General features: G+C 39.3%; 52 protein-coding genes (2 of these 52 only partly in view). 3 read left to right on the forward strand and 49 right to left on the reverse strand.

The features are described from left to right. From fliI to nrdR, 12 genes are all read right to left on the reverse strand, one after another. Positions 1 to 356, reverse strand: the start of a protein-coding gene (fliI, locus tag BR73_RS0118210; protein WP_033166709.1) for a flagellar protein export ATPase FliI. The gene continues 955 nt to the left of window position 1, outside the view; the window shows 356 of its 1,311 coding nt (coding positions 1-356); its start codon is at positions 354 to 356; the stop codon falls past the left edge of the window. A 79-nt stretch (positions 357 to 435) separates the two neighbouring features. Further along, positions 436 to 1,254, reverse strand: a complete 819-nt coding sequence (locus BR73_RS0118215; RefSeq protein WP_033166710.1) for a FliH/SctL family protein — start codon at positions 1,252 to 1,254, stop codon at positions 436 to 438. Further along, positions 1,247 to 2,257 (reverse strand): flagellar motor switch protein FliG, encoded by a 1,011-nt coding sequence (fliG, locus tag BR73_RS0118220; protein ID WP_033166711.1) that lies wholly within the window; start codon positions 2,255 to 2,257, stop codon positions 1,247 to 1,249. The genes BR73_RS0118215 and fliG overlap by 8 nt, the downstream gene beginning before the upstream one ends. 11 nt (positions 2,258 to 2,268) lie before the next feature. After that, positions 2,269 to 3,864 carry a hypothetical protein gene (locus BR73_RS0118225; protein WP_033166712.1) on the reverse strand — a complete coding sequence of 532 codons (1,596 nt, stop codon included), beginning with the start codon at positions 3,862 to 3,864 and terminating at the stop codon, positions 2,269 to 2,271. A 24-nt stretch (positions 3,865 to 3,888) separates the two neighbouring features. After that, positions 3,889 to 4,200: a flagellar hook-basal body complex protein FliE gene (fliE, locus tag BR73_RS0118230; RefSeq protein ID WP_033166713.1), complete on the reverse strand. Its 312-nt coding sequence runs from the start codon at positions 4,198 to 4,200 to the stop codon at positions 3,889 to 3,891. Positions 4,201 to 4,216: 16 nt separating this feature from the next. After that, on the reverse strand, positions 4,217 to 4,657 hold the full coding sequence (flgC, locus tag BR73_RS0118235) for a flagellar basal body rod protein FlgC (protein ID WP_033166714.1): 441 nt from the start codon (positions 4,655 to 4,657) through the stop codon (positions 4,217 to 4,219). A gap of 11 nt (positions 4,658 to 4,668) precedes the next feature. Next, positions 4,669 to 5,058, reverse strand: a complete 390-nt coding sequence (flgB, locus tag BR73_RS0118240; protein WP_033166715.1) for a flagellar basal body rod protein FlgB — start codon at positions 5,056 to 5,058, stop codon at positions 4,669 to 4,671. A gap of 462 nt (positions 5,059 to 5,520) precedes the next feature. After that, positions 5,521 to 6,291, reverse strand: a complete 771-nt coding sequence (codY, locus tag BR73_RS0118245) for a GTP-sensing pleiotropic transcriptional regulator CodY (RefSeq protein WP_033166716.1) — start codon at positions 6,289 to 6,291, stop codon at positions 5,521 to 5,523. Positions 6,292 to 6,552: 261 nt separating this feature from the next. Continuing rightward, positions 6,553 to 8,613 (reverse strand): type I DNA topoisomerase, encoded by a 2,061-nt coding sequence (gene topA / locus BR73_RS0118250; protein WP_156034758.1) that lies wholly within the window; start codon positions 8,611 to 8,613, stop codon positions 6,553 to 6,555. 63 nt (positions 8,614 to 8,676) lie between these two features. Next, positions 8,677 to 9,762, reverse strand: a complete 1,086-nt coding sequence (gene dprA / locus BR73_RS0118255) for a DNA-processing protein DprA (protein ID WP_033166718.1) — start codon at positions 9,760 to 9,762, stop codon at positions 8,677 to 8,679. A 30-nt stretch (positions 9,763 to 9,792) separates the two neighbouring features. Next, positions 9,793 to 11,322, reverse strand: a complete 1,530-nt coding sequence (locus tag BR73_RS0118260) for a YifB family Mg chelatase-like AAA ATPase (RefSeq protein ID WP_033166719.1) — start codon at positions 11,320 to 11,322, stop codon at positions 9,793 to 9,795. 189 nt (positions 11,323 to 11,511) lie between these two features. Beyond that, positions 11,512 to 11,973, reverse strand: coding sequence for a transcriptional regulator NrdR (nrdR, locus tag BR73_RS0118265; RefSeq protein WP_033167600.1), 462 nt, complete (start codon positions 11,971 to 11,973; stop codon positions 11,512 to 11,514). Between the two features lie 183 nt (positions 11,974 to 12,156). Here nrdR and BR73_RS0118270 point away from each other — a divergent pair, with 183 nt between their 5' ends. Next, a complete protein-coding gene (locus BR73_RS0118270; protein WP_033166720.1) occupies positions 12,157 to 12,420 on the forward strand; it encodes a YlmC/YmxH family sporulation protein in 264 nt (87 codons plus the stop codon). Between the two features lie 7 nt (positions 12,421 to 12,427). On the opposite strand, the gene BR73_RS0118275 is transcribed toward BR73_RS0118270, so the two are convergent. The 33 genes from BR73_RS0118275 to BR73_RS0118435 form a co-directional block, all read right to left on the reverse strand. Beyond that, on the reverse strand, positions 12,428 to 13,528 hold the full coding sequence (locus tag BR73_RS0118275) for a ComEC/Rec2 family competence protein (protein WP_033166721.1): 1,101 nt from the start codon (positions 13,526 to 13,528) through the stop codon (positions 12,428 to 12,430). 129 nt (positions 13,529 to 13,657) lie between these two features. Next, entirely contained in the window at positions 13,658 to 14,437 is a 780-nt protein-coding gene (gene sigG, locus BR73_RS0118280) for an RNA polymerase sporulation sigma factor SigG (protein ID WP_033166722.1), read from the reverse strand. Positions 14,438 to 14,697: 260 nt separating this feature from the next. Further along, positions 14,698 to 15,438 (reverse strand): RNA polymerase sporulation sigma factor SigE, encoded by a 741-nt coding sequence (sigE, locus tag BR73_RS0118285; protein ID WP_033166723.1) that lies wholly within the window; start codon positions 15,436 to 15,438, stop codon positions 14,698 to 14,700. A gap of 22 nt (positions 15,439 to 15,460) precedes the next feature. After that, entirely contained in the window at positions 15,461 to 16,381 is a 921-nt protein-coding gene (locus BR73_RS0118290; RefSeq protein ID WP_033166724.1) for a sigma-E processing peptidase SpoIIGA, read from the reverse strand. A 295-nt stretch (positions 16,382 to 16,676) separates the two neighbouring features. Next, positions 16,677 to 17,870: a cell division protein FtsZ gene (ftsZ, locus tag BR73_RS0118295; RefSeq protein WP_033166725.1), complete on the reverse strand. Its 1,194-nt coding sequence runs from the start codon at positions 17,868 to 17,870 to the stop codon at positions 16,677 to 16,679. A gap of 153 nt (positions 17,871 to 18,023) precedes the next feature. Then, positions 18,024 to 18,770, reverse strand: coding sequence for a cell division protein FtsQ/DivIB (locus tag BR73_RS0118300; protein ID WP_033166726.1), 747 nt, complete (start codon positions 18,768 to 18,770; stop codon positions 18,024 to 18,026). 57 nt (positions 18,771 to 18,827) lie between these two features. Then, positions 18,828 to 20,084: a UDP-N-acetylglucosamine 1-carboxyvinyltransferase gene (murA, locus tag BR73_RS0118305; RefSeq protein ID WP_033166727.1), complete on the reverse strand. Its 1,257-nt coding sequence runs from the start codon at positions 20,082 to 20,084 to the stop codon at positions 18,828 to 18,830. 84 nt (positions 20,085 to 20,168) lie between these two features. After that, on the reverse strand, positions 20,169 to 21,314 hold the full coding sequence (locus BR73_RS0118310; RefSeq protein WP_033166728.1) for a putative peptidoglycan glycosyltransferase FtsW: 1,146 nt from the start codon (positions 21,312 to 21,314) through the stop codon (positions 20,169 to 20,171). Positions 21,315 to 21,338: 24 nt separating this feature from the next. Beyond that, a complete protein-coding gene (gene murD / locus BR73_RS0118315) occupies positions 21,339 to 22,694 on the reverse strand; it encodes a UDP-N-acetylmuramoyl-L-alanine--D-glutamate ligase (protein WP_033166729.1) in 1,356 nt (451 codons plus the stop codon). Positions 22,695 to 22,759: 65 nt separating this feature from the next. Continuing rightward, a complete protein-coding gene (mraY, locus tag BR73_RS0118320; RefSeq protein ID WP_033166730.1) occupies positions 22,760 to 23,728 on the reverse strand; it encodes a phospho-N-acetylmuramoyl-pentapeptide-transferase in 969 nt (322 codons plus the stop codon). A 129-nt stretch (positions 23,729 to 23,857) separates the two neighbouring features. Then, positions 23,858 to 25,807: a penicillin-binding transpeptidase domain-containing protein gene (locus BR73_RS0118325; RefSeq protein ID WP_033166731.1), complete on the reverse strand. Its 1,950-nt coding sequence runs from the start codon at positions 25,805 to 25,807 to the stop codon at positions 23,858 to 23,860. 155 nt (positions 25,808 to 25,962) lie between these two features. Continuing rightward, on the reverse strand, positions 25,963 to 28,083 hold the full coding sequence (locus tag BR73_RS0118330; protein WP_051685301.1) for a penicillin-binding transpeptidase domain-containing protein: 2,121 nt from the start codon (positions 28,081 to 28,083) through the stop codon (positions 25,963 to 25,965). 84 nt (positions 28,084 to 28,167) lie between these two features. Beyond that, positions 28,168 to 28,689 (reverse strand): septum formation initiator family protein, encoded by a 522-nt coding sequence (locus BR73_RS0118335; RefSeq protein WP_051685302.1) that lies wholly within the window; start codon positions 28,687 to 28,689, stop codon positions 28,168 to 28,170. Between the two features lie 37 nt (positions 28,690 to 28,726). Next, the gene (gene rsmH / locus BR73_RS0118340) at positions 28,727 to 29,683 is read right to left on the reverse strand and encodes a 16S rRNA (cytosine(1402)-N(4))-methyltransferase RsmH (RefSeq protein WP_081848706.1); all 957 of its coding nucleotides are present in this window, start codon (positions 29,681 to 29,683) and stop codon (positions 28,727 to 28,729) included. A gap of 16 nt (positions 29,684 to 29,699) precedes the next feature. Then, on the reverse strand, positions 29,700 to 30,128 hold the full coding sequence (mraZ, locus tag BR73_RS0118345; RefSeq protein WP_033166732.1) for a division/cell wall cluster transcriptional repressor MraZ: 429 nt from the start codon (positions 30,126 to 30,128) through the stop codon (positions 29,700 to 29,702). Positions 30,129 to 30,410: 282 nt separating this feature from the next. Beyond that, on the reverse strand, positions 30,411 to 31,346 hold the full coding sequence (gene lgt / locus BR73_RS0118350) for a prolipoprotein diacylglyceryl transferase (protein WP_242860699.1): 936 nt from the start codon (positions 31,344 to 31,346) through the stop codon (positions 30,411 to 30,413). A gap of 14 nt (positions 31,347 to 31,360) precedes the next feature. Next, positions 31,361 to 32,458, reverse strand: a complete 1,098-nt coding sequence (ychF, locus tag BR73_RS0118355; protein ID WP_033166733.1) for a redox-regulated ATPase YchF — start codon at positions 32,456 to 32,458, stop codon at positions 31,361 to 31,363. 13 nt (positions 32,459 to 32,471) lie between these two features. After that, positions 32,472 to 33,125: a thiamine diphosphokinase gene (locus tag BR73_RS0118360; RefSeq protein ID WP_033166734.1), complete on the reverse strand. Its 654-nt coding sequence runs from the start codon at positions 33,123 to 33,125 to the stop codon at positions 32,472 to 32,474. A gap of 80 nt (positions 33,126 to 33,205) precedes the next feature. Then, positions 33,206 to 33,871 (reverse strand): ribulose-phosphate 3-epimerase, encoded by a 666-nt coding sequence (gene rpe / locus BR73_RS0118365; RefSeq protein WP_081848707.1) that lies wholly within the window; start codon positions 33,869 to 33,871, stop codon positions 33,206 to 33,208. Positions 33,872 to 33,970: 99 nt separating this feature from the next. Beyond that, positions 33,971 to 34,852, reverse strand: a complete 882-nt coding sequence (gene rsgA / locus BR73_RS0118370; protein ID WP_033166736.1) for a ribosome small subunit-dependent GTPase A — start codon at positions 34,850 to 34,852, stop codon at positions 33,971 to 33,973. A gap of 1 nt (position 34,853) precedes the next feature. Beyond that, on the reverse strand, positions 34,854 to 37,022 hold the full coding sequence (gene pknB, locus BR73_RS0118375; protein ID WP_051685303.1) for a Stk1 family PASTA domain-containing Ser/Thr kinase: 2,169 nt from the start codon (positions 37,020 to 37,022) through the stop codon (positions 34,854 to 34,856). A 14-nt stretch (positions 37,023 to 37,036) separates the two neighbouring features. Continuing rightward, positions 37,037 to 37,762, reverse strand: a complete 726-nt coding sequence (locus BR73_RS0118380; protein WP_033166737.1) for a Stp1/IreP family PP2C-type Ser/Thr phosphatase — start codon at positions 37,760 to 37,762, stop codon at positions 37,037 to 37,039. Between the two features lie 29 nt (positions 37,763 to 37,791). Then, positions 37,792 to 38,835, reverse strand: coding sequence for a 23S rRNA (adenine(2503)-C(2))-methyltransferase RlmN (gene rlmN, locus BR73_RS0118385; RefSeq protein WP_033166738.1), 1,044 nt, complete (start codon positions 38,833 to 38,835; stop codon positions 37,792 to 37,794). 557 nt (positions 38,836 to 39,392) lie between these two features. Then, on the reverse strand, positions 39,393 to 40,775 hold the full coding sequence (gene rsmB, locus BR73_RS0118390) for a 16S rRNA (cytosine(967)-C(5))-methyltransferase RsmB (RefSeq protein WP_081848708.1): 1,383 nt from the start codon (positions 40,773 to 40,775) through the stop codon (positions 39,393 to 39,395). Continuing rightward, positions 40,768 to 41,469: a zinc metallopeptidase gene (locus tag BR73_RS0118395; RefSeq protein ID WP_033166739.1), complete on the reverse strand. Its 702-nt coding sequence runs from the start codon at positions 41,467 to 41,469 to the stop codon at positions 40,768 to 40,770. Before BR73_RS0118395 ends, rsmB begins: the two co-directional genes overlap by 8 nt. A gap of 85 nt (positions 41,470 to 41,554) precedes the next feature. Continuing rightward, complete coding sequence (gene fmt / locus BR73_RS0118400) at positions 41,555 to 42,484, reverse strand: methionyl-tRNA formyltransferase (RefSeq protein ID WP_033166740.1); 930 nt, start codon at positions 42,482 to 42,484, stop codon at positions 41,555 to 41,557. 13 nt (positions 42,485 to 42,497) lie between these two features. Then, a complete protein-coding gene (def, locus tag BR73_RS0118405; RefSeq protein WP_033166741.1) occupies positions 42,498 to 42,971 on the reverse strand; it encodes a peptide deformylase in 474 nt (157 codons plus the stop codon). A gap of 491 nt (positions 42,972 to 43,462) precedes the next feature. Further along, a complete protein-coding gene (gene priA / locus BR73_RS0118410) occupies positions 43,463 to 45,703 on the reverse strand; it encodes a primosomal protein N' (protein ID WP_033166742.1) in 2,241 nt (746 codons plus the stop codon). A 63-nt stretch (positions 45,704 to 45,766) separates the two neighbouring features. Then, on the reverse strand, positions 45,767 to 47,260 hold the full coding sequence (murF, locus tag BR73_RS0118415; protein WP_033166743.1) for a UDP-N-acetylmuramoyl-tripeptide--D-alanyl-D-alanine ligase: 1,494 nt from the start codon (positions 47,258 to 47,260) through the stop codon (positions 45,767 to 45,769). Positions 47,261 to 47,280: 20 nt separating this feature from the next. Further along, positions 47,281 to 48,762, reverse strand: coding sequence for a UDP-N-acetylmuramoyl-L-alanyl-D-glutamate--2,6-diaminopimelate ligase (locus tag BR73_RS0118420; protein ID WP_033166744.1), 1,482 nt, complete (start codon positions 48,760 to 48,762; stop codon positions 47,281 to 47,283). Positions 48,763 to 49,370: 608 nt separating this feature from the next. Then, complete coding sequence (locus BR73_RS0118425) at positions 49,371 to 49,691, reverse strand: pyrimidine/purine nucleoside phosphorylase (RefSeq protein ID WP_033166745.1); 321 nt, start codon at positions 49,689 to 49,691, stop codon at positions 49,371 to 49,373. A 3-nt stretch (positions 49,692 to 49,694) separates the two neighbouring features. Beyond that, the gene (gene proC, locus BR73_RS0118430; RefSeq protein WP_033166746.1) at positions 49,695 to 50,489 is read right to left on the reverse strand and encodes a pyrroline-5-carboxylate reductase; all 795 of its coding nucleotides are present in this window, start codon (positions 50,487 to 50,489) and stop codon (positions 49,695 to 49,697) included. Positions 50,490 to 51,123: 634 nt separating this feature from the next. Continuing rightward, positions 51,124 to 51,708 carry a TetR/AcrR family transcriptional regulator gene (locus BR73_RS0118435; protein WP_033166747.1) on the reverse strand — a complete coding sequence of 195 codons (585 nt, stop codon included), beginning with the start codon at positions 51,706 to 51,708 and terminating at the stop codon, positions 51,124 to 51,126. Between the two features lie 146 nt (positions 51,709 to 51,854). On the opposite strand from BR73_RS0118435, the gene BR73_RS28840 reads away from it, so the two are divergent. Together BR73_RS28840 and BR73_RS0118440 are read left to right on the forward strand one after the other, a co-directional pair. Further along, positions 51,855 to 52,046, forward strand: coding sequence for a hypothetical protein (locus BR73_RS28840; RefSeq protein WP_156034760.1), 192 nt, complete (start codon positions 51,855 to 51,857; stop codon positions 52,044 to 52,046). A gap of 597 nt (positions 52,047 to 52,643) precedes the next feature. After that, the gene (locus BR73_RS0118440) at positions 52,644 to 53,021 is read left to right on the forward strand and encodes a zinc ribbon domain-containing protein (RefSeq protein ID WP_033166748.1); all 378 of its coding nucleotides are present in this window, start codon (positions 52,644 to 52,646) and stop codon (positions 53,019 to 53,021) included. A gap of 246 nt (positions 53,022 to 53,267) precedes the next feature. On the opposite strand, the gene BR73_RS0118445 is transcribed toward BR73_RS0118440, so the two are convergent. The 4 genes in view from BR73_RS0118445 to BR73_RS0118460 are tightly spaced (at most 56 nt apart) and all read right to left on the reverse strand, a layout consistent with a single transcriptional unit that may run on beyond the window. Then, on the reverse strand, positions 53,268 to 54,776 hold the full coding sequence (locus BR73_RS0118445) for an extracellular solute-binding protein (protein WP_033166749.1): 1,509 nt from the start codon (positions 54,774 to 54,776) through the stop codon (positions 53,268 to 53,270). A 56-nt stretch (positions 54,777 to 54,832) separates the two neighbouring features. After that, positions 54,833 to 55,825 (reverse strand): carbohydrate ABC transporter permease, encoded by a 993-nt coding sequence (locus tag BR73_RS0118450; RefSeq protein ID WP_033166750.1) that lies wholly within the window; start codon positions 55,823 to 55,825, stop codon positions 54,833 to 54,835. Continuing rightward, positions 55,822 to 56,805 carry a sugar ABC transporter permease gene (locus BR73_RS0118455; RefSeq protein WP_033166751.1) on the reverse strand — a complete coding sequence of 328 codons (984 nt, stop codon included), beginning with the start codon at positions 56,803 to 56,805 and terminating at the stop codon, positions 55,822 to 55,824. The genes BR73_RS0118450 and BR73_RS0118455 overlap by 4 nt, the downstream gene beginning before the upstream one ends. Continuing rightward, positions 56,805 to 57,671: the 3' end of a DUF5696 domain-containing protein gene (locus BR73_RS0118460; protein WP_051685304.1), read on the reverse strand. It continues 1,467 nt past the right edge of the window; only the last 867 of its 2,334 coding nucleotides appear in the window; its start codon lies off the right edge, out of view; the stop codon is at positions 56,805 to 56,807. Before BR73_RS0118460 ends, BR73_RS0118455 begins: the two co-directional genes overlap by 1 nt.

The raw sequence follows: 57,671 nt of genomic DNA on the forward strand, positions 1-57,671 counted from the left end.
GCTTTCAGTTCCGACTTATCTATGGTTCTTCCCAAGCCATCCAGTGTCTTGCCCAGCAGATCATCACCTACTGCAACATTTAACGGTCTGCCCGTAGATTCAACAGTGCTGCCGACACCCACACCTTCAATACTATCATAAGGCATAAGCAGGATACGATTTTCACGAAAGCCTACCACCTCTGCCATAATAGTCTGAGATTTATCTGAAGAAACAATGATACAAAGGTCATTTAAATTCGCTTTAGGTCCGATGGATTCGATTGTAAGACCTACAACTTTAACTACTTTCCCTAGTTGCTTCTCATAAGTCCTATCCAACAACATATCATATTTATTTAAGGTAGCTAAACTCATATAACCTCTTTCCCGCATATCATTTTTGCTTATGAAGTCATCAATACTTCCCAGTAATCAGTGGATGCTTTAATAAATATTATAAATTGTCATTTGAAAGTAATATTATATCTTTTCTTAGATTTTCCAGCTGTGTATCAAGGCTGCAATCCACGATACCGGTTTCCATGTCTATAATACACTGGTTCTGAAGGAGGTTCTTGTCAACAGCTATATCCAATTCAATACTGTCGCTTACAATTTCAAGCAATTTGGGTTTAAACGCCAGAACCTCTTCATAATCCTCTTTCGATACCTTTATATGGTAAAATTTACTGTTATCTCCATGTAAAATTGCTCTGTGCAGTAAATGTGTTATTACACCTGTTTTATCTTCAATGGATACACTGGTTACTTTTTCTATTAGCTTTGCCATAAGCCCGGCAAATTCAGGTTCCAATGAAGCTGCCTTTTCTTCATATTCTACAAGAAGTTTACTCTTCAGTTCCTCATATTCCTTCTGCTTTATGAGAGCTTCCTGCATTCCTCTTTGAAGTCCTGCTTCATAACCGTTTCTTTCAGCTTCCTCATATAGTTTCTTACTATAGGCTCTGCTTTCTTCTTCTGCGATTCTGCGAATCAGAGCTGCTTCTTCCTCTGCCTTCGCTATCATATCCTCTAAACGGATCCTTAGTTCTTCTTCACTTAACTTAGGCTCTTCCTCTTCAATTACAGGAGCATCTATACCAGGTACGAAGCCTTCAGCAGTTGCAGCAGTTTCTTCCTTATTAATAAGCTGCACCTGAGGTCTGTTTGCAAAATTGATAATGCGGAATTCTTCACTTCTTTCATTAGAATCCACTACAAACTTATTTTCCCCGGTTAATGCTACATATCTGGATTTAATAAGATTAGACAACTATCTCATCACCTCCACCCCTGGAAATAATAATCTCAGCGGAGTCCTCTAACTTTCTAATAATATTAACAATCTTCTGCTGCGCTTCTTCAACATCTTTCAGACGAACAGGGCCCATAAATTCCATATCCTCTCTGATCATTGCAGCAAGACGTTTTGACAAGTTGTTAAATACAACATTCTGTACTTCTTCGTTGGAAGCCTTTAAAGCAACTGCTAATTCATTATTATCAACCTCACGAAGAACTCTCTGAATCGAACGATCATCCAGGGTAAGGATATCTTCAAATACAAACATCTTTCTCCTGATCTCATCTGCTAATTCTGGTTCTTCAATTTCCAGAGTTTCCATAATGTGTTTCTCTGTACCTCTGTCAACAGTATTTAAGATTGATACGATAGAGTCAACACCACCGACGATGGTGTAATCCTGATTAACAAGTGAGGATAACTTACGTTCCAGTACTCTTTCCACTTCCTTAATAACATCAGGTGATGTTCGGTCCATCTGTGCTATACGTTTTGCAACATCGGCCTGCTTATCAGGAGCAAGTGCCGAGATAATAGCCGACGCCTGACCGGAGGATAAATAAGAAAGGATCAACGCGATAGTCTGAGGATGCTCATCCTGTATAAAGTTAAGCATCTGACTTGCATCTGCTTTTCTGACAAATTCAAAAGGTCTAACCTGCAAGGATGCTGTCAGCTTACCAATAACATCTTTTGCTTTGTCTTCACCAAGTGCTTTTTCCAGCAATTCCTTCGCATACGCAATACCGCCTTCTGCAATATATTGCTGCGCCAGACAGATTTCATAAAATTCATCAAGAACCTGTTCCTTGGTTGAGGGGTTTACACTTCTGGTATTTGCAATTTCCAGTGTTAACTGCTCTATTTCATCTTCTTTTAAATGCTTAAAGATACTTGCTGATTTCTCAGGTCCTAAGGATATAAGGAGAACTGCAGCTTTTTGTACGCCTGATATTTCTAAATTCTTTGACATATTCCCCTCCATCAACCCCATTCATCGTTTAGCCAGTTACGCAGCAACTGAGCTACCGCATCCGGGTTCTCGTCCACAAATTTCTCGATCATCTTCTTTGCTTCCGACTTCTCGCTGAACTCGATATCTTCTAATGATTGATTTTCCTTAGTTGTAGCTAACAGCTGCTCTACTGAAAGTTCAGGTTCAAGCTCTGTAACTTCCGCAGGTGCTGTTCCTTTAAATACTACAAATATCAACAGACCAACTATACCTACTGCAAGAAGAATCTGCAGATAGAAGGACCAGTCTCTTGGAGTCGTTTGTGTAGGAACAAAGACTGACTGCTGATATGCTATAATTGAAATTTTATCTGTAGATATACCTGTTGCCAGTGAAACTGCATTATAAACCTCTTCATCTACAGTTATTTTCACAGGTTCCTTGTTTTCCATTACATACTGGTCAAAGGTCTTGCCATTAAGATCACCTCTGAGCTTTAATTCTTCCTCGGTAACGGTAACAACTTTTGTCATAACAATGCTTCCTGAAGATTCTTCCGGTATTACAGCACCTACTTCATATTCCGTGTTAGTTACCCTTTCACTGGGGAGGTACTTAATTTGTACAGTAGAGGACGAAGAATCACTTCCCGTACCGTTATCAACTTCATAAGATGTTTCATCATTGGAGTCTGTTCCAGGGGTGCCACCGCTGGTTTCATTGGTGTTCTTAGTGTCATAAGAATAATACTCACTATATAAACCCTGATCCTGGCCTTCTGCTGGAATCTTTTCATTATACAATTGAGTAACTTTATCCATACTAAGCTTCCAATTGAACATTGGCTGCACATCTGTATAACCAAGTTTTAACATTAACATGTAAATATTGTTATTATAGGTGTTTTGAAGCTTCTCTTTATATTCCAGTACAGAATTGGCACTTCCCGTGTAAAGGTCATCTTTACCTCCAAATAAGAGTGCTCCGTTCTGATCTATAATCTTAACTTTATCTGTAGATTCATTTCCAATAGCCGCAGCTACATACTCTGCAACAGCAGCAGCATTAGCAACGTCAAATTCATCTGTTATGGTCAAGGCCACACTGGCCGGTAAATCCTGCTTTTCGGTCAAAACGCTGTATGTGGTATCAGATGGCACATAAGTAACCTGAGCCTCCTTAATACCCTTCATTTTAATCAGGTAATTTCTGATTTCTGTCTGCACGTATAAATGGTTCTTTAAATTACGATCACTGTTGGTGGTACTTAAATCATTCTTCACCAACTGCTCCATGGTCAATCCGGTTGTGGGAACATCACTGCTGTACACCAGTAAAAGTGCATCAGAGAATTTGTCCTTATCCACATCGATAGTCATACCATCACTGCTTAATTTATAGGCGATTGCTTCATCTTTCAACAGACCTGCGATAGTGCTGACGTCTTTTTTATTCTCGCCTGTAAATAACTCTTTATATTCAGTCCTGTTCAATACGGTAACCAATATGACAAGAGCCAGAAAAATAGTAGCAACAACTCCGATAATAATCGTTTTCTGTTTGCTGGTGTATTTATTCCATTGGTTAAGCAACTGAACCGGTACTTGCTTTAGTCTGTCAATCATATTACAGCTCCTTCAGTTCCATCATTAGAATTGGAGATTCATAATCTCTTTATAAGCTTCTATTACCTTATTTCTCACCTGAACAGTGTACTGTAGTGACAGGTTAGCTTTTTCCTGAGCAACCTGAAGGTCATAAGTGTTATTAGACAGCCCTAACGCAAAGGAAACCTCAGCTTCTTTTGCAGCATTTGATAAATTGTTTGTTTCTTTTAACATAGAAAGAGCAGATTGGAATACACTATCAAACGCATCATTCCTTGTGGTCTTCTCCACCCCTGTATTATTAGCACCATATGCATTTATACCCGATATTCCATTAAGCAGTGTAATATCCATCAATTAGTCCCCCCTGTTATTTTCCTACTTCCAATCCTTTTAATGCCATACTTTTTATTGAGTTAAAAGCTGTAACATTGGCATCATAAGCTCTGGATGCATCAATAAGATTTGCCATTTCAGTTACAGTATTAATATTGGGATAAGTTACATAACCTTCTTCATCGGCATCCGGATGTGACGGATCATAAACAACATTCATTGGTGTTGTAGTATCCTCTTTAACCTCTGTAACCTTAACGCCATTTCCCATCGCTTCATTTATCTTTCCCCCAAGAATTTTAGAAAAGGGACTTTGGTTACGTTCCTCAAAAACTACTATCTTACGTCTTACCACATTTCCATTTTCATCTCTTGTAGTATTGACATTAGCAATATTTTGCGATATGACATCCATCCGAAGTCTTTGTGCCGTCATACCGCTGGCACTTATATTCATTGCATCAATAACTGACATTTAACTTCCTCCTAATTATTAGACAATGCTGTTCTTATTCTGCTGAATTCGTGAGACATAGCTTCAAGCATAGCACTATGGTTAATTTGATTCTCTGCTATCTTAGCAGATTCCGTATCTATATCAACATTATTACCGTCCAGTCTGTAGCTTAAGGACGAATTATCCGTATAGACGGTCGGCTGTATTGATTTCAAGTCTATACCAGCAACTTTCTGGTTGAGATTGCCAGGTCCCTGGAGCGCATTGGCTAAATAAGTCTGGAATTCGATATCCTGTCTTTTAAATCCTGGTGTACTGACATTGGATAGGTTATTGGCTAACAACTGGCCCCTTGTCCACATTGCATCCGCTGCCTTATTCAGTACGTTCACATAATTGAATAAATCTGAATTAATCATACTTACCTCTTTCCCGCTTATCAATTCTTCGACTTGATAATGTATGAAATAAAAATATATTTCACACTTATTATTCAAGCAGTACCGCAAGCCAGCTTGCGATTTGCAAGGGCATTGTGTGAAAACTTAGCTGAATATCTTCAACAAACTCACACATCTCTCGTAACTAGCTTCAATTATAAATATATTACGACAAAAAAACAAGCTAATTTTTATAAATTAGTACTATTATATCATATATTGTAAATTATACGAAATATAGCTCAAATGCACTATTTATGCGGAAAAGCTTTTTGTCTAAATCCTATGAATACTGTTAATTGGTGCTCCTAATTTTCGACATTTTTGCATATATAGCAAATAAATTGCATAAAAAATGGATTTATAAATTGTATACAATTTATAAATCCATTTTATTAATCTTCTAACTATTTTGTTAAAATAATGTAATATTTCAATAATTTACTTGTTCAGCTTTTTAAGCTCATCGAAAACAACATCGTTAAGTACTTTGATATAAGTACCTTTCATACCGGAGGAACGAGATTCAATAACTCCGGCACTTTCAAATTTACGAAGGGCATTCACAATCACCGATCTGGTTATACCCACCCTGTCAGCAATCTTGCTTGCTACCAGAATACCTTCATTTCCTTCCAGTTCTTCAAAGATGTGAATAATTGCTTCCAATTCAGAAAAGGACAATGTACTGATTGCCGACTTAACAATCTGGACCTTACGGCTCTCTTCTGCATTCTCTTCATTTACAGAGCGCATCATTTCAAGTCCAACAACTGTGGTACCATATTCACTGAGAATAATATCATCCAGATCATAAGGCTTTATGCTCTTATATAAAAACAATGTCCCAAGCCTCTCCCCTGCAATATCGATAGGAATGATAATTGCCTGGTAGCTAATATCTGTATCAAGTTCAAAGCCAAGTGTCAATAGATTAACATTCTCTTTGGTAGAAAGAATATTAAGCAGACGCTCATTTAACATCTGGTCGATGTAACCGCCTACGGCATCTTTGATTAATTCCTTGATTTCTACAATATCTTCTCTGTTTTTAATACCTAGAACTTTACCTTTTTTGCTGATTACCAGAATATTTGATTCCAGAATCTCGCTTAACACTTCACAGATATCATTAAAAACTACCTTGTGAGAATTGTTATTGTGTAATAGCTTATTAATCTTTCTCGTCTTATCGAGCAACTGTACACTCATGAAATAACCTCCCAGTACCCCCGCTTGTTTATCTGATTCTTCTAAATAACCAGTAATTAATTCGCAATATAAGATACCGGTCATTTAAATCTTGGATACACGACAGCAACAAAACTGCCTTTATCAGAAACCAGAAGAACTATTTCTGATAAGTTGTATTAACATTAGATAAATAGTATCATACCTTTTTCATAAAAACAATAGTTATTTCTTCTTTTTGACGCACATTTTAATATAATATATCTGTTTTTCATATATTTCTTATTTATTCACAACAATACCGCCACATTTATCATCGAGGCATACCAAAGAATTACCTTTTTCAATAAGCACATTTCCACATTTAGGGCATTTTTGATCCGTAGGTTTCTGCCAGGACATAAATTCACATTCCGGATTATTCTCGCATCCGTAGTACTTACGGCCTTTCTTTGTCTTTCGAATAACCACATCCTTGCCACATAACGGGCAGACTACACCGATTTTTTCAAGATATGGTTTTGTATTCCTGCATTCAGGAAAACCTGGACATGCTAAGAATTTTCCGTGGGGACCATATTTGATTACCATATTTCTTCCGCATTCTTCACAGATAATATCTGTCTTCTCATCTTCTATCTTGACTTCTTCCAGGCTATCCTTTGCTTTATTTACTGCTTCATCCAGGTCAGGGTAGAAATTCCGGACAACAGTCTTCCAATAGACACTGCCGTCCTCCACTTTATCCAGAAGTGACTCCAGGTTAGCAGTAAAGTTTACATCAACAATTGTTGAAAAAGCTTCCTTCATAATATTGTTAACAACTTCACCAAGCTCTGTTACATAGAGATTCTTATTCTCCTTAACAATATACCTTCTCGCTAAAATGGTTGAAATAGTAGGCGAATAAGTACTGGGTCTTCCAATTCCCAGTTCCTCCAGTGTCTTAACCAGGGAAGCCTCTGTATAGTGAGGCGGAGCCTGAGTAAAATGCTGAGAAGGATTGAACTCCAGAAGCTTCACTTTGGATTCTTCCGTAATATCTTTTAGCATTGCATGGCTTTCATTTTCTTCTTCTTCCGAATAAACGCTGAGATATCCGTCAAAAATCATTTTGGATGCAGAGGTACTGAACTTATATCCCTTTGCATCTATTTTAACATTAATGGTCTCATATCTGGCCGGCGCCATTCTGCTGCCTACAAATCGTTTCCATATAAGCTGGTAAAGCCTGAATAAATCTCTGCTTAAGGATTCCTTTACAATTACCGGTGTTAAATCTGTATAGGTAGGTCTGATTGCTTCATGGGCATCCTGTATCTTCTTCCCGGTATTCTTTTTATCTTCTGCTTCGGTATTGTAGTTGCTGCCATAATTCTTCTCAATGAACTCACGGGCAAAGTTCTCCGCTTCCTCGGATATACGAACGGAATCTGTTCTTAAGTAGGTTATTAAACCAATGGTACCATGGCCTTTGATATCAATACCTTCATAAAGCTGCTGTGCCAGCCGCATGGTCTTAGAAGTTGAGAAATTCAAAGTCTTGGCAGCTTCCTGCTGCAAAGTACTGGTAGTAAAGGGCAGAGGCGGTTTTTTCTGCCTTTCGCCTCTTTTAATTTCTGAAATCTTATAATCCGCTTTATCCAGGTCTTTTAATATTTTATTTAATTCCTCTTCTGAAGCGATACTCTTTTTTTCCAGGGAGGAAGTAATTAATTTGGCTGTCAGGGGTTTTTTCTCACCTTCTACCTGAAAGCTGCCTTCCAGTGACCAGTACTCTTCCGGTAAAAAAGCATTGATTTCATCTTCCCTGTCGCAGATTATACGGAGAGCAACGGATTGAACACGTCCGGCACTCAGACCTCTTTTTACCTTTGCCCAAAGGAGAGGACTTATACTATAACCCACCATACGGTCAAGAATTCTTCTGGTCTGCTGAGAATCCACAAGATTCATATCAATATCTCTGGCCTGTTTAATTGAGGCTTTTACTGCATTTTTGGTTATTTCGTTAAAAGTAATCCTGCTGCAGGCACTATCTTCAAGCTTTAATGTCTTCGTAAGATGCCAGGAAATCGCCTCCCCTTCACGGTCAGGGTCAGTTGCAAGATAAATTTTATCTGCTTTTTTCACTTCTTTTCTGAGCTTTGCCAGAAGATCTCCTTTGCCTCTTATGGTTATATATTTCGGTTCATAATCATTAGTAGTATCAATACCCAGCTGACTTTTTGGTAAGTCTCTAACATGTCCGTTTGAAGCCACCACTTCGTAGTTAGCGCCTAAAAATTTTTTAATCGTTTTAGCTTTTGCTGGTGATTCAACAATAACTAGATTCATGTGCACTCCCCTATCTGGTAAACTATTTCTATTTTCTTCAAAGGAGAGCAGGCAATAAAGCTCCCTTCGTCAGATATCTGTTATATAATAATTTGCTCTGGTTTGTTTAATAAAATTCTTCCATTCCAACTGAAAAAGTATTTGAGCCAATTCTCCGATAGCCAGGTCTGTTTCTGAGGCTATATCGTTCAGGTGTTTTGGGATACGGCTTAAACAAGCATACACTATTTTTTCCCCGTCTTCAAGTAATTTATCATTTTTTTTCGTAAGTTTAGGTATATTTTTACAGAAATCCATGTAATCCTCTAGTATATCCTCAGGTTCCGTACATAATTTAGCCCCCATCTTAAGCAGATTGTTACATCCATTGCTGAGTAAATCCCCCGGTCTTCCCGGCACTGCATAGATATTCCTGCCTTGCTCCAAACCATAATCAACCGTTATTAAGGAACCGCTTTTATCTCTGGCTTCCACAACAAGGATTCCATCTGCCAATCCGCTGATAATTCGATTCCTCATAGGAAAATGATATGCTCTTGGCCCTGTTCCCTGTACGTACTCTGAGATAATTCCTCCTTTAGCAGCTGTAGCTAAATAGATGTTAAAATTCTCTATCGGATAGCAAATATCAACCCCGCACCCAAGAACTGCATAAGTTGCTCCTTCTGCCGCCAGACTGCCTGTATGGGCAGCACCATCGATGCCTGCTGCAAGTCCGCTGATGGTTCCAATTCCGGCTCTTGCTAAAGTTTTTGAAAATAATACTGCTGTTTCCCGCCCATAATCAGAGCAGTTTCTTGCTCCGACAACTGCAATGTGGACTTTATCTTCCTCAGGAAGCTTTCCTTTATAGAATAACCCAAGTGGCGGCTCATAGATATTTCGTAATTTTTCAGGATATACTTCCTCCTCTATTGATACAAAATATATGTCTTTCTCTTTTAGTTTAGCATAGCTTTCCTGCACCTTATCCACCTGTCTGGTTTTGTTGATACGTTCCAGATCTTTTTCATTTAATTCCGATATCTTCTTAAATTCCTCTATATCTTCGGCAAACACCTCTTCAATGGAAGAAAAAAAGGATAATATTGAATTCTTCTTTTTTAGGCTTATCTCTAATCCGCATAACCAGAACCAGCATTCTTTTTTTGTCATTTGAACCTCCTTAAACATAAATCCTTAAGACTATTCCCAATACTTCTTATCCATACTGCGATAACAGATGGCTTCACTTAAATGCTTTTCTTTAATATTTTCGCTTCCCTCCAAATCCGCAATAGTCCTGGCTACCTTTAATACCCTGTGATACGCTCTGGCACTAAGGTTTAATCTGATATAAGCCTCCTCCATCAACTTCTCTTCCTTTTTGCCCAATACACAATATTCCTGGAGCATTCTGGTGGTAAGCTGTGAATTAAAATGTATCCGGTCCTTTTTGTACCGCTCCGTCTGGACCAGTCTTCCATTCATTACCCGCTCCCTAATCATAGCAGAGGTTTCTCTCCCACCCTTCTTATTCAGGTCCTTATAATCTGACTGTGGCACTTCAATACTAATGTCTATTCTGTCCAAAAGAGGGCGGCTGATCTTACCAAGATAGTTCCTCACCTGTGACAAGGAGCAATGGCATTTATTCCTGTCAGGATAATAACCGCAATTGCATGGATTCATTGCCGTACAGAGCATCAGATTAGCCGGATAACGAAAGGTACCGTTCAGTCTTGTAATTGTTATTTCATTTTCCTCCAGTGGCTGTCTGAGAATTTCGATGGTTTTACGGTTAAACTCAGGAAATTCATCCAAAAAAAGAACACCCAAATGAGCCAGGCTTATCTCTCCGGGCATCGGGAATCTTCCTCCTCCGGTTAACGCAGTGGTGGTGATTGTATGATGAGGGGAACGAAAAGGGCGGTTAAGAATCAAGGACTGATTATTATCTAATAATCCTGAGACGCTGTAGATTTTAGAAATTTCAAGACTTTCTTCAAAGGAAAGTTCGGGAAGAATAGATGGAATCCTTCTGGCAAGCATTGTCTTACCGGAACCGGGTGGTCCTATTAAAAGAATATTGTGCATACCACAGGCAGCGATTTCAATTGCCCTTTTCGCCAGCTCCTGACCAACGATATCCGAAAAGTCATATAGCGTATCTTCCCTGCCTGGTTTTAAGTCCTCTGCCTGTAAGATACAGGGATCAAGATGCAGCTTTCCGTTTAAGAATTCTGCCACCTGTGTTAAGGTATCCACCCCATATACTTCAATCCCTTTAACTACCGCGCCTTCCCTAAGATTACAGGAGGGTACAACACATCTTTTAAAACCCTGCTCGTATGCCATGTACACAATGGGCAGAACTCCATTTACTTTTTTTACTTCTCCATTCAAACTTAACTCACCTATAAACAGGGTATCTTTAAGACTTTCTTCCAGGAGCAGACCTAAGGCTGCAAGAACAGATATGGCAATGGGAAGATCAAATGCCGTTCCCTCCTTGCGCATATCAGCCGGTGATAGATTAATGGTTATTCGTTTCGCCGGCAAACGATAACCGGAATTCTTTAAGGAAATACGGACCCGCTCCCTGGCTTCCCTGACCTCGGAGCCAAGATATCCCACAAGGTCAAAAACCGGCAGCCCGTCACTGATATCAGCTTCTACAGTAATTCTTCTGCTATCAATACCCAAAACTGTTCCGCTGTATACTTTACTAAACATATTGCTCCTTTCCCTTTCTCTCCGGGGGTGCAGAAGCATCATCCATGATGATTATAACAAAAAAGCATGGTTCTGGCAATAATTACCTCACAATAAAGTACAGCAGATAGCACAGGAGTATATAATACTCTGTCAGCTATCTGCTGCTCTTACACTTCATATATCCACTTCTGCGGCATTCGTTAGAGTTTATCCTTGTTTCGCATCTAATATCTTCTTAAGTTCATCCACAAAAGTATTTACATCCTTAAATTCACGATAAACCGAAGCAAATCTGACATAAGCAACCGCATCAAGATCCTTTAGCTTGTCCATAAGAATTTCACCGATAACAGAACTCTTAATTTCTTTTTCTTCCATATTAAATATGGTATTCTCCACTTCATCTACCAGTGCTTTCATCTGGTCAACGGAAATGGGTCTTTTATGGCAGGAACGAAAAACACCTGCTTCAATTTTCGACCTGTCATAAGGCTCACGGTTGTTATCCTTCTTTATGACCACCAAAGGAATAGTCTCTACTTTTTCATAAGTAGTAAAACGCTTTGAGCATTCATCACATTGACGTCTTCTTCGAATAGAACTTCCATCGTCTGCCGGTCTTGAGTCAATAACTCTTGTATTCTCATCTCCGCAAAATGGACATCTCATAATTTGTACCTTATCCTTCCCTCTAACTTCTTTAAGTTGATTATATTGAAAGATATTCAATCGGTCAAGATATTTTAATACTACTTTTTTCATATATTAAGATAGATAGTTTTTCTGATGCCTGTCTGTAACCTGCTGAAAATATACCACCTTCATATGTCAATAATTGAAAAAGGAGGCCCCATGAGACTATGTGATTTAAAACAGAAAGAAGTTATCAACTGCAGAGACGGAGAAAGACTGGGTTTTGTCTGCGACCTGGAATTCGATGTTAATACTGGCATTATAACGCATATTATCGTACCGGGTCCGTGTAAAATCTGGGGTTTCTTAGGAAGAGACCAGGAATATGTAATAAATTATAACTGTATCAAGCAGATTGGCACTGATGTAATTCTTGTTGATATTGATGCAGAAAAAGTGCTTATAAAATCAGCTTATATTTAAACTCTCCTTAAGGTTTGCAGACGCTGCAGGGTTCATAGCCCTCTTCTTTTGCCTCTTCCATTAATATGGCTTTGCGGTTATCCTTTACGTACTGGCAGCCTTTTTTATGGTACTTGGAGCCTTTTTCTGTTACATATACGTATTCCTCTGATTTCTTATCAGAAGGTTTATCCTGATCATCCGTTAAATTGTCAGTATTCTCTTCAACCGGGCTTTCAGAAGCTTGCTTTGCATATGTACCTTCTGTTTTAACTGAAATATTATTACCATCACTACTTATTATAACGGTACCCATTACATCCGTTCGGTACACCTGCACATCTTCATCCTCCAGATTGGCCAATGTAATACTGGAAGGATGACCATAGGAATTATCTTTCCCAACAGAAATAACTGCATAAACAGGATCTACTGCTCTCAGGAATTCAAGACTGCTGCTGGTTAAAGATCCATGATGTCCGACTTTTAATACATCTGACTCCAGATCGCCGACTTCCGATAGCAGATCTTTTTCTGCCTCTTCTTCCATATCACCGGTAAACAGAAAAGAATTCTTACCATTGGTCAGCTTAACCACTAAAGAGTAATTATTGGTGTTATCACCATAATCCTTCCCGAGAGGTGTTAGAAACTCAAAGGAAGAACCACCAAGCTTATAGGTGTCGCCTGCTTTGGGATAGGTCTTGGTTATATTCCTTTTCTCTACCAGGCTGATTAAATTATTATAGGTCTCTGTGTCATATTTTTGTTTATCAAGAAATATCTCGTCTGCATTATATTCCTTGATAACCTCTGCCATACCACCGATATGGTCACTATGAGGATGTGTGCAGATAATATATTTAAGGGATTTAATATTTTCCTGCTCCAGATAACCGGTTACAGTGCTTCCTTGCTCCTTCTCACCGGCGTCAATAAGCATAGCTTCTCCCTGCGACTGTATCAATATAGCATCTCCCTGTCCCACATCCAGGTACATAACCTTTAAATCGCTGTTTGAATCATTGTTACTTACCTCAACTGTACAACCGGATAATATGAGAATGAAAGACAATACCAGAGATATCCTTAAAATATGTACAAAGCTTTGAAATATTTTATTTTTCATATTAACTTAATTTCCTCCTCTGTAAAATGCTCTAATAGCTTACTAGAGGTTTCCATAAAAATCAATATCAAAATATAAAAAAATACACCCTAACAAAACTACCATTTTTGTTAAGGTGCATAACTTAATTTATTGACTTAGATAATTTTTCATATTTTTCAGTGCTGATTTTTCCAGCCTGGATACCTGTGCTTGTGATATGCATATTTCTTTAGCTACTTCCATCTGGGTTTTACCCTCATAAAACCGAAGTTCTATAATTCCTCTTTCCCTGTCCGTAAGTTTTGAGAGGGCTTCTTTTAATGCAATCTCTTCAATCCAGTTTTCCTCTTTATTCTTTTTGTCGCTGACCTGGTCCATAATATACAGGGTATCTCCGCCTTCTGAATAAACAGGCTCATAAAGGGATACCGGGCTTTGAATGGCATCCAGTGCATAAACCACATCTTCCTTTGAAATACCGATTTCCGAAGCAATTTCCATAACTGTGGGTTCTTTGTCATTTTTCTTAAGTAATGCTTCCTTCGTGTAAATAGCTTTATACGCAGTATCACGTAAAGACCTGCTAACCCTTATGCTGTTATTATCTCTAAGATATCTTCTTATTTCACCGATTATCATAGGAACGGCATAGGTGGAGAATTTCACATTCTGTGTTATATCAAAATTATCAATTGCTTTCATAAGACCAATGCAGCCGATCTGAAATAAATCATCAACATTTTCATTACTGCCAGAAAACCTTTGAATTATACTAAGTACAAGACGCAGATTACCCTTGATATACAATTCTCTTGCCTCTTTATCTCCCTCTAGGATACGTTTAAATAATTCTTCCTTTTCACTATTGTTCAGTAATGGCAACTTAGATGTATTAACACCGCATATTTCTACCTTATAAAGAGCCATATGAAAACCTCCAAATCATTTTTTCTTCATGTACAAATCCATGTGTACAGTACATGTATACAGGGCAGAAAAAAATTTCTTATAACACAAACGTGCTATGTTGAAATCCTTCAAATACATAGAAATAACTTCAATTATTATAGAAGTTTTCTCTATCCATTTCTACTCTTTGCATAAGTAAATGATTCACTATTAAAGGCATCTTTATACGGTTAAACAGGATGTAATAATTTCCTTTTTTCTTAAATTTAAAAATCTAATTATTCCAAACGCAGCATTTCTTTTTTTAATCGCTTTATAATCTTTTTTTCTAATCTGGATATATAGGATTGTGATATGCCCAGAAGATCTGCAACCTCCTTTTGAGTCCTTTCATTACCGTCCTCGGTATTGATTCCGAACCGCAGCTGTACAATGATTCTTTCTCTTTCACTTAGTTTTGAAAGAGCTTTACCAAGAAGCTTTCTGTCTACTTCTTCTTCAATATTTCGATATATGACATCCTCTTCCGTACCAAGTATATCGGATAACAGGAGTTCGTTGCCATCCCAATCCACATTAAGGGGTTCATCAATGGATACTTCCAGTTTCGTCTTATTATTCCTTCTCAGATACATGAGAATTTCATTCTCAATACATCTGGAGGCATAGGTAGCAAGCTTAATATTCTTATCCGGATTATAGGTATTAATAGCTTTGATAAGTCCTATGGTTCCTATAGAAATCAAATCCTCAACACCTACTCCTGTATTATCAAATTTTTTAGCTATGTACACAACCAATCGGAGATTATGCTCTACCAGTATGGATTTAGCCTGGGTATCATCTTCCGTACCAAGCCGCGCAATTTCTTCTGCTTCCCTGACCGCATCAAGGGGTGCAGGAAGAACCTCAGCCCCGCCGATATAATGTATCTCACCGCGACCGTTAAACAGAATACTTCTGAAATCAGGTATCAACCGAAATGTAAACTTATTCGGGATTGTTATTTTTAACAGCATTAATCTCTTTCCTCCCTTTCCATCACATAACCTCCCTATGTAAAATGATCTGATAATCCTTACGTACGGATACATCCTCCCTGCTAATGGCAGTTAGAACTTTTTCCCTGACAGTCTCTTCTTTCCCTTCCCAAAGGATGATTTTATCAAGTACAATTGCCGGTAATATTCCCTTTTTACCAACTGATTGAAAAGGAATCATCCGAAGAGGAAGATATTCGCCCGGTTGCACTTCCTCCTGATTCATACCAGAAAGAGAAGTACAATTACTAAAATCGTCGAACAGATTACACAGCATATTATTCTGAGAATCCGTCAATAAGGGTTCAATCACCGTATATTCCGCTACAATTACCGGTTTCCCGAAATACGGGTCTTTTAAGCAATTTCCGGTATCCATAAATCCTACAGCTTTAACAGTTCTTTCATTAAAATAAAGCTCTGTCTTATAATAGTCTGTTTCCTTATACCGAAGCCGTTTTAAAAGGCTGATAAAAATAATCAAACCGATAGTCCCTGCCAAAACTGCCAGATAAAAATGCTGATATCCCTGCTTTGAAAGCAATCTCCCCTGCATCAGTTCTCTAAAGTAATATCCAAAACCGGTATAATAATACAGGCTGTTCAGCAATCCACCCAGAAAAAAGGTGGTTATGTAAAGAAGTCCTGCCGCTTTTAGAAATTCTTTTAGATTTCTTTTGCCAAATGATATCATAACCAACAGGCAGCTTAACAAAATGTAAGCAGTTAAAAATTGAATTAAATGATTCAAATACGGAATTACCGCAAATACACAAGCTCCCAAAGCTCCTGCAGCAGCTCCCAGGCAGCATCTTATAGATGAACCTGTATACCTTAGTATTTTTTTTACTACTGTTAACAGAATAAAATCCATGATGAAATTTATGATAAAAATAACATCAACATAAACGTCTAAATACAATGCCACCCCCTCATTTCATTTATAATAAATCCTATTATAGCTGTTAATGCCCGTTTAATTTGTCAAATACTGGAATAGTTGAACCTGTTTTCATTTACTCTCACTTACAATATCCCCTCCATTTCAACGACATAATATATAATCCTGTTATAAAATTTATTGTTTTGTAAATATATGTTAATTGTACAGGGCTTCTGGTGAAATTAAGAACAATGAGTCTGAATTGTTAAATTTCATAAAAAAAATAGCCTGTATCCGATTTCTCGAATACAGGCTATTTTAAGCTTTTATTTAATTACTTATGATTTTTGTTTTTCTGTAAAAACTCTGGTATTTTAATACTTCCTACTTCATTGGCATCTCTGCTTGGATAATGAGCAGGCGTACCAGAATAAGGAGACGTTGGTGCAGACTGAGTAGCTGCCACCTGTGACTGTGCTTTTTCAAAAGGGGACTGCTGATTATTAAACTTATAATCAGGTCTGGTCGCTGGTTGTTTTAAGAAACTGGGACCTTTTGCTTCTCCTTTGCTGCCTGCCTCTCCGTCAAGCCCGGTTGCTATTACCGTAATGGTAACATAGTCTGTATTAGCATCATCATACATAGCACCAAAGATGATATTGGCATTTTCACCAGCCAGCTCCTGTACCATGGTTGCTGCCTCATTTACTTCGATCAAACTGATATCGCCGGAAATGTTGATAATAACATGGGAAGCTCCTGATATGGTAGTCTCAAGAAGAGGACTGGTAATGGCCTGGTTAACAGCACTGATACATTTATCGTCTCCTTTTCCGATACCAATACCGATATGAGCAACTCCTTTATCTTTCATGACAGTCTGAACATCGGCAAAATCCAGATTAATAAGACCTGGTACATTAATCAGATCCGTAATACCCTGGACACCTTGCTGAAGAACCTCATCGGCCTTTTTAAGCGCATCAGGGATGGTAGTTCGTCTGTCTACAATTTCCATTAATTTATCATTAGGAATCACTATCAATGTGTCCACATGTTCTTTTAACCGCTCAATGCCGCCAAGAGCATTGTTCATACGCGCTTTTGCTTCAAATTTAAAGGGTTTCGTTACGATACCTACCGTAAGGATTCCCATATCTTTTGCTATCTGTGCAACTACCGGTGCTGCTCCAGTACCAGTTCCACCGCCCATGCCGCAGGTTACAAATACCATATCGGAACCTTTGATTATCTCTATCAGTTCTTCCTTGCTCTCTTCTGCCGCCTGTGCTCCAATTTCCGGCTGAGCTCCTGCACCAAGACCTTTCGTAAGCTTCTCACCAATCTGAACACATTGAGGAGCCTTACAATTCTTTAAATGCTGCTTGTCCGTATTGATACAAACAAATTCAACACCTTTGATATTCTGCTCAACCATTCTATTTACAGCATTATTTCCTGCTCCGCCTACTCCGATAACTAGTATTTTTGCAGTAGATTCTGTTTCACTCGTTCTTATTTCAAGCAAGGTACTTCCTCCTTCACTATACACCTAAAATTATATTAATTATATCCGATTCCATTTTCTTATTCAACATTGAGCTTCTAGTAATATAAGACTGGTTATTCTAATAAATATCATATCTTTAATCCACTAAATAATCAACCTTTTTTTAACGTTTTATTTGACAGGCTTTGCAACAATTTTTTCCTGACCTTCCATATAATTCTTCAGGTCAATGGAAAGAATCTTCCCGTTTTTCTGAGGTACTGTCGGCAATAGCCCCTTCAGGTTTGCAATCTGCTCATCATAGGAATCCCTTTTCCCCAATAACACTATGCTCTGTCCGTTTTTTAACGTCACCTCATAGTCTTCGTTAAACTGAATGGTATTGATGTCCAGTTCAAATTTCTGAATTAATTGAGTAATCTTTAGTATAACCGGGAAAAGCTCCGGGTTTTCTGTTTCCATCTTATCGTGCAGTATAAAACTGTTAAAATTCAGCCCTGTTATAAATGGTACTCCCTCAAGTTTTTCCTGAGAAGTTTCCACGACAATACCATCTTTATCAAAATACATATAACTACCCATATACTGAATACAGCCGATTACCGGTTTTTCATAGACATGCAGTTTAACGGTATGCCTGTCCACCATCGTTGCTGTAATCTTTTCAACAAAGGGAATCGGTTCCTTTTTGCCATACATCAGTCTCAGGTAAAAAAGTATGGTATTGCTATCGGTTTTACTTGTCAGTAATTCCTGCTTTAACTCATCTTCACTATAATTGGTGCTGCCGATTATCGTAACCGACCTCAGATTACAGGTCATATAAAGCAGGATTACCGCAAGAAAAACAAAAAGGCCAAACAGCAGCAGTTTCCCCAGGGGGGTAAATATCGTTTTGCTGTTTTTATCCTGTCGCATTTTCAAAGCACCTTATCCTTCCTGGCAATTATTTTAACTCCTTAAACTTCTCATCAGTTACTCATTTTTATATTCAATCTGTGCCCCCAAAGCCCTTAAGTCTCTGCATATATCCTCATATCCCCTCTGGATATGATATGGATTCTTAACAATTGTTTTACCCTCTGCCATTAAACCGGCTATCACAAGTGCTGCTCCCCCCCTTAACTCACCTGCGGATACTTCAGAAGCTTTTAAAGCAGGAACACCTGTTATATGCGCCACTCTGTCCTGTAAACAAATCTGCGCACCAAATCTGGCCTGTTCCGGTACATTCTGATATCTGCCTTCAAATATTTCTTCCACTATTTTGCTGTTACCGGATGCTTTCATAAGCACCGACATGATTTGTGACTGCATATCCGTAGGAAATCCGGGATATGGTTCTGTTATAATCTCCGGTACCGGTCTTACTGTTCCATCGGAATGAAGAGAGATGGAATCCTCATAGCATTTAATACGGCTTCCCATCCGCTTTAAGGTCTGAATGACTACATAAAGACTGCCGCAGCCTAAACCTCTTAATACAACATCTCCTCCCGCACCGGCAGCTGCTGCCAGGTAAGTACCCGCTACAATTCGATCAGATGGTGCTGTGTATTCCGTCTGATGCAAGGCTGTAACCCCTTCAATTTCAATTCTTCCGGTACCTGAACCATATATCTTAGCTCCTGCAGAAATTAAGAATTTACACAATTCAAGAATTTCCGGCTCTCTGGCTGCATTAAAAATCCTGGTCTTCCCACTGCCTAAAACTGCCGCAAGAATAACATTCTCTGTTGCTCCCACGCTGGGTGAAGGAAAATAAATATCGGCTCCTTTAATCCCATCTGTCACACATTTAATCAGCCCGTCCTCTTCTTCCAGAACAACATTCATCTGTTTAAAAGCCTCCAAATGAAAATTGATAGGTCTTGCACCAATGGTACAGCCACCAGGATAGGATATGACTGTGCTGTGGGTTCTTCCTAAAAGAGCTCCCATTAATATAATGGAAGAGCGCATCTTTTTGACAAGATCCGTTGGGACGATATCTGTTGATAAACCTCTTGCATCAACAATGATAGAGGAGCCTTCCCAGGTAACGGTACAACCGATATCAATGAGAATCTCTATCATATGCTCCACATCCAGAATTCTCGGACAATGATTCAGCTTTGTAACACCGTTTATTAATAATGTAGCTGCTAAAATTGGTAATACGGCATTTTTAGAACCTTGTATGTTAACTTCACCGCTTAGCTGTTTACCACCAACAATTTCAATATATGCCATGGTACACCTCAAACCTAATATAGTATTACTATATGTAATTTAATTATATTTGTGCTTGCAGCCAAAAGGGGAAGCAAATACCTGTTATTTTTCATACTTAATCTGATTGGATACACTTAATACAATTCCCATTTCTGTTAACAACACAAGAAGCGATGTTCCTCCGTATGATATAAAGGGCAAAGGAATTCCTGTAGAAGGAATTGTATTGGTAACTACTGCAATGTTAATTAGTACCTGTGCTGCTATATGTGTTAATACACCGGTAGCTATTAGACCACCAAAAAGATCCGGTGCATTTACCGCAATTATAAAAAGCCTCCAGATAACCAGGACGAAGAGCAAAATTACTGCTATTGCTCCAAAGAGTCCAAGTTCTTCACAAATTACCGCAAATATCATATCGTTATGAGATTCCGGAATAAAACCAAGCTTTTGCATACTCTCTCCAAGGCCTTTACCAAATATCCGGCCGGAGGCAATGGCATAGAGCCCTTGAAGTATCTGGTAACCTTTCTCGTGAGTCTCTACATTCAGCCACACTGTAATTCTCTCACTTCGGTAACTAACAAAGAATATGAATATGGCACCAATGGCAACCATCAGACCGCCAGAAACAATAAAATAAAGTTTCTTTCTACTGGCCACAAAACATATGGCTACCATAATCAGACCCATTACAAGCGCAGTACTAAAATTCTGAGACAGTACCAGTCCTATGAGCGGCACAACATATGCTGCTATTCGTAAAAACCCCGTAAACTTATCCAGCCGCTTCGGTGAAAGACAGACAATATATGCTGTAAACAAAATTATGGCAACTTTGGAAAGCTCAGAAGGCTGAAAGGTTCCAAGGGGTCCTAAGGACAGCCATCTCTTTGAACCATTTATCTCTTTGGCAAATAATAAAACACAAATTTGCAGGATGATACACAAAAAGTATAATACCACAACCGGTCTTAGCTTTATAACCGGAAACTTAAGCTTATATATTCGGTAATCAATCTTTGAAACAATAAGCATTACAACGATTCCAAGAATTGCAAAGGCACCTTGTTTTTCCAGATAGTATGCAGGATTTAAATATTTTCTGGCTGCATTATAGGAACTGGTGCTGTAAACCATAACCAATCCAAAGCACACCAGAAAAATCGTAAGAAACAACAGATTGTAATCATAGTAGCTATGAAGTTTTCTGGATTTTCCTTTATCTCTCTCTTCCCTTGTCATGCAGACCTCACTTTGATTCTTGTCTTATAAATTTCTTACGTATTCTTTAAAGAGACGGCCTCTTTCTTCATAATTAGGGAACATATCCCAACTCGCGCAGGCAGGTGACAGAAGTACACAATCCCCTTCCTGTGATAATCTGTGGCAGGTTTCCACAGCTTCCTGTAAACTATCAGTCATATAGATATCATGAAAGCCATGATTTCTGGCTGTTTCTGCAATTTTATCCTTTGTCTGGCCAATAAGCACCAGAGCCTTTATCTTGCCCTTAAAGGCTTCCAGCCACTCATCATATTCCGAACCCTTGTCATACCCTCCTGCAATAAGGCAGGTCGGTGCAGGCATAGATTCAATGGCTTTAATGGAAGCATCGGGATTGGTCCCTTTTGAATCGTTATAATATTTCACACCATTTTTGGTTGTAACGAATTCAATTCGGTGTTCCACAGCAACAAAGTTTCTGACTGCTTTGTTGATAACCTCTACCGGCACTTTAAGGGATAGTGCGATTCCTATGGCAGCCATTGTGTTTTCATAATTATGTCTTCCGAATATATTCATTTGAGTAACATCAACGACAGTCTCTGTATTCTTTCCATCACTGTATATTATATTGTCACCTTCCAGATATATTCCCTTCTCTAACTTTCTAAGGCTGCTGAAATACAATACGTTTGTTTTTAATCCTTTACCGGCTTCCCTTAAAACTTCATCTTCGTAATTCAATATGCATACATCATCAGCACCTTGATTTTTCGCTATATTTAACTTTGCAGCAATGTAGTTTTCCATGGTATGATGGCGGTTAAGATGATCCGGTGTTATATTAAGGATTGCACTGACCTGAGGTCTAAAATCTACGATTGTCTCCAGCTGAAAACTGCTCATTTCAATTACAGTTACAGAAGCCGCTGAAGTCTTACAGGCTATATCTGTATATGGTATACCGATATTACCGACAACAAACACCTCTTCGAAATATGCTTTCATAATATCACCTACCAAAGAGGTAGTGGTAGTTTTACCATTTGTTCCGGTTATTGCAGCAACTTTTCCTTTGGCTTTATAATATGCCAGTTCTACTTCACCCCAGACAGGTATATTTTTTTCTCTGATTCTGTTTACAACAGGAAGGTCTGTGGGAACTCCAGGGCTGAGAACAGCCAAACTGACCGTCTCAAGATATTCCTCCTTCAGTTCGCCTAATACTATTTCTCCGGTAAAAGAGTCAGTAAGCTTTTCTCTGATTGTTTCTATATCCAGACTGGCATTGGTATCATATACAATTATCTTATCAGTTATATCCTCCAGGAAACGAACGGCTGAAATACCGCTTAATCCGGTACCAAATACCAATACAGTTTTCTTATCCAGTTTCATCTTAATATAATCCTTCTTTCTTGCTGTAGTAATCCGGTTTTCACCTTATGTTTTCTTTGGCTGTGTCAGATACCAAGCAATGCAATAATACAGCAAAGGGCAGTTGCTATGGAAAATACTGATACTACTTTCATTTCTGACCAACCACATAGTTCAAAATGATGGTGAATAGGGGCCATTCTAAATATTCTCTTTCCCCCTGTTATTCTAAAGTATACTATTTGTAATACTACCGAAATTACTTCAATGAGATAAATTAAACCTACAATTATCAGAAATAACGGCATTTTCAGCATAAAAGCTGAAGCAGCCACAAAACCGCCTAATGCCAAAGAACCGGTATCCCCCATAAATACCCTTGCCGGATATATGTTAAATATCAGAAACCCTAACAGGCTGCCTGCTGCTGCATTGGTTATCGGTGATATGCTGCTGCCCACCACAATCGCTGCAACAGAGAAAAAAGTAGTTATCTGCAAAGTAACACTGGCAGCCAGACCATCCAGTCCGTCAGTAAAATTAGCTCCATTAACGACTCCAAGCATAATAAAGATCATCATCGGAATAAACCATATACCGATTTCCAGATAATAACCTTCATCAAATCCGCCTGTAAAGGGTATTAATACAGAAGTTCCTACTTCCGTATGTTTTGTGAAATAAATCACAAAAATTATTGTTACCAGTATCTGTCCTAACAATTTCTGCCAGACTTTTAGTCCCATTGATCTTTTCATAACAATCTTCAGATAATCATCCAGAAATCCGATTAAGCCAAAGCCCACTGTTGCAAACAGAACCGGTATAATATCTTTATTATCTTTAAGGTATAGGATTGATGTTAATACAATACCAAGCAAGATAACTATACCCCCCATTGTGGGTGTACCTGTTTTGCGCAGATGGCTTTTGGGACCGTTGCTTCTAACATATTGCCCCCATTTAAGCCTCTTTAGAAATGGAATAAGGATAGGGCATAAAGTTAAGCTAATAACAAAAGCTATTACAACGGGCATTAGTTGCCTAGAATCCATTTCTTGTTTCCTCCGTACAATGGCCTATTACTCTTATTCCTATACATAAATTGAATAAAACACTCTTTCGTAGCTGTTTTCATTCAATTTATGCAGTTTCTCCTTTGTACGACCACGGATTATTATAAGCTATTCCATATACAGAATCAAGTTACTGTTGTTATTAATCTCTTCACCTTTTAATGGAAATTGGCTTTTTACCTTTTCTCCCTCACCATCATAATATACTTCTTTAAAAGTATAGTCTTTTAAAAGCTTCTTCACCTCTGCTTTTGATAACCCGGCTAAATCCGGCATTATCATTGTTCCGATATTGTTTTCCTTGATTTCATCCTCTGTATATACGGGTTCGATACCAAGGTAAGGAAGTGCATTTTCATATACTTCAGCGATAACAGGAGCTGCAATAGTTCCGCCATAATATATGCCTTCCGGTTCATCTATTAGAACAATGCCGATGATCTGCGGATTATCGGCAGGAGCAAAGCCAAGAAATGATGATATGTATTTGTTGCTGCTTCTTGGTAATTTCTCAGAGGTTGCAGTTTTTCCACCAATATGATAACCTGCCAGGTAGGCACGGTTTCCGGTACCGTCGGATACAACCGTTTCAAGAAGTTGTTTCATTAAATCAGAGGTTTCTTTCGATACGGCATTCTCCTGTTCCTCATAGTTCAGAGTCTTTACTACCGTACCATCTTTCCCTTTGACTTCTACACCGAAGTGAGGTGTTACGATTTTCCCTCCATTTACAATAGCACTGGCAGCTACTAATAGCTGCAGGGAAGTTATCTGAAATGACTGTCCAAAGGAAATGGTAGCCAATTCAACCGCACCTACGTTATCCGGTTTATGCATAATAGACTTTGCTTCACCTGGAAGATCCACACCTGTTTTACGAAACAATCCTAATCTGTCAAAGTACTTATACATATTGGTTACTCCCACCCTTGCCCCAATTTCCATAAACACAGGGTTACAGGAGTTCTTGATACCATCTATAAAATCTTCACTGCCATGTCCGCCGGCCTTGTGGCAGCGGATTCTGCGGTCCTCCACTATTTTGAAACCCGGGCAGTGAAATCTATCTGTAAGTTTAACAACCTTCTCTTCTAATGCTGCAGTTGCAGTAACAACTTTAAAAGTTGAACCAGGTTCATAGGTATCACTGATACTTGCATTTCTCCACATGTTATTAAGAAGGTCATTTTTCTGTTTATCTGTTAAAGTAGAAACATCCAGGCCATTCAATGCAGATTCTGTTAAAGTATAAGGATCATTAAGATCAAACTCAGGAACATTAACACATGCATAGATTTCGCCATTTTGCGGATTCATCAGAATCATCTTAACATTGTTTGCATTTTTGGCTTCCAGTACTTTCATTGCTGCCTGTTCGGCATACTTTTGTATATTAACATCAATACTGGTATACAGATCTTTTCCGGCAACAGGTTCAATTCTGTCCTCTGCCGCGTTATCTATCTCGACTCCGTATGCTGTGGTAAGGGTTAGTATGGTACCATCGAGACCTTTTAAATAATCATCATACTCGACTTCCAGACCAATAATACCCTGATTATCTCCTCCTGTGAACCCTATTACCTTGGAAGCCAAATCACCATAGGGGTAGTATCTTTTGTAGTCTTCATCAACCATAACACCATCTAAATCATATTCTCTGATTTTATCGGCTAAAGTTTTATCTACATTTGATTTTACTCTTTCAATAGAAGAATTCTTCTCCACTCTCTTACGAACATAGGCTTCACTAAGGCCTAAGGTTTCTGAGAGAAACTTAATTACCTTTTCAGGTTCTTTAATCTGGCTATGTATTACGGATATGGTACTGACAGGCTTATTATCTGCTAAAATAATTCCGTTCCTGTCATAGATTATTCCTCTTTCTGCTTTAATAGCTCTTTCCCTCTCATGAAGCTTCTGAGCTCTTTCAGCATAATCCGCTGATTTGGCAATCATTAAATATGCCAGCCTGACTGTAAGGAGTGTAGCAGCAATTACAATTACTGCTACTACTATAAATACATTCCTGCGGTTAAAGGTTTTATTTCTTGCCATAAAGGATGCCCCATTTATCTGATTGTTTCATTTTATGACAATCCTTTATAGGTTATGTATAATAATAGCAATGTGATGAAAGTTGTCTCTGTATATAATAGTGAAGATTTTCTAAACGCTTAGTTTAGAACCATATTTATTACCTCGGGAGAATTTTACTCTGAATTATTATCTTGTGATTCAGCATCACCAGCAGTAGTTGTATTATCTCCTGTGTTATCACCTATTGCATTTGGCAGAGGATCTATACTGCCTTCAACAGGAAATCCATCTTCCGTCTCTTGTTCTGTATCCTGAGTACTGCTCTGTGTTTCATTGTCCTGGGTATTGGTTACCTGTCCGTTTTCCTGATTAGAGCTGTTCTCAGAGTTTTCTGCATTCCCGGCGGTTTCTTTATTCCCGGTGCTTTCCTTGTTTGCGTTATCAGTACCTTTTCCAGTGTTAGTTGCTGCTCCAGCACCATCAGCCGCCGGATAAATCTCCAGAAGGGGTAGAATCTCTGCCATTATTGCACCTGCTTCTTCTGTTGCCAGTGCACTGGTCTGCTTTAACTTTTCCACTTTTTTAGGATTATGTATGACTACATAAACAACTAACTGTGGGTCGTTTGCGGGAACACTTCCGATAAATGACAAAAGTTTTTCTTCGGCAGCTCTGGGATAGGTCTGTGCCGTTCCAGTTTTACCTCCGATTTCATAACCAGCTACCTTTGCCCCATGAGCTGTTCCTTCATTTACTGTCTTTAGCAAGGCTTCCTTTAAGAAGTCAGAAGTAGTGCTTGAAACTGATAACTTTGCAAGCTTCTTGTCATTGGTGGATACTACACTTCCACCAGAGTTCAATACTTCTTTTACAATATGGGGTTCGTAGTAATATCCGCCATTTACCAAAGAAGAATAACCAGCTGCCATTTGAATCATAGTTACAGTAAAAGTCTGTCCGAAACTGCTGATCGCAAGGTCAAGCTTGGATAATTTATCATTTGCAAAAAGAATTCCCGAATCTTCTCCAGGAAGATCAATTCCTGTTCTTCCGCCAAATCCGAAATATTTCTGATAGCTTGTAAATAATTTTGTGCCTTCTTTTTCTACGATCTGCATTAACGCATCATTACAGGAAAACATCAGTGCCTGTGTTAATGTAATCTCACCATGCCCTGCTCTCTTAGAACAGCCTACAAAAGTCCCCAATATATTTTCCCCGCCATCACAATAAAAAGTATCGCTGGGTTTTATCAGATTCTCTTCCAATGCAGCAGCTATAGTAAAGGGTTTAAAAGTAGAACCTGGCTCTATTGAATTACTAATGGTATAATTTCTCCACAGATTATTTAAGAAGTTCATCTTTTCTTCTTCCGTCATACCCTTTATTTCATCTTTTGTAAAGAAAGGTGTAAGATCTGTAGGTTTGTTTAAATCATATTCTTGATTTGAAGCCATTGCTAAAATCTCTCCATTGTTAGGATTCATTACAATGACGCCCATATTATCCGGGTCATACTCTTTTATGTACGCTTTTATATGATCTTGTACAATTCTCTGTACATTAGCATCTATGGTTGACACTACCGTATTACCGTTAATGGAGGGTTTTACATTCTTTTCTAATTTCAATTCTGAATCCATATATCCGAATTCAATGCCATTTGTACCATTTAAAGTATCATTATAATACTGCTCAATACCCCAGTTTCCATTATTATCGCTTGTCGTGAAGCCCAGGACACTGGATGCTAAAGTTTCATAAGGGTATTTGCGTTTATAATCCTCTTCAAACCAAACGCCCTGAATATTTTCATCAGCTTTTGCAAGCTCTTTGAATTTTTCCATATCCTCATAGGATATGCTCTTTAGAATTATGCTGTACCTGCTGGTCTTCTTCTCTTCATAAAGCTTATTGATTTTTTCTTCCGTTACACCTTCAAAAGAATCAACAAGTGCTTTTTTTGTCGGCTCCGCATACTCTTTCTCGGATAAGGCGTAATAAACATCTAAGATAACATTGTAGACCTTTTCACTATAAGCTAATACAGTACCATTTCGGTCAAGTATGCTTCCTCTCTGGTAAGGTATCGTAGTACTTGTGTAAGTCTGCTGTGAAAGGACTTTTTTTTCGTAACGTACACCATCCGTATGATTTAAATACACGATTCGGCCTATAAGTACTGTCATAAATATCAGTACCACAGAAAAAACGAAAAGTAATCTGCTGCTCATACGATTTGTAAACTTCTTAATCTTTTTAGTTCTTCTTTGCTTCATCCCTTGATTAGCCATAATCTACTCCTGTTGTACCACGTAAGTATAGGATACTTCCGATAAGAAGTGTGAAATATGTATACAGTCACACCGTGTCTCAATTTACTTCTTCAGTTTGCCAAATAAGGAATTGTCTTCTGCCTCCGGTATGTCTTTGTATTGTTTTACATAGTCACTGACATTGCTTTCATACAATATTACCTGACTGTCATCGGGATAGACCATACCCAATTTGCTGGTAGCGTACTCATATATATACTTCAAATCAATAGAAGTATCGATTTTCGCCAGATTAGCGTCATTATCATTCTGCATTTTCGCAAGGTCGCGCTCAAGAACAGCAATTTCATTATGCTTTTGGGTTATTTGTGTCTGCACATTCAAGTACCCAATACAGGAATAAACTGTTATTCCGATGGCAGCTGTAAGAAAAAACACAGAAAACAAATTCATAGCCGGTCTTCGTTTTGCTCTTCTTCTGACTGCCGGCTTTGGTTTGACCTTAGGAACATTTCTGGTTTCTTCTCTGTCGTCATCCGGCTGTGCGGCGTACTGCAGTTTTCTCACCGCATTTCCGTCATAATAACTGTTCTGCCGGTTATACTTTCGCTTATTCTCCTCCATTATATTCTCCCCCTTTTATGTCTTTCGGTTCTGTCTTTTATATGTGGCGCTCAAACACTCTGAGTTTAGCGCTTTTTGATCTTTTGTTATTTAATATTTCTTCTTCTGATGGCAATAATGCTTTTCGTGTTATTACCTTTCCAAGACTTTTATTTCCGCAAACACATACCGGGAAACTGGGCGGGCAGGTACATGGGTTTTCTTTGTTCCTGAAAAATGATTTAACGATTCTATCTTCAAGAGAATGAAAAGTTATGATACATAGCCTTCCATTATCATTTAGCAGATTTATCATATCCTCAAGAGCACTGCTTAATACCTCAAGTTCTTTATTCAACTCTATCCTGATAGCCTGAAAAGTCTTTTTGCCGGGATGTCCGTTCATACGAAGCTTGGCAGGAATAGCAGCTTTGATTGCTTCTGTCAGCTGACCAGTTGTTTCAATAGGCTGCTCTTCTCTTATCCTAACTATATGTTTTGCAATATTTTTTGCAAATTTATCTTCACCGTAGTCTCTGATAATACGATATAAATCGAATTCACTGTAACCGTTAACAATATCTTTTGCTGAGATATCCATTCTGGTATCCATACGCATGTCCAAAGGTGCATCTTCCTTATAGGAGAAACCTCTGGCAGTTGTATCAAGCTGATGGGAGGACACACCTAAATCCAGCATAATTCCGTCTACCTTATGGATTCCCTGTTCTTCTAATACCTTCTTCATGTTGACGTAATTACTTCTTATTATAGTAACCTTGTCTTTAAAATTCTCAAGGCGCAAACTGGCAGCTTGTATAGCGGCTTCATCCTGATCAATACCAATCAGTCGGCCTCCGCTTTCAAGCCTTTTGCATATTTCATAGGAGTGGCCGCCCCCGCCTAAAGTTCCATCTACATATATTCCGTCTCCACGGATATTTAACATGTCAATGGTCTCCTGCAGCAGTACTGATATATGCTTAAATTCTACTTGTTTATTTTCCATATCCATTCTGAAATCTCCCATATTAAAAACTTAACCCGAAATCTGCCATATGCTCAGCTACCTGATCCATATTTTCATAATTATTGTTACTATCCCATCTCTCTTTGGACCAGATCTCAATCTTACTTAGCACACCGACAAATACAATATCTTTTTCAAGAGCTGCCGTTTCTCTTAATTTAGCAGGTATTAATACTCTGCCCTGCTTGTCCACTTCACAATCAGCTGCCCCAGCCATAAAATATCGCTGTAATTGTCTGGCATCTTTAGTACCCGGAAGATTCTTCAGCTGGTTGACGAAATTCATCCATTCTTCATTAGGATATACAAAAAGACACCCATCTAATCCTTGGGTAACTACAAAATTATCTCCTAATTCATCTCTGAATTTAGAGGGCATTATAATTCGTCCTTTTGTATCAATCGTATGGTTATACTCTCCCATGAACATGAATCTCACCACCCGTCCACCACTTAGTACCACTTTCCACCACTTTGCACCACTTATAAGGCTATTTTATACCACTTTACTTCATATGGCAAGCATTTCTGAATATTTTTACCTTCCATATTTTACTTTTTTTGGTAATTTTGTGTAATTTTATTTATCACCTACAATATCTAGTGTAACCGGTATTACAGGTATCATGATTTGCTTTAAAAAGGACAAAAAAAGAGAATAGGAAAATTGTCCTATTCTCTTTTAACTCTTCATAAATCATATTATGCATTTTTATACAGTTTTCTTTGTTTTTCGACGTCTCATTGCCACAATAACAACTGCCGCAGCTATAACCAGGATTCCGGACAACAACTGCGATACAGCCAGAGGTGTATTAAAAAGAAATAACTGATCTGTACGATAGCCTTCTATCCACAACCGCCCCAAACCATAACCAAATAAATAGAGCAGAAATACTTCCCCATCGAATTTCTTATGCTTTGAATAAAGGATAAGTAATATCAGCAGGACCAGATTCCATACAGATTCGTATAAAAAAGTGGGTTGAACCTGAATGTAAGGAATCCCTTCTATACTAACAGTATTGTTTCTGATTTCCAATATCTTTTGGTATGCCTGTTCCTTACCGGCAAATTTCTGTGCCAGCTGTGCTACGGGCATAGTGTAGTCACTGCTGACGTCCTTCAGATTAAGCTGCATGGCAAATAATCCGTTTGAATACTCGCCAAAAGCCTCCCTGTTAAAAAAATTTCCCCATCTGCCTATGACCTGTCCTGCTATAAGTCCAAGAACGGCTGTGTCAGCTAAAAGCCCAAAGGATATTTTCTTTATTTTTGTATAGACAAATGCAGTAATAACAGCAGTTATGATACCACCATAGATTGCAAGACCACCATTTCGTATATTTAATATCTGAAGAGGGGCATCTTTGTACTCATTCCAGTTGAATATTACATAATAAACTCTCGCACCTATTACTGACAGTATAATTGCATATAAGGCAAAATCCAGATATAAATCTTTATTCTGTCCGGTTCTTTTAGCCTGCCATTCTGCTACCAGATAACCCACCACCATCCCGATGGCGATGGCAATACCGTAATATGCTATGGAAAAGCCAAATATATTAATAGAAGAGCCTACATCATTAAGTTTGATTCCCAGATTCGGAAAATTAATATTCGTACCAGCATCTAATAGCATCATACATCACCGCTTTCTTAAACATTAAACCGGAATAGAACAACATCTCCATCCTGAACTACGTATTCTTTACCTTCTGAACGAACCAGACCTTTTTCCTTTGCAAGATTAAAGTTACCGCATTCAATAAGATTTGCATAGCTGACGATTTCTGCACGTATAAAACCTCGTTCAAAATCTGAGTGAATCTTACCTGCCGCCTGAGGGGCTTTTGTACCTTTTTGAATGGTCCAGGCCTTTGTTTCTTTGGGGCCTGCAGTCAGATAGCTGATCAGTCCAAGAATGTTATAGCTGGCTGCAATCAATTTCTCAAGTCCGGATTCTTTAAGCCCCAGATCTTCTAAGAACATTTTCTTTTCTTCCTCATCAAGTTCAGCAATTTCCTGCTCTATCTGTGCACAGATAACAAATACTTCTGAACCTTCCTTTGCTGCAAATTCTCTGACCTGAGCTACCTGGTTATTATTTGCACCATCATCGGAAAGATCCTCTTCTTTAACATTAGCCGCATAGATAACAGGTTTATAGGTAAGCAGGTTAAATGAGGTTACAAGAACAGCTTCTTCATCATCTGAAACCTCAAAGCTCTTGGCAAGATTTCCTTCTTCCAGATGACTTTTAAGTCTTTCAAGAAGCTCCAGCTCTTTTGCAAGGGTTTTATCATTTTTTGCACCCTTTGAAGTTCTTGCTATTCTTCTTTCAATTATCTCCAAATCCGAGAAAATTAATTCCAGATTGATAGTCTCTATATCCCTTAACGGCTCTACGCTGCCATCAACATGGATAATATTACTGTCTTCAAAGCAACGAACCACATGGACAATAGCATCCACTTCTCTGATATTTGAGAGAAACTGATTTCCAAGACCTTCACCTTTAGAAGCTCCCTTAACAAGACCTGCAATATCTACAAATTCAATTGCAGCAGGAACAATTTTTTCTGTATGATAAAGATCACCTAATACTTTCAATCTTTCATCCGGTACTGCAACAATTCCTACATTAGGATCAATGGTGCAAAAGGGATAATTCGCGGATTCCGCTCCTGCTTTTGTGAGAGAATTAAAAAGTGTGCTTTTACCTACATTGGGTAAACCTACTATACCTAGTTTCATATATTTCTTCCTTTCAGTCTTTTGCTTCAATCACGATAAGGATACCAGATCCCAATATGATTTCTGCTCTTTCTTCCGTTACTTCATTACTGATTCCAATACTGCTGCCTAACTTTAAGGTATATTCATCAAGGGGATATTTAAAGCCCTTCAGAGTAATCTTATCTACTGTCTCGGTAAAGGGTAGCAGGGATACATTGGGACCGTGAAGTTTGTTACGGTATAAAACCGTATCATGGTTTATCATATATATTTTATTATTTTTATCAATCAGAGTCGTTCTAATTTTCTTTTTTAAAGGCGTATATAACAGCCCTATGTTAGCAAGCATATGATCCGCTCTGGTTCCCGTAGCACCAAGCAAAAGAATTCTCTCCGGTTCCAGGGAGACAGCCAGATCAAGAGCAAGCTCCGTATCAGTAGCATCTTTCATGGGATTGTATTCCACAATCTGAACACCGCTTAACTGCTTATAATAAGATAAGACTTCCTCAGAAACTGAATCAAAATCTCCTACCGCATAATCCACAGCAAGGTTCAGCTGTTGTGCAGCCATAAGTCCTTTATCTACTGCAATCACTTTATCAAAGCTTCTGCCGGCAAGATAATCCCTCACAAAAGGGAAGGTAATCTCACCCCCAGTGATTATAAGTATTCCATCACTCATCACAATATCATCCTTACAATTAATTGAACATCCTTCATCAGTTGTTCATAAGCAGGTTTGTCAAATAAACTTTACCTTTATCAACCTATTTCAAATTTACGAAATACCTCCTTAAAGGCATTTACATTATCGGTAATATTGCCTCCGAATACCGCAGTTCCTGCAACAATAACATTAGCCCCGGCTTTTATAACTTCTTCTACATTGGAAGCACTGATTCCACCGTCAACTTCAATATCAACCTTCAATTGCTTCTCATCAAGAATTTTTTTCAAACTTCTGATTTTGTTCAGTGACAGAGGGAGGAAAGCCTGTCCGCCATAACCCGGATTTACGCTCATGATAAGAATCATATCAACTTCATCCAGAATATATTCAAGGGCAGAGAGAGGTGTTGCCGGATTCAGAGAAACTCCAGCCCTTAACCCCAGTTCCTTAATTTTAGAAACTGTTCTGTGAAGGTGTTTGCAAGCCTCTGCATGAACAGTGATGATGTCAGCACCCGCTTCCTTGAAATCCTCCAGATAACGTATGGGTTCTTCTACCATAAGATGGACATCAAAGACAAGCCCGGATTCCTTTCTTATGGATTTAATAATCGGAGTTCCAAATGAAATACTGGGAACAAATTCCCCATCCATTACATCAATGTGAAGGTATTCCACTCCAGCCGCTTCTGCTTCCTTAATATACTCACCGAGTCTAAAAAAGTCGGCAGCCAAAATTGAAGGTGCCAATTTATACATAATAACCTCTTTTCCGAATATCCAATACTCCGATTGAATTCCCTGTCCTGTCCTTTATTCCACCGCTGTTTAGCGGCATTTAGGGTGCTAACATGCACCCTAAAATTTCTTTTTTTTGTTATTTAATTCTTCGAATAAATCTTTATAGTTTTTATACCTTATTTTACTGATTTTGCCATTCTTCAAAGCTTCTTTTACATTGCAGTCCGGTTCATTAAGATGCATACAGCCTAAGAATCTGCATTGTGAATCGTATTGCTTAAATTCAGGAAAGAATTCCTTTAATTCATCTTTTTCCAGACCTTCAAGATAAAGGGAACTAAATCCCGGCGTATCCATAACAAAAGTCTCATCTCCAACAGCTATAAGCTCTGAGTGTCTGGTGGTATGTTTACCTCTTTGTATCTTTTCGCTGATTTCACCGGTTTTTGTATTAGCTTCCGGAGACAGCAGATTAATGATAGAGGATTTGCCAACGCCAGAAGGTCCTGCAAGCACAGTAGTCTTATGCGCCAGTAATTCCTTTACAGAGTTTATTCCCTCCTCTGTAAAGGTGCTGGTAAACAATGTCCTGTAACCACAGTTACGGTAAGTTTCCTCTAACAGGGAAATTTCTTTTTCTGAAACCACATCGGTTTTGTTAAAGCATATGATGGTTTCAACCTTCTGCTGAAGCATCAGTATTAGAAAACGATCCAGCAGATTTAGATTCGGGGCAGGCTTGGCGGCGGCAAAAATTATCATTGCCTGGTCCACATTAGCTACAGCAGGCCGGATCAGGTCATTTGTCCGTTCAAGGATATTAATGATATTACCTTTTTTCATCTCCTCGTCCAGAATGTCCATCTCCACGTCATCTCCTACCAGAGGTTTGATATTCTGATTTCGAAAAATCCCTTTTGCCTTGCATTCATAAAGTTGTTCCTTCTCAGTAAATACATAATAAAAGCCGCCGATGCCTTTTAATATCTTTCCCTTCATCTTATCGCTCCGCCGTAAATTCTACATCCCAAGCGGTTCCGTATTCCTCATAAACAACCCATCTTCCGCCTTCTAATACTGCTCCGGAGTCACCCTCTTCAGCATCTCTGCCTATCATCATGGATACTGTTGCATCAGAACCGCTGCTGCTGGTTATGGGAAGTGTAACAGGAAAACTGTCGTAGTTCATTGTTCTCTTCTCTAAATCAGTGGTTTTTCCGTTCTGGAACATCTGGAACAGTACAATACCGCTGTCTCCCGGGTAATCAAAAGGATTTTCATCAATTGTTACAGAACCTGTATAGGAGGTCGGTCTTGAATCAGGTCCTAAACTGATTACAAGGTCAATAGCAGTTCCTCTGGTCACTTCAGAGCCGCCGCTCTTACTCTGTCCCATTACCTTTCCTTTTGCATAAGTGTCAGAGTAATCCTCCGTAATACTTCCTTCTACCAGGTTATTTTCCTTTAACTTGGCGATGGCATCTGCTTTACTGAAGTCTCTTACATCCGGTACTACAACATTGGTCTTCTCAGGTCCCTTACTCATAATTAATATGATTGTATCTCCCTTTTTAACCGAAGTTCCTTTAACAGGTTCTGTTGAGATAACATTACCCTCAACAATATTATCATCAAAAGCATATTCATGTTTTATTACAAGGCCGCTGTCAGTTAATGTCGTAGAAGCCTGACTATCACCTAGATTATATACATCAGGAAGAGGGAAGGTCTCCGGTCCCAAACTTACAACCAGCTTTACTTCACCGTCGCTGTCTATTTCAGCTTCTGAAGCCGGGTACTGTTCCATAACCATACCTTTTTCATATTTATCGGAGGTCTTCTCATCTGTTGTAATCTGCAGATCCTCTGATTTCGCATACAGTCTCTTTTCAGCATCCGCTAAGGAATAGCCTACAACGGAAGGCATAATAACAGTTGTAACTGCTTCATCTGTGGGTTCAGCGGAAGGTGTAACAGTAGCTGTTATTTCGTCTGACGGAAGATTGTTGTCTTTATTCCCCGGGAAGAGATGGAATATATTTATGACAAAGAAAATAATCAAAATGACCAGTATAACACCGGCTACAATGGAACCGATAAATATAATCTTCTCCACTCTTGGATCAACCTGATCAATATCCTCCTCGTCCTCCTCTTTGGTTTTGGAATTCAAATTAGTCGAGGTATGCTTTAGGTCAGGGTTGGTATTGGTAGTTTTTCCTTCCAGATTTCCTGTATTTCTGCCAGGTTGGGTAGACGCAGTTTTAATGTGGCTTACTTCATCCTCTGAAATAGTTATGGTTGGTGAATCAGAGACACCTGCTGCCGGAATCACTACAAAGTCCCCATTAGGATTAGAAATGGAACGCTTTAAATCCGTTATCAGTTCGGATGCTGATAGATACCTTCTCTCAGGTTTCTTCTGCATACATTTTTGAATTATCTTTTCAATACTTGGCGGTATGGACGGGTCAATCTCCCTTAAAGGAATAGCTTCCCCCTGTATGTGCAATAGAGCTACAGAAACTGTATTGTCTCCGACAAAAGGCACTTCTCCGGACAACATTTCATACATGGTTATACCAAGTGAATAAATATCACTTTTCTCATCACTGTAGCCGCCTCTTGCCTGCTCCGGTGAAAGATAATGTACAGAACCCATTGCATTTGAGGTAATCGTATTGGAGTTGGTGGCTTTTGCAATACCGAAATCAGTAACCTTAACTTTACCTTCTTTAGAAATAATGATATTCTGGGGTTTGATATCTCTATGGATAATATGATTTAAATGAGCCGCTTCCATACCCATTGCTATCTGTATGGCAATGCCCACAGCTTCTTTCACTTCCAGCTTACCTTTTCTTTCGACAAAGTGCTTTAAAGTGATACCCTCAACCAATTCCATTACAATATAATATAGGCCGTTATCTTCTCCTACATCATATACACTTACGATATTTGGGTGGGACAAACCTGCTGCAGATTGAGCTTCTCCTCTGAATTTCTTAACAAAATTCGTGTCATCACTGAATTCCGGTTTAAGAACTTTAATAGCTACATAACGGTTTAACCGATGGCACTTGGCTTTATAAACATCTGCCATACCACCGGAACCTACTTTGTCTATTATTTCGTAGCGGTCGCTGATATACATACCCGGTTTTAACATGTTCTCACCTCTTCTTACAATTTTAGCATAACCACGGAAATATTGTCTTTTCCGCCGTTTTCATTGGCTTTGTTTACAAGTTCCAAACAGGCACTTTCTATATCCTCATTATAACGATTCACAACTGACAGAATATCCATATCATCCATCATATTGGAAAGACCGTCAGAGCACATTAGCACCACATCCTCAGGACTTAATTCCACCTCGAAGTAATCCGGTATTACTGACTCACCGGCTCCAAGTGCTCTTGTGATAATATTCTTATTGGGATGAAAACGTGCTTTATCCCGTTCTATTTCACCGTTTCTCACCATTTCCTCAACGAAGGAATGATCCTCAGTAATCTGCTTTATGTTCTTATTCCTGATTAAATATAAGCGGCTGTCACCAATATTTGCTACATAAAGGTTGTTATTTATAACGGTTGCTACTACGAAGGTAGTTCCCATACCTTTTAATTCTGGTTTTGAATCAGCTTCCTTTAACAGTCTCTCATTTGTTAACAGAATACCCTGGGAAATGGCTCCCACAGGTTGGCTGACCTCTGTTCTTTCGATTATTTCAGTAAATGTCTCTACACAGAATCTGGAGGCATAATCGCCGGCATTGTGTCCTCCCACGCCATCGGCAACAATAAATAAATTCGGTAGTTCACCAATTCCATCCTCATTGGCATAAACATAGTCCTGATTGACAAGCCTTGCTATTCCTGTATCTGTTATCGAAAATGATTTCATGTCTGCACCTCCTTAACTTCCTTTCGGTTTTAACCGGAAGTTTCTTCCATGTAACTTTTTCTTAATTGTCCACAGGCAGCGTCTATATCTGTTCCCATTTCTCTTCTAATAGTAACATTTATTCCGTATTTTTCAAGTATTAATTTGAATTTATGGATACTTTCGACCTGTGATTGCTTGTAATTACGCTCTTTAATCGGGTTAACCGGAATAAGATTCACGTGTGCATTTTTACCCTTTAACAGCTTTGCCAGTTCCTTTGCCTGCTCCTCTTTATCATTCTCTCCGGCTATCAGACTGTATTCGAAGGTCATTCGTCTGCCGGTTTTTTCGAAATAATAATCACAGGCTGCCAACACCTCAGCGATGGAATACCGGTTTGCTATGGGCATCAGCTCTTTTCTTGTTGTATCGTTTGAGGCATGGAGAGAGAGCGCCAGCGTTATTTGCAGCTCCTCATCCGCCAACTGCCTGATCCTATCTGCCAGTCCGCAGGTTGATACCGTTATGTTTCTCTGGCTGATATGAAGCCCCTTATCATCTGTTAAAATCTTAATGAAGGAAACCAGATTGTCGTAATTATCAAGGGGTTCCCCCGTTCCCATAACCACCACATTAGAAACTCTTTCACCGGTTATCCTCTGTACCATATATATCTGATTCAACATTTCAGAAGCAGTGAGATTTCTCTCAAAGCCATTTAATGTCGAGGCACAGAATCTGCAGCCCATCTTACAGCCCACCTGGGAGGAGATGCATACACTGTTTCCGTGATGATATTTCATAAGTACACATTCTAAAAGGTTTCCATCCTCTAACTGAAATAAGAACTTAGAGGTTTCACCGGTTTTAGAAGTAAGGGTCCTGACAAGGGTCAGCTTCTTAAGGTCGGCATTCTCCGTCAGGTATGTCCTCAAAGTCTTAGAAACGTTAGTCATCTCTTCAAAATCCCAGGCCAGTTTTACATGCAGCCATTCGTATATTTGTGAAGCTCTGAAAGGTTTCTCACCGGCTTTTGTTATAAAGCTCTTTAATTCCTCCAGATTTAAGGATTTTATATCTGTTTTGTCCATTTTAACCTCTTTCGTGAATATCAAAGCTTGATTTGATATTCCTGAATCCGTAGTTGAAAAAATGCCTTTGGTTTTCAACTATCCTCTACGTGAATATCAAATCTTCGATTTGATATTCCTGAATTTGTAGTTGAAAAACGCTTTTGGTTTTCAACTATCCTCTACGTGAATATCAAATCTTCGATTTGATATTCCTGAATTTGTAGTTGAAAAACGCTTTTGGTTTTCAACTATCCTCTACGTGAATATCAAATCTTCGATTTGATATTCCTGAATTTGTAGTTGAAAAACGCTTTTGGTTATTCAACTATCCTCTACGTGAATATCAAATCTTCGATTTGATATTCCTGAATTTGTAGTTGAAAAACGCTTTTGGTTTTTCAACTATCCTCTACGTGAATATCAAATCTTCGATTTGATATTCCTGAATTTGTAGTTGAAAACGCTTTTGGTTTTCAACTATCCTCTACGTGAATATCAAATCTTCGATTTGATATTCCTGAATTTGTAGTTGAAAACGCTTTTGGTTTTCAACTATCCTCTACGTAAATATCAAATCATCGATTTGATATTCCTGTTTTTTTAAGCCTTGCCATAAAAAAACCGTCTGTATTGTGTATTCCGGGTATTAATTGTAAATACCCCTTCTCTTTTGTTTCAGAACTGATACTTTCCGGAAGGAATTTCTCAATACTCTCTAATTGAAATGGAAAATTCTTAACGAACCATTCAACATTATCCAGATTTTCATCCTTATTAACGGTACAGGTGCTATATATCAAGATTCCTTCCTCTTTAACATACCGGCTGACTGTCGTTAAAATTTCTCGTTGCAGCTTGACCAGTTCCTTTTGTTTTTCTACCGTCATATTATACTTTATGTCAGGTTTCTTTCCTATAACACCAAGTCCTGAACAAGGCAGGTCGGCAATCACGATATCCGCTTTCCCAATACTTTCCCCGTCCAGCTCTTTGGCATCCATACAGCGTGCTGTTATGTTGTGAAAGCCCATTCTGGCAATGTTCTCATTGATGAGGGCCACCTTATATTCTGTAAGGTCCCTGGCATCTACTTTACCTGTACCATTGAGAAGATCTGCCGCATGTAGGGCTTTACCACCCGGTGCCGCACAGACATCAATAATATAATCACCAGCTTTTATGCCGGAAATAAGCCCTATAAGCATGGAACTCTCATCCTGTACCGTAAATCTTCCTTCAGTGAAGGCTTTGATTGTATCCATGGTTTCATAGTCAGACAGCTTCAGAGCCGTATCATTATAATCGCCCTTTGCTGCTGTTATATTTTCTTTCTGCAATATCTCTAATAATTCCTCTGTGGTATTAACAGACTGATTGACCCTTACAGTAGTTCCTCTGCTCTCTTCAAACTGAGCTGAAAGCATAGCTTTTACTGTCTCATAAGAGTATTCCTCAAGCCATTTCTCAATCATCCATCGAGGTGTTGAATAAGCCACTTCCAGAAATCCTATCCGGTCCTTCTTCTCGAGAGCATGGTAATCTTCTTTGGTATTTCTGGCTATATTTCTAAGTACTCCGTTAATAAAACCAGAAAGGCTCTTAAATCCCCGTTTTCCAGCCAGCTTAACTGCCTCATTGCAGACAGCGCTGTCCGGAACCTGATTCATATATTTTAACTGATAGACAGAAAGACGAAGAAGGGTCCTTATCAACGGCTTCATTTTCCCGACTTTTACACTGGAATAACTGTTGATATAAAAGTCCAGGGTTAACAGCCTCTCAAGGGTCCCCTCCACCAGTCTGGTTATAAAGCTTCTGTCCTGTTTGGTAAGATCAGAATGTGTTTTTAAAGTTCTGTTAAGAAGCGTATGGCTGAAATCTCCCTTTTCCAGAATCTCTATGAGTATATCCAGAGCAATTTCCCTGGTATTTCTTGTAACCACTTTAGCATCAGTCACGGTTATTGCCTCCGAATATTCTAATTAACCTTAGCAGCTGCAGAACGGATGCCGCTGCACCTGCAACATAGGTAAGCGCTGCAGCGCCAAGAACTTTCTTTGTTATTTGCACCTCTTCACCATATAGAATCCCTGAATCATCCAATATCCTCACCGCCCTCCTGGAAGCGTTAAACTCAACAGGCAAGGTTACGATCTGGAATAATACCGCAAAGGAAAAGAGTATGATTCCGGCATAGATTAATGTCTGGGACATACTTAAGAAAACCCCTAAAATAATCAAAGGCCAGGAAATCTTCGAACCAAAATTTGCAAGAGGTACGATAGCAGTTCTCAGACGAAGGGGTACATAACCATGCTGGTGCTGGATGGCATGACCGCACTCATGGGCGGCAACACCAATAGCTGCTACTGAGGAATCACCGTATACACTGTCAGACAATCTCAGCACTTTATTTGACGGATCATAATGATCCGTTAATTTACCGTCTATGTGTTCTATGGTAACGTCATAGATACCTGCCTGATTTAAGATTCGCTGGGCCGCCTGGGCTCCTGTCATTCCTGACAGGCTTCTGACAGCAGAGTATTTGCGGAAGGTTAAATTCACTAAAGCTGAGGCACCCAGTACAAGTACGGCACCTATTATAACCAAAATATATGTGGGATCCAGTCTGTAAAAATATGGAAACATATCAATTCCTCCTTTTCTAAAACAGTTACAACATCAGACACTCTGGTAAAAGTATCTGTCTGTTATGGCAACTGCTCTTTAGACTTTATTGCAAAACAATATTTGCTTTTACTTCATATCCCCTCAAAAAGCTTTCTACAGTCATCCTTTTCTTTCCCTCTAACTGCAATTCTTTTACAGCAAGAATACCATCCCCTGTCTGAACCAATATGGCATCTTTCCTTACTGCGATAATTTCACCTGGTACGCCATTTTCTTGCGCAGGCTCAACATCTGCATCCCAGATCTTAAGCATTTTCCCTTCAAGGGAAGTATAAGCACTGGGCCATGGATTCAATCCCCTGATAAGTCTTTCAATCTTAACAGCCGGCTGGGAGAAATCAATATGCCCCAGAGATTTGTCAAGAATCCTTGCATAGATTGAATTACTGTCCCCCTGTTTGGTTCTTGTTGCTCTTCCGGCTTCGATATCAGCCAGTGCCTGAATCAATAAAGGCCCTGCTGCTTCTGCCAGCTTATCATGCAACGTTCCAAAGGTCTCTTTGGGTGAAAGAGTAATCTCTTTTTTGCTGATCATATCACCGGTATCAATTCCCTCATCCATATGCATAATTGTAATACCGGTTTTTTCTTCTCCTTCAATAATACTCCATTGAATAGGTGCTGATCCCCTGTATTTAGGAAGTAAAGATGCATGTACATTAATACAGCCGAATTTCGGAAGATCCAAAATAACCTTTGAAAGGATTTGTCCAAAGGCTGCTACAACAATCACATCCGGATTTAACTGCTTCAGAACCTCAATAAATTCCGGTTCCTTCACCCGTCTTGGCTGATATACCGGTATGTTAAGACTTAATGCCATTTCTTTCACTGCCGGAAATTGCACCTGATTGCCTCTTCCCTTAGGCTTATCCTGCTGTGTTACAGCAGCTATAATCGTATGACCGGCTTCATGAAGAGATTTTAAGATAACCGCTGCAATCTCCGGTGTTCCCATATAAACAATATTCATGTTTGGTACTCCTTTATTCTTCGGTAATGGAATGAAGCTCTCCGATAACCTTATCTACATACAGCTCGCCATTTAAATGATCGATCTCATGGCAAAGAGCCCTTGCCAACAATTCTGTTCCTTCTACTATAATCTCTTCCATATTTTCATTCAGGGCTTTTACCTTGGCATAGTTGGGTCTCTTTACTACCCCTGATTTTCCGGGAACACTAAGGCAGCCTTCTTCACCCACCTGCTCACCCTCAGTTTCTAATATTTCAGGATTTATAAGTATTATAGGCGAATCACCGTCTTCTGAAACATCAATAACGATAAGACGTTTCAAAATACCCACCTGAGGGGCTGCAAGACCCACACCGAAAGCGTCATACATGGTATCTATCATATCCTGAATCAAAGTCTTAATTTTCGGAGTCATTTCCGTAATTTCTTTTGCTCTCTTATTTAAGATGGAATCTCCGATTTTTCTAATATTGCGAATTGCCATTTCCATTATCCTCTCTTTTAAGCTATAAAACAAGTTTTAATAAGTTAATCTAACCTTCTAATTCAATTATAAAAATGCAAGAATTAACGAATTTTATTTATTACGTAAAAACATGTTTTATCTTATATTATATATTAATAATTAAAGTGCCACTCCCATATTTCCCTTTCGTGTACAGGCAAATTGTGCAAACCAGAAAAACAAATGCGCCTATGAAAAGGCATTAGAAGTCCTTTTCTCTGGAAACTTTGTGCTATCTTCTCAAACAGATTGTTTGAGCGCAGCGAGTTATCTGTTTGAGAAGATGCAAAGCACAAAATTTCCAGAGAATTAGGACTTCTTATGCCTTGGAATTGAAGCAGGGGTTTTTCTGGTTTGTGCAATTTGCCGTCCCCTTGTGAAAAACTCCCCCTTCGCCACTTCAATCAAAAACTACCGTTAATAAATAATTTTAAGATACCCCTTTATTTTACCTATTTTTATACCGAAAATCAATAACTGTTCATCGGATCAAAGTCAAATTGGACGACAATTCCTTGAAATTTATCAGAAAAACGGTAAAAACCGTCCAAAAAATCCTTTGCAGTAATCAGTCTGTTATAATCTTCTTCCTTTATATATAAGCAGAACCGGTAAATATCATTGACCTTTGACAGACTGGCCGGCGAAGGTCCGATAATATGATGCTCTTTCAGTTCCTCATCCTTTTCCCATTGTTTTAAGCTGTCGGTTAAAAGCTCAGCCGCTTCTATTCCTTTTCCCTCTTCTTTTGAAGCAATAAGCACTGCCAGAATATGAGAGGCCGGAGGATACGCCATCAGTTTGCGAAACAGCATCTCCTGCTTATAAAAGCCTTCGTAGTCACCTTTTCCGGCATAGACAATGCTGTGGTGCTCCGGCTGGTAGGTCTGTATCACCACTTCTCCCGGCAGTTCTGCTCTTCCTGCTCTGCCTGCTGCCTGTGTCAGGAGCTGAAAAGTCCTTTCCGATGCACGAAAGTCTGCTGCATGAAGGGATAAATCCGCTGCCAGGATGCCCACCAGGGTAACTTTCGGAAAGTCATGGCCTTTTACAATCATCTGGGTTCCAACCAGTATATCTGCCTGCCCATTGGAAAAGGCAGCAAGTATTTCCTCATGACCTCCCTTTTTTTTCGTGGTATCCATGTCCATGCGAAGGATTCTGGCATAAGGAAATTCTTTCCTGACCATTTCCTCTACCTTCTGGGTTCCGGTGCCAAAAGCCGCAATATATTTTGACCCGCAGGAGGGACAGGTTTTCGGGTAATCCTCCTCATGCCCGCAGTAATGGCAGACCATCCTGCCATTGTTATGGGAGGTAAGTGAAATATCGCAATGAGGGCATTTTAATACAAAACCACAGCTTCTGCAGGAAATAAACCCTGCATAACCTCTGCGGTTGATAAACAGCATAATCTGCTCTCCCTTTTTCAACCGGTCTTCCATAAGGGCTTTCAGCCTTCTGCTGAATATGGATTTATTCCTGGCTTTTAACTCTTCTCTTAAGTCCTCGGTCCAGATAGAGGGCATCTGTCTTGTACCTTCTCTGGCTTCCAGACGGTAAAGGGTATATTCGCCCTCCAGGGCTTTCTTATAGGACTCCAGAGAAGGAGTTGCAGAGCCTAAGAGTACACTGGCTCCGGATAACCTTGCTCTTTCAATGGCGGTTTCTCTGGCATGATATTTCGGCGGATTTTCACTTTTATAACTTCCTTCATGCTCTTCATCCATAATTATGAGCCCAAGATTCTTAAACGGGGTGAAGAGAGCCGATCTGGGTCCAATGATAATATCAATATCTCCGTTTTTTGCTCTGAGATACTGGTCATATTTTTCCCCGCCGGACAGTTTTGAATTCATAATTGATACACGGTCACCAAATTTTTGAAAAAACCTCATGACTGTCTGATAGGTAAGAGAAATCTCAGGTATCAGTACGATTACCTGTTTACCAAGTCTTAGCATTTCTTCTATTATATTTATATATACTTCTGTTTTACCGCTGCCCGTGACACCATATAAAAGGCAGGTTCTACGAATACCTTCTCTGTAATTCTTTATAAAATCATCCGCTATTTCCTGCTGTTTCTCACTAAGTATTACAGTTTTCCCGGATACCTTATAATCTCTGACAGGATTTCGATATAAGACATTGGCTTCTGTCTTTATTATACCCAGCTTCTCAAGATCCTTAATGGTAGAGGGAGCTATATTCAGCTTATTTCTAACATATTCATAATCCAGTGACTCGCCCTTTAACAGCTCTTCTATTAAACGGACTCTGCCTTTATTATTTTTACGTTTCTCTGTCTCCAGTGCCTCTTTAAGTTCCACTACAGACAGAAGCACCTTAATCTTCTTATCTTCTTTTTGCTTAACGGTCTTTTTAACAGGAATCACTGTTTTAAGTGCTTCATTCATGGTAGAACCAAATGTGTTCCGCATCCAGGCTGCCAGGCTGATAAGCTGACCTTCTATCATCAGCGTATCCTCCGCCAGAGAAGTAATCGGCTTTATAGCCTCTTCCTTCCATTTCGCTTTATCGGACAAGCCGGTAATATATCCCTTTATCTGTCTGTTTCCTTTTCCGAAGGGGATGAGCACCTGGGCACCGATTAAAGCACGGTCTCGAAGCGCTTCGGGTATCAGGTACTGATAGGTACGATCCAGATCTTCATGAGAAATGTCAACTATGATATCTGCATATTTCATCACCTTACCACCACCTTCCTGTGTTTCTTCTATTTATTGTAACAGATTATCTCATCGTTCTTCTTATTGTAACAGATTTTTTACTATCTCGTCGGTCTTCATGCCTCTGGAGCCTTTTACCAGAACACCATCTCCATTCTTTAAGTAACCTTTAAGAAAACTTACAGCTTCTTCATTATTATCAAAGGAATGGGTCTCAATCTGTGCTTTCTTATCCTTAATTGCTTTTGCGATATAGCGGGCTTCTGTTCCTACGGTAACAACACAGTCAAGCTTTACCTGGGCAATATATTCACCCACTTCATAATGGCTTTGCTGTGAGATTTCTCCCAGTTCCTTTACATCAGCCAGAACTGCAATACGCCTTGTTACATTATCCAGTTCTTTTAAGACACCTATACCACTTTTCATGGAATCAGGACTCGCATTGTAGGAATCATCGATTACTTTAATCCCATTAAAGCTTGAAATCTGCCCTCTCATGGCAATGGGTCTGTAATTTTTAAGTCCTTCTTTTGCTCTGCTTACAGGGATTCCATAATTCCAGGCTATGGCCAAAGCTGCCAGCGCATTATAGACATTGTGAATACCAGGTACCATTAGAGCAACTTCCTCTGTGACAGTTTCTGTAACTTTTCTGCTGTCAGGCACAAGCTTCTCAGACAGAATATCTATTTTTAAATCTTTTTTCGTCTTTGGATAAGTAACCAGGAAGGTAGTCTCCTCTGCTATGGTTTTTATATCAGAAGCCATAAAATCATAGCTGCCCTGAATACCATAGGTTATTACCTGGCATTCTTTCAGCTTTTCGGCTGTGAGAGGAGACAGGTCAATACCGGTATCTCTTTTTTCCCATACCCGGGCAGCTTCTCCCAGCAGATCATCATCTCCATTTAAAACCAGAACATTGCCTTTTAAGAAGGAATTGATAATATTCATTTTTTCTTTTCTGATATTTTCCCTGGTTTTTAACTGGGCTATATGGGATACACCGATGTTGGTCATAACCGCTGCTTCCGGCTGGGCAATGTTACAAAGTCTTGCCATTTCACCTTCTTCACTCATTCCCATCTCTATTACACCAAGTTCATGCTCCTTCTTAAGCTTAAGCATCATTAAGGGAAGCCCTACCTGGCTGTTCATATTTCCTTCGGTCTTTAATACTTTACGGGATACCTCCAGGGCAACCGCAACCATTTCCTTTGTAGTGGTCTTTCCAACGCTGCCGGTAATCCCAATCACGGGAATGGGATATTTCTCCCTGTAGTAGGTGCCAAGTGCCTGTAACGCCTGTAAGGTATCTTCTACCAGAATGCAGGCTCTGCCTTCCACTTCCGGTAATTCCTTGTGTGACAGGCAGGCTGCTGCTCCATGTAAAAAAGCATCCTGAATGTAGTCATGTCCGTCCACTCTCTCACCAACGATAGGTACAAAGAGAGAACCTGCTACTGCCTTCCCGGAATTTGTCAATACCTCAGAAATATTGATATCAGCTTTTCCCCAAAGAAGTGTCCCTTTCGTAGCAAGAACGATTTCTTTTATATTTATTTCATTCATTTTATTTCTCCATTCCCGGTCTATAGGATAACCTTGCCTTCTGCTTTTATTTCATCAACAGCCTGACGAATCAGATCTCTTTCATCCATCTTGTATTTTACGCCTTTAATTTCCTGATAATCTTCATGACCTTTACCAGCAAGAATAATAACATCACCGGCTATGGCATTTTCAATACAATATTTGATAGCTTCTTTTCTGTCTATGATTGCAATATATTCTCCCGGACCTTTCTTTACGCCGGTTATGATATCCTTTAAGATTTCCTCCGGTTCTTCAAATCTAGGATTATCAGAGGTTACAATGGTAAGATCTGCAAGGTTTGAGGAAATTTCACCCATCTCATACCTTCTTAACTTTGAACGGTTACCACCGCAGCCAAAGAGGCATATCAGTCTTTTGGGTTCATATTCCTTAATGGTAGTAAGGAGGCTTTTTAAGGACATGGCATTATGGGCATAATCTATCATCATGGAAAACTTTGAGGATATGGTAACCGGCTCAACTCTTCCCTTTACTTTAACGGATAAAAGTGCCTTCTTTATATTCTCTTCACTGATACCGAAATGCCTGCAGATGGCAATTGCAGTCAGTGAATTATAAACATTGAATTTACCCGGCAGATTTAAGTGAACGGAGTAGTTCAACAGCCCTTTCAGATCATAATTCACACCAAGGCTTCCATCCATAGTGTGAAGGTTTATGTTGCAGGCCATTAAGTCTGCTTCTTTCTCCAGACTGTAAGTTTCAAGCTTACAGGTATGTCCCTTTAATACCTCCTCCATATGGGTATCATCTGCATTGGCAATTCCCACCAGGCACTGTTTAAAGAGAAGCCCCTTGCAAGCCATATATTCTTCAAAATCCTTGTGTTCATCAGGACCGATATGATCCGGCTCAATATTTGTAAAGATACCGTAATCAAAGGTAAAGCCGCCAACTCTTGAGAGCATTAATCCCTGTGAAGAAACCTCCATTACCACTGCTTCGCAACCCTCTTCAACCATTTTTGCAAAGTATTCCTGAATCTGATAGGATTCAGGGGTTGTATTGGCTGCCGGTATGACATTGTCTCCAATAATGACTTCTATGGTTCCCAGAAGTCCTGTCTTGATACCTGCATTTTCCAGGATGGAACGCACCATATAGGAGGTGGTGGTTTTACCTTTGGTTCCGGTGATACCTATGGTCTTAAGCTTTGCCGCCGGGTGGTCAAAGTAGGCAGCTGAAAGCTCCGCCAGTGCCCGTCTGGTATCCTCAACACGGATTACCGTAACTTCTCCGTCAACTTCCACCTCCTGGGAAACCACAAGAACTTTAGCTCCTTTTTCTGTAACCTCCCTGGCAAAATCATGCCCGTCAATTTTAAAGCCTTTGATACATACAAAAACGGAACCTGGCTTTACTTTTCTGGAATCATATACCAGTTCCAGAATTTCCGTATCCAAAGTCCCTCTTACCAGTGTATATTCAGTTTTTTCCAACATTTTCTTAAGCTGCATAAATACCTCCTACATAGCCCTGCTCTACGGCTGAATTATTATAATATATGAAAGGGAAATACTCCTATACCATACTTTGGGCTTCCTTGTATTTTCCAACAGAAAAGCCCATCCAAGCTTACCCGGACGGGCTTTATCTCAAGGTAATAGAATACCCATACTTTTATTCATTATATAACACTGGATTTTCCTTGTCAATGTCGGCTGAGGAGTTGTGCAGGACAAATGGAGAATGAAATACAGAAAGAGATGTTGGGGAAACGGACGATAATTGAGGATTTTGTTTTTTCGTTTTGTTGCTCAATGCTCCGTATGACACTAAAGCGACAGCAGCTGTTCCTGGGAAGCGGAAAAAGTGCCAAACTCGCTGGAACGCTGAGGCTTTGGTAGTTTGCTGCTGCTCAGACACTGGCACTTTTTTCGCTAGTCACGGCTGCTGTCACTTAAGTGTCATATGGAGCCTTTCGATACAAAACGCCAAAACAAAATCCTCAATTATCTGTGTACTCCCATTATTTCCATTATTTAGTTTCAGGTGTTAGGTGTGAGAGGCACTGCACAGTAAATGGATGAAGGATGTTACTGGAAGTGGAAAATGGAGCTTATGGCTATTTCGCAGCTTCTTTATAAGAACAACAGTAATCACTGTAGGTTCTTACAATAATCTTGAACTTGGAGTCAGCCGGAACTACAAAATTTTCTCCTGTTTTGTAAGTGGTATAGGAGGATTCTCCTGGCAGACAGATATCCATTTCTCCTCCCAGGACTTCCATCAGTTCCTCAGCTCCGGTAGCAAATTCATACTCACCTGCCAGCATAAATCCCAGAGTTTTTCTCTCTCCATTCTTAAAATAAATTGTCCGGCTGGTAACCTTTCCGTCAAAATATACATTTGCCTCTTTTACTACATCCACATTTTCAAATTTCATCTTTTAAAGTCCTTTCGATTTATTGGTGCAGGCTTTCATGGCTTCAACTACAGCACTGCGAAAACCCTTTTGCTCCAGTACTCTGACAGCCTCTATGGTAGTACCCCCCGGAGAGCATACCATATCTTTTAATTCACCGGGATGTTTGCCTGTTTCAAGAACCATTTTAGCACTTCCATACACTGCCTGTGCAGCAAACTGGTATGCCTGGGCTCTTGGCATTCCATCTGCTACAGCTGCATCTGCCATTGCTTCGATAAACATAAATACATAAGCCGGTGAACTACCGCTTACAGCTACAACAACATCCATCAATTTCTCAGGTAATACCTCAACCTTACCAAACCCTCTTAGAATCCCGCACACCTGCTCCAGTTCTTTTGCTGTTACCAGGTCATTGCTGCAGACTCCGGTTATACCTTCACCCACCAGCGCAGGAGTATTAGGCATACAGCGGATAACTTTTAATGACCTTCCAAAGGTTTCTGACAACCAGGCAAGGGTTTTACCGGGTGCTATGGTTACTATAATCTGATTATCCTTAATATAATCTTTGATTTCATTAATCACCGCTTCATAATATTGAGGTTTTACCGCTAAAAACAGGATATCTGCTTCATTTACTACAGTCTTGTTATCACTGCTGACCTTAATCTGTAATTGATGCCTGGCTTTTTCCAGTGCCGGTGCATAAGTATCTGAAGCAAAAATATCTTCTGCACTGCAGATCCCATTAGCCGTTATGCCTCCAATCATAGCCACTGCCATATTACCGCAACCGATAAATCCTAATTTCATACCATTTCCTTTCTGTACTTTTTATACCTTGTACAAAGAATAATATACTATTTCACCCATTGTAACAGGGTTATTTCATTAAAATATAATTAAGAATATAACTGTTAATCAAAGCAAAGGCTTTTTCTTCCTTTCTGATATGATAGCCCTATCCCAGAATAACAATATAAAACCTTAAAATAAGCGCTGTGTGCAGCCGTTATATAAATTGTTAAGGTTACAATATCATTAACCAAAGCTTTCCACAATAAAAACTTACGTGATTATAAAAAAAGTGGCATCAGCTCATCTAAATGACTGCCTCGCCACAATAAAAACATCTGCAATAATTCTATATATAACAGTTTTATATACCACATTTCAAACTATAGTCTAAATTATAATTTCTCATATATTTTTTGTCAATTTATAAATTTCCCATAAGTGGAGTCATAATATTTCTGTTTGTTTGATATAAAAAGCAGGTTTCCTTGTAAGTGTATATGAATCAAATAATACATATCCTGTAGAACCTGCATCCTTCTAACCATATGAGTATTTCAAAAGTAGCTGCTGCCTTTTCCTGTTATCTTTTCTGTTATCTTTTCTGTTGTCTTTTCCGTATTTTATTTATCTGTTTTTTATTTTCTGCTTTTTATTTATCTGCTCTGATAGTTTCCAGCATAAATGGTAAAAAGTCTTTGCTATATTGAGTCAGGGAATAGCTTCCTTTGCTAAGGCACCAGTCAGATATTAAAGCCCGCTCACAGAGAGAATAGTATTTTGTCAGTTCCCTGACAGATTTATCTTTTGTAATCTGTCCAAGTTTCTGCCCTTCCTCCATGATATCCGTCACTAGTTTATAATACATTCTGTTCTGGTCCAATAAGTTTGACTGTCCCTTGGAGATAAGCTGCGTGGAATACAAGGAAGAAAGTAAATCCACATCAATGTTCTTCTCAATAAACTGATGCATCTCATAATTCATAAACAAAAGTTTATCATAGCTGCTTAGGTCAGCAGACATCTCCTTCTCCAGCTGCTCATATCTCCGGTCAAAAATGGTAGCCAGCGTATCCAGCAAAGAATCTTTCCGTTCAAAATAATAATAAAAGGTCCCTTTAGATGTTCCGGCAGCTGCAATAATATCCTCCACTGTTGTATCCTCGTAACTTTTTATATGAAACAGCTCCCAGGCTGCATTAACGATTTTTTCCTTGGTACTTATCTGCTCTGACATGAATTCCTCGCATTCTGACATATATGGCAATACATGTCCTATTGTAAACTGATAAACAGTTTAACATAAAATTAAATTTATCACAATACAAAAGGTGTGTAAAAGGTTGTCAAGGGGTATACTGGTATAGAACTAAGGGTTAGGTTGTGGCTGCGGACGATGATTTGGAGTTCTGTTTATCCGTTATGTTGTTCGTGCTTCCTAATTCCACTAAAGTGCCAGTAACTGTTCCTGGCAGAAGCAGCAGTGCCAAACTCGCTGTTTACACTTCGGTGGTTCCAGGTTATCGTGCTCAGACAGTGGCACTGCTGCTTCTAGTCACAGTTTCTGCCACTTAAGTGTCATAAGGAATCCCTCAATACATAACTGCTAAACAGAACTCCAAATCATCTGACTCTTCTTGCTCTGACTATGACCCTTAGAACCTTGAAGTTTGAAGTATTCTTAGATAACTATTAACCAAAGTCCAACTCACCATTAGCAATCTCCTGTTGTACTTCTTCCCTGCTTTTTATTATTATTTTATTTTTTTCTATCTCACTTGATGGAGCAAGTTTAATAAATGCAACATATTTATAATTTAAACTCTCCTCTTAAACTGCAGGAATTGCGCCAAGTCCAGAATAAACCACTGTCTGAGCGTACAACACGCTCCCGCTGTCACAACCAAATATACGCGAGTTTGGTTTATTCCAGACTGCCTTAAGCAATTTCTGCAGTTTTAGTGGAATAAGGGTTCTTCTCCGAACAAAAACGGACAAAGAGCAAGCCGGGTTTTCGTACACTTCCAAAACCTAAAATTCCCCCATCTTATAAAGGAATTGTAAATAGCATTAAACATCTGATTATGTTATACTAAAAATACTTATAAGCACTACATCGAAATTAAATCAACCAAAGTACTGCAACATTGACCGGAAAGGAATAATACTATTATGTTCTTTATTATGGGTATTTCACAAGGAGAAAAAAGACTGTCCTTTCATCAAACCATGGTTTGTAAGGTCTGCGGTAAATTCGGCAGGCTGGAGGTCTTTATGACTTATACTCACTTCACTCTGTTCTTTCTTCCGATATTCCGCTGGAATGTCAAATATTATGCCACTGCTGCCTGCTGTGGTTCCGTATATTTGCTGAATAAGGATTTAGGGAAGAAAATAGCCAGAGGAGAAGAGGTTACCTTAACAGATGAAGACCTGATTAACACCGTACATCAGAGTAATTATGACGGAGATTTGCGCTGCTCACGCTGTGGATATCAATGCAGTTCTGATTTTATATATTGTCCGAAATGCGGTAACAGGCTTCTATAATGAGTGAGTACTTGCCCTAACTTATTAACTTTATATGCAAAAAATTGCCGCAGCACAAAATATTCAGAGAATTAGGACTTCTTATCCCTTGGAATCGAAGCATGAGTTCTTTCTGCTTTGTACAATTCGCCGTCCCCTTGTGAAAAACCAACCCTTTCGCCACTCACCCAATCAAATTCTACCAGTGTAGCATTTTTTACTACTCCTACCCCTTACAGAATCCCCTTGCATCTAACTCATTTCTCTTTATTGCGCCTTAAGAACTTCCATCGCCGCTGCATTTGCCGCATTTGCTTTTTCTGTCAGATCCGGTGCAAGGTCATGAGCATTCACCCCATTGTTTAATACCTCATTCTCAGCACCTGCATATCCTTCTGCAATAAAGGTACCAAATCCCGGTATAATTGTTCCGCCATAAGGTATGGGTTCTTTGCAATTTGCAAGGAAAGCATCAAAATATGGTCCTCTTCCGTAAGCATCGTCTGCTCCGGGGAAGAAGGTTCTCACTTTATCCCAAACTGCAGTACTTAAAGTAATAGGTAGTGCATCCATGGAAAGCTTTGTGCCGTCAGCATTTGACAGTGTACTGTAGGCATCCAGCTTCGCCATCCAGCCTTCTTCGTTCCAGTTCATGAATTTTAACAACTCATAGGCTTCTCTTGGATGTTCAGTAGCAGAAGAAATTCCGCCAAAGTCAAGAGTTCCCATGGAGTGGCTGCTTGTTGTTCCTTTTGCTCTGGGTACATTGTAAGGAACATAAACAAGACCAAGATCTAAGTATTCCTGTGTAGCAAATAAGTTATTGAAAGTCCACCATGCATCGAACTGATAAGCAACCTTACCGGAGTAAGCAGCCCACATGGTTCTGTCACCGAATGCTGCTTCTGCTTCATCTGAATCAAAAGCGGGAGCATGATATTTTCCATTGATAAGCTCAGCCTGCATATTAAGTCCGTCAGCCCAGTTTGTCATGTCAAACTTAGTACCGTCCCATCCGAACTCACCCCATACATTATCATCGGAGGCAACAGGATACCAGGTTACCATAGTTCTGTACTGGTTAAAGCCGTACATTCCCTGCTCGGGAACTGTCATCTTCTTAATGGATTCAACCATATCCTCCCAGGTCCAGTCAGTGGAAGGCATTTCTACATTTAATTTATCAAATACTGTCTTGTTGGCAAATACTACTTCAGGGAAGAATTTAACGGGAGTTGCCCATTTCTTATCTGTTCCGTAATATCCGAATTTTCCATCATTTATGGTTGTAAGAACATTATCTGCTTCCGGATCATTCTCCCAATACTCTGTCATATCACCTAAAAGCTGATTGTTAATAGCAAAATCACACTCACCTAAAATCCAGAAGGCATCAGGCATCTGACCCGTAGCTACCAGATTTAACAAGGAATCATTGTAACCATCCAAAGCAAGGGTAACTACTTCTACCTTGATATTGGGATACTTCTTCATAAACTGTTCTGCCAGGTATTTCGTCAGAACTTCATTCTCCCAGGATACATAAGTTAATGTTATTTCATCCGTTGTCATTGGCGGTAAGGACTTTTCAGCAGCTGCAGCTTCACCATCCCCTTCTGCCGGTGTAGTTTCTGCATCATTTCCCCCATTGTTTGTACTTACTTCCACACCATTTTGTCCGCCAGTGGTATTTTTGTTACCTGAGCTGCAGGCAGCCATTGAAATAACCATAGTAAGTACAAGTAAAAGACTTAATACCTTTTTCATGTTTTGCATTTAAAACATCCTCCTTTTTTGTTTATCCATTTATTAGAATAGAAGCTTTCGCTTCATTATTCTCCTGTGATTCCTGTACGGTCGATACTCTCTACAAAATACTTTTGCAGGAAGACATACATCAGTAACAGCGGCAGAATACTTAACATGGTGCCTGCCATTTTTATGGATTCGTTGATATTCCCCAATTGCTGCTGACTACCCTGATTATATTGTTCATAGATACTCTCAAAGTTCTTTAACTCTACTACAAGGGAGGTCCAGGCATTGGCACTGCTGGTTCCCTTTCCGGATATAAACAGCGTTGTTAAATAAGATTCATTCCAGTACCATACAATGGAAAATAAAAATACTACAAGTATAGCCGGTGCTGCCGACGGCAGGGAGATTCTGAAAAAGGACCTGAAATAACCAGCACCGTCGATATGGGCAGCTTCAATTAATGCCTGGGGCACTTGTTTAAAAAACTGATAAAAAATCAGAATAAAAATCTGTGCTTTAATTCCCTGCCCAAGTAAGGCCGGAAGATTAAAGGCATGGAGCGTTCCAATCAGTTTAAGATTGGTAAACAGTACATAGGTAGGCATCATGGTAACCTGTGCCGGCAATATAAAGGAAAATATCAGGATTGCCAGCATGATTTTCTTACCCCTGAATTCAAACCTTGCAAAACCATAGCCTATCACCGCACAGGTGGCAACCTGCAGCAGTGTGGGCAGTCCGGCAAGGATTATACTGTCCTTTAGTGAATTCCAGAAATTCATAACCTTAAAGGCATTCTTATAATTTCCCAAATAAAATTGTGAAGGAATCCATTTGATAGAAGCATCCAGCAAATCATCCAGGGACATAAGGCTGGTGCTGATCATATATAGCAAAGGATAAAGATATACAAAACCAATACCGATTAACAGGATATATTTAATCAGCATAGGCAGGAAGCCCTGTCTGTCCTTGGAACCCATCATATATTTTTTCAGCTTATCCTTATTAAGTTTGGGAGCCACAAAGTTGACTTTATCGTTTAGTTTCAGCTTATTCGTTTTCAATTGCTTCCCTCCCTTTTTAAGCCTTTTCTGCGTCTTGCCTGCCTGTTCCTTAACTGACGCCTTTCCTTCTCAAGCTTCTGAAGCCGTTTCTTTTCTTTTTTCACTTCTGTTATGTAATTATCTTTTTTATTCCTTAATAGTAATGCAATGAAAATTACCAGAAGGCATACTACCAGGGAATATACCCAGGCTTTAGCGGAAGCAAAGCCATAACCTCTGTTTATTGCGAACATATCATTGTAGATTGAGGTTATGATTACATTCTGTTCGTTATTGGACAGAAAGATTACGGTATAAACTGCATTGAGAAGGATCATCGGTTTGATTGTGGGCAGGGTTATCTTCCAGAAGCATTCCCAGCCGGAACCACCGTCTATCTTAGCCGCTTCATAAAGTGTACTGTCAATCTTTTGAATGGCCGCCAGGAATATGAGTATCTGCACCCCGGAGTACCAAAGCACCATAATCATGTTGTTAAACAGCCCTGCTATGGGTTCTACCAGAAAATTCGGCAGCAGGTCGCCCAATATGGAGGTAATGGCAGTTACATTCATGGCCGGGATGCTGGCAGCTCCCTGATCGGCCAGCTGGGCCATAACCGGTCCGCTCACTACGATAACCGGCAGGAAATAGATTGTTCGAAAGAGTCCCTTACCTTTCATCTTTCCATTTAACAGCATTGCTATAATCAAGGAGAACACCACGATAACCGGTACGGATAACAGGGTATCCAGCAGATAACCGGTAAGGTCCTCCAGGAATAAAGGATCTAATCGAAAGATATCCGTATAATTCTGAAACTTGATAAATTGAAAGACTCTGCCCTTTGGTGTAATTTTGACATTCTGCAAACTGTAGTAAAAGGACTGTATCAAAGGAACAATCAGAAAGACCAATGCTCCTAACATCCAGGGTGCTACAAATACATACCCCATCAGGGATTCTCTTCTTTTTAACTTACTTTTTCTGTTCTTCTTCATTACGGCTCACCTACCTTAAAGGACATGGGCTCTATCTCATAGCCATCTGCCTGGATTGCAGCGGTTGTACTATAATTTACATATACCTTTATGTCGTTGTCATAGGTAACAACTGTCAGGCCATTTGCATACTGTTTGTGGTCCGTTATCATAGCTCCCTCTGTTTTATCATGGACCTCTTTCAGCTCTTTGTAATAGGAAAGGATGTATTCCTTGTATACACTATACTTGGAGCTGTATAAGTCGGAGGAATTGGTATACTGTAAACCTGCAGGATCTTCATAGGTTATGTAGAAGGAGGGGTTGATTCCCATCTCTGCAAGCTTTAAGAAAAATTCCTGCTTATTTGCCTCGAAGTTAATGTATTCCGAATACATAGGCAGCACTCCCTTAAATACAATGGATAGAAAAGGAACCTCTTCATCCGTAAAGATATAATTAGAGGAGGCTGCCGGCATCTCATTGATACCGTCAGAATATTTCCACAGGAACTCGAAAGGTTTTTCCAGTACCAGACTAAAGTCCGTATCCAGCTCCTTTACTGCAGCCTCATAGCTGCCAGCAGTATTCACTCTGGAATATACCGTTCCTTTATTTGAATAAGTAAACAGGATGTTACTGATACCGCTTAACATAAGATTCTTAATCTCACTCTTCTTATAGGAAGCAGCGGAGGTTCTAAGAGTCTCTGCTGTTCGTGAAGGTGTTAAATAACGAAAACTGCTAAATACATCCTTATAGGAATTTTCCTGATAAACCCTCTTGGTAATCTGTTTCATAATATTAAAGTTGGCATTTCGCAGGGCTGGATTAATCCTGAGTGCATCCTGTGCAAGATAGATATCAATTCCCTGCTCTTTGGACTC

Source organism: Clostridium sp. KNHs205 (assembly GCF_000702945.1).
In the GTDB taxonomy this organism is placed as follows: domain Bacteria; phylum Bacillota; class Clostridia; order Lachnospirales; family Lachnospiraceae; genus Anaerocolumna.

Coding starts and splice junctions, on each gene's coding strand:
- dprA (WP_033166718.1), bottom strand. CDS start 9,762: ATGACAAAAAAAGAATGCTGGTTCTGGTTATGCGGATTAGAGATAAGC.
- BR73_RS0118300 (WP_033166726.1), bottom strand. CDS start 18,770: ATGCGACAGGATAAAAACAGCAAAACGATATTTACCCCCCTGGGGAAA.
- BR73_RS0118310 (WP_033166728.1), bottom strand. CDS start 21,314: ATGACAAGGGAAGAGAGAGATAAAGGAAAATCCAGAAAACTTCATAGC.
- mraY (WP_033166730.1), bottom strand. CDS start 23,728: ATGGATTCTAGGCAACTAATGCCCGTTGTAATAGCTTTTGTTATTAGC.
- BR73_RS0118270 (WP_033166720.1), top strand. CDS start 12,157: ATGAGACTATGTGATTTAAAACAGAAAGAAGTTATCAACTGCAGAGAC.
- BR73_RS0118395 (WP_033166739.1), bottom strand. CDS start 41,469: ATGTTTCCATATTTTTACAGACTGGATCCCACATATATTTTGGTTATA.
- lgt (WP_242860699.1), bottom strand. CDS start 31,346: ATGATGCTATTAGATGCTGGTACGAATATTAATTTTCCGAATCTGGGA.
- BR73_RS0118425 (WP_033166745.1), bottom strand. CDS start 49,691: ATGAAATTTGAAAATGTGGATGTAGTAAAAGAGGCAAATGTATATTTT.
- BR73_RS0118380 (WP_033166737.1), bottom strand. CDS start 37,762: ATGAAATCATTTTCGATAACAGATACAGGAATAGCAAGGCTTGTCAAT.
- sigG (WP_033166722.1), bottom strand. CDS start 14,437: ATGGCTCTTTATAAGGTAGAAATATGCGGTGTTAATACATCTAAGTTG.
- flgC (WP_033166714.1), bottom strand. CDS start 4,657: ATGTCAGTTATTGATGCAATGAATATAAGTGCCAGCGGTATGACGGCA.
- BR73_RS0118330 (WP_051685301.1), bottom strand. CDS start 28,083: ATGGCTAATCAAGGGATGAAGCAAAGAAGAACTAAAAAGATTAAGAAG.
- fmt (WP_033166740.1), bottom strand. CDS start 42,484: ATGAATATTGTTTATATGGGAACACCGGAGATTGCAGCGGTTATCTTA.
- mraZ (WP_033166732.1), bottom strand. CDS start 30,128: ATGTTCATGGGAGAGTATAACCATACGATTGATACAAAAGGACGAATT.
- BR73_RS0118225 (WP_033166712.1), bottom strand. CDS start 3,864: ATGATTGACAGACTAAAGCAAGTACCGGTTCAGTTGCTTAACCAATGG.
- murF (WP_033166743.1), bottom strand. CDS start 47,260: ATGAATGAAATAAATATAAAAGAAATCGTTCTTGCTACGAAAGGGACA.
- murD (WP_033166729.1), bottom strand. CDS start 22,694: ATGAAACTGGATAAGAAAACTGTATTGGTATTTGGTACCGGATTAAGC.
- ychF (WP_033166733.1), bottom strand. CDS start 32,458: ATGAAACTAGGTATAGTAGGTTTACCCAATGTAGGTAAAAGCACACTT.
- BR73_RS0118420 (WP_033166744.1), bottom strand. CDS start 48,762: ATGCAGCTTAAGAAAATGTTGGAAAAAACTGAATATACACTGGTAAGA.
- BR73_RS0118455 (WP_033166751.1), bottom strand. CDS start 56,805: ATGAAGAAGAACAGAAAAAGTAAGTTAAAAAGAAGAGAATCCCTGATG.
- fliE (WP_033166713.1), bottom strand. CDS start 4,200: ATGGATATTACACTGCTTAATGGAATATCGGGTATAAATGCATATGGT.
- BR73_RS0118445 (WP_033166749.1), bottom strand. CDS start 54,776: ATGCAAAACATGAAAAAGGTATTAAGTCTTTTACTTGTACTTACTATG.
- BR73_RS0118335 (WP_051685302.1), bottom strand. CDS start 28,689: ATGGAGGAGAATAAGCGAAAGTATAACCGGCAGAACAGTTATTATGAC.
- def (WP_033166741.1), bottom strand. CDS start 42,971: ATGGCAATTCGCAATATTAGAAAAATCGGAGATTCCATCTTAAATAAG.
- nrdR (WP_033167600.1), bottom strand. CDS start 11,973: ATGAGATGTCCATTTTGCGGAGATGAGAATACAAGAGTTATTGACTCA.
- BR73_RS0118360 (WP_033166734.1), bottom strand. CDS start 33,125: ATGAGTGATGGAATACTTATAATCACTGGGGGTGAGATTACCTTCCCT.
- BR73_RS0118435 (WP_033166747.1), bottom strand. CDS start 51,708: ATGTCAGAGCAGATAAGTACCAAGGAAAAAATCGTTAATGCAGCCTGG.
- priA (WP_033166742.1), bottom strand. CDS start 45,703: ATGAAATATGCAGATATCATAGTTGACATTTCTCATGAAGATCTGGAT.
- BR73_RS0118260 (WP_033166719.1), bottom strand. CDS start 11,322: ATGTTTAGTAAAGTATACAGCGGAACAGTTTTGGGTATTGATAGCAGA.
- murA (WP_033166727.1), bottom strand. CDS start 20,084: ATGGCATATATTGAAATTGTTGGTGGTAAACAGCTAAGCGGTGAAGTT.
- codY (WP_033166716.1), bottom strand. CDS start 6,291: ATGAGTGTACAGTTGCTCGATAAGACGAGAAAGATTAATAAGCTATTA.
- rsgA (WP_033166736.1), bottom strand. CDS start 34,852: ATGAAGGGAAAGATATTAAAAGGCATCGGCGGCTTTTATTATGTATTT.
- rsmH (WP_081848706.1), bottom strand. CDS start 29,683: ATGGATATGGAAAATAAACAAGTAGAATTTAAGCATATATCAGTACTG.
- BR73_RS0118325 (WP_033166731.1), bottom strand. CDS start 25,807: ATGGCAAGAAATAAAACCTTTAACCGCAGGAATGTATTTATAGTAGTA.
- BR73_RS0118275 (WP_033166721.1), bottom strand. CDS start 13,528: ATGAAAAATAAAATATTTCAAAGCTTTGTACATATTTTAAGGATATCT.
- flgB (WP_033166715.1), bottom strand. CDS start 5,058: ATGATTAATTCAGATTTATTCAATTATGTGAACGTACTGAATAAGGCA.
- rlmN (WP_033166738.1), bottom strand. CDS start 38,835: ATGGACAAAACAGATATAAAATCCTTAAATCTGGAGGAATTAAAGAGC.
- proC (WP_033166746.1), bottom strand. CDS start 50,489: ATGAAATTAGGATTTATCGGTTGCGGTAATATGGCAGTGGCTATGATT.
- BR73_RS0118440 (WP_033166748.1), top strand. CDS start 52,644: ATGTTCTTTATTATGGGTATTTCACAAGGAGAAAAAAGACTGTCCTTT.
- fliG (WP_033166711.1), bottom strand. CDS start 2,257: ATGTCAAAGAATTTAGAAATATCAGGCGTACAAAAAGCTGCAGTTCTC.
- rpe (WP_081848707.1), bottom strand. CDS start 33,871: ATGTATAAATTGGCACCTTCAATTTTGGCTGCCGACTTTTTTAGACTC.
- pknB (WP_051685303.1), bottom strand. CDS start 37,022: ATGTTAAAACCGGGTATGTATATCAGCGACCGCTACGAAATAATAGAC.
- sigE (WP_033166723.1), bottom strand. CDS start 15,438: ATGCTGTTAAAAATAACAATCCCGAATAAGTTTACATTTCGGTTGATA.